Below are 52,575 nucleotides of genomic sequence, written 5' to 3' on the forward strand. Positions count from 1 at the left end.
GCTTATAGGCAGGGCAGGCGTAATCGTGCGGCTCGGCAGCGCAGGCGAGCTCCTCCACCCACTGGTCGATGGGGAAAGCGGCCTCAGCCTCGCGCACGGCCGTCAGGTTCGCGTGCGTCTCGGGGTTGCGCGGCATGAAGAGCGTGCAGCAATCCGGCGCTTCCTGCGACGAGATGGGGAACGTCCCCAACTGCTGCGATTGCGCGATGATTTCGAGCTTGTCGGAGCCGATGAGCGGGCGGAACACCGGAAGCGACACGGCGTCGTTCGTCGCCCTGATGTTGTCGAGCGTCTGCGAAGCGACCTGCCCGAGGCTCTCACCCGTGACGATGGCCTTCGCATGCTCGTAGTAAGCGATACGCTCGGCAACGCGGAACATGAGGCGGCGGTACAGGATAACGCGCAGCTCAGGGGGTGCCGAAAGGGCAATCTCGCGCTGATAGTCGCCGAAGGGGACAACGTAGACGCGCGCGATGCAGCCCGTCTTCTCGAGCACATGCGCGATGTCGTCGACCAAGAACTCGGAGGCGTCGGATGTCTGCGGCCTGCCCGAGAAATGCACGCCGATGCAGACGGCGCCGCGACGCGCAATGCGCCAGAGCGCCACAGGCGAGTCGATTCCGGAGGAAAGCAAGCTTACCACCGTTCCCGAGCTTCCGACGGGAAGGCCCCCGATGCCGGGGATGCTGCGCGCGTAGACATATGCCGCGTTTTGCACGACTTCGATTCCCACCGTGAGGTCGGGGTCCTTCATCTGGACTTTGACCTGGGGATAAGCTTCGCTCAAACGCCCGCCCACAATCTGGTTGATCTCCATTGAGTTCACGGGGAAATCGGTGTGGTTGCGGCGCGCGTGCACCTTGAAGCTCGCAAACGCCCCCGATTCACCCATCGCAAGAATGCCAGCCTCGGTCATCTGGTTGAGGTCGCGCTCGCACTTGAACCCGCACGAGACACGCGCGGTGCCGGGAATCGAGCGGATAGCATCGGCACATTCGACCATGGTGTCGTGCGAGGTTCCTTCCTTCAAGAACACACAAAGACGCCCCGAGATGCGGTGAATCGTCACAACAGGGTACGCGCAAAGATGCGCCTCCAGATTCTTCAGAAGGCGCATCTCGAATTTTGATCGATTGTGACCCTTAAGGCCGATCTCGTGGTAGTGAACAAGACAGATTCGTTGATACTCAGCCATTAATGGTTCTTGATGTCGATGCTGTCAGGATCATAGGAAACGTCGCCAGTTGCGATTTCATTGAAGGCGATCGTGAGCGGCTTCTTGTCCGCAGCGCGAGCAATCTCGACGGCGGTTTGCAGCTGGATTGCGCGATCGCGCTGGCCGCGCATCATGTCGTTGATGTCGTGCGCGCGCTTGGACGCGAGGGCGCACAGAAGGAAACGGTCTTGATCGGTTTCTTCCAGTAAATCGTTGATTCTCGGTTCGATGATGCTCATCTTTGATGTTACCTCGTTATTCTTCAGCTTTTTCGTTCACGTAATCGACTAACTGCCTAGTGGCGGTCTCAAGGTCGTCGTTCACGATCCGAATGTCATACTCCATCTTGCGCGCAAGCTCTGCCTGCGCCGCTTCCATGCGGGAGGCTATCACCTCGTCGGTTTCCGTACCGCGTCCGCGTAGACGCTCTTCAAGCACGATAAGCGAAGGCGGCTCGATGAAAACCAGGTGCGCTTCGGGAAGCTTGTCCTTCACCTGAAAAGCGCCCTGCACGTCGATTTCAAGAACGACCTGCTCACCTTGGGCGATATGCCCCAGCACGGCGCTTTTCGGCGTGCCGTAGCGATGATCCGCATACGTGGCCCATTCCAAAAGCCCGTCCTCTTTGACAAGCGCGTCGAATTCCTCGTCGCTCTTGAAGAAGTACTGGACAGCCTCCTGCTCGCCTTCGCGTGGAGAACGCGTCGTTGCGGAAACCGAAACCCAGCAATCGGGAACTTCGCGCAACAAACGGGCCACCAGGGTGCCCTTGCCAGCACCTGATGGCCCTGAAATCACAAAGAGATTACCGCGGCGCATGGGCACGATTAGCCAAGACGCTCCAGCAGTGCGGCACGCTGACGGTCGCCAAGACCACGAAGGCGGCGGCTCTCAGCGATCTGGAGTTCCTTCATGATCTTCTCGGCCTTGGCCTTGCCGTAACCGGGGAGGGTCTCGATGAGGGTGGAAACCTTCATGCGGCCGACGATCGGGTCTTCCTTCATGTCGAGAACCTTCTCGAGCGTGAGCTTGCCGCTCTTGAGATCGTCGCGAACCTCAGCGCGCTTGATGCGGGCGGCCTTGGCCTTCTCGAGAGCTGCCTGACGCTCTTCGGGGCTGAGTTGAGGAATTGCCATCGTGAATCTCTCCTTTTGTTTCTCGGCACGACGCCTACCGCCGATTGCCGTTATCAACAATAATTGTAAATGCCCAGTTGACCATTCAAGGAAAATAATAGTGGACGGGCATTGTTTTTCCGCGACCCTCCGCAAACTCAATCTTCCATCGGCTTGCTCACGGCGCGGTCAACGTTTGATTATCGTCGTGGATTTCCGCCGAATGGTCAAGTGTTTTTCAAAGAAATCACTGCTCATCAACGGAAAAATAAGGTGCAGGGCCAAATCTGGACACATCACAGCGCATCTGAGCACAAAGCATTCACAAATGGCGACGGCATCAGCAAGTCGGGCCGAACTAACAGGACGCCTTGTCCATTTCGTATTGCGAAGAATAATCATCTGAAAGCGAGAGAGTCAAATCTGTTTCCCCCTGCTGCAAGTCAACGGTAATTAGTTCTCCCTGGGAGCTGTACTCAACGAGCGGGCGGACAGCGAAATTCGCATTTTGCGGAACAAAAGCCTTAAACGATATTCTTCCCCTCTCGTCAGTGGTATGCGCATCGGCTATTTCGAGCGTTGGTTCTTCAAGGTGATTCGATACGACCTCAACATGAGCCGCGGGATTGCCATCGGATAAAAGAAAGGTAATCGTGAAGTCGGCATATTGATTAGCGTCTTCTTCCGGAGATGTCGAAGAAGAAGGCTGCTGGGTGCACCCAACCATGCAGCAAGCCATGAGCAAAACGGCGAAGCCCACTATTTTGAAGCGCATAACTACGCATTCCCCCTATCTTCGCCGTTCACACGGAACGAAGCTACAAAACATATCATTCGGCTATCCATTTTAACTGCGTAGTTATAAGGATTTGTTGAGGAATTATTGGTTCCAGAAGTATGGATGCCAACTATTTGATTTGGATCAGCTGCCCCCGCAAGGGTTGCCAATGGAGTCCCACTCATCCCCTCGCTCGTGTCTATGGAGTACCTCCACATGTAAGAGCTGTTAGCTGAATCAGATTCAATGTAGCCCATCGAACCCCAAAACTCAGCGAATCTCTCATATGGATAACCATCAATACGTATATACTGACCCCCCGCATTATTGTCATTGTACGCGTGCGCTCCTAAATACGAGCGTTGATTTAACGTTGAAGGGAAAGAAGAAGGAATAAAGCCAAGTGCCGCATAGTCAAATCGCTTGTCTCTCGCCTGATAATATTCGATTGGTATATAAACGGAATCAACATCAACAGAGCCGTATGGAATAAAGTCCCCATTACGACCCGGCCATACTCTAATAGATTCTGCAAATCCCCCATGCTCTGTAGAAAAAACGCAATGACCGGCAGTAAGAGCCATTGTCAAGGAAGAAAACGCTGCAGTTCCGTATCCAATGGCACCATCGGGCCACGTGGTTTGAATAAAGCACGTGGCGTTATACGGATGAGAATCCGTCCCCGTTAAACGAGTTCGGGAATCGTGCCCTATTACTGACCGACCAGAAATACCTGTATCCGAAAAAGAAGCTGGGATCGATAGCGCTCCAACAGTTCGAGATTTTGTAAAAAGAGATAGATTAATCCTAGAATAATTTATTTCCCGTGTCGGCAAATAGATGCCTGCGTATTGGGCATTGTCTATTGTTGTGTCAATAAGGCAATGAATAGAAGCATTGGCTCGAGATTGACCCAGCGCGAACACAGGGTTCATGGCAGCAATCATCGAGCTAGCCCCTAATAAGCTAGCAGCTACAAAAGAGCGTCTCGAAATGTTCATTTGACCTCCTTCAATATGAATAATTACAATTACAGTTATTATATTTACTTAGAGATATGTTTGCAATGAGTATTATTCGTGCCAGCATATAGTTAATGGTGGGGATTCCAGGTAATCGTCGACGAGGCAAGCCCCCATCATCTTTGTGCACTTGCCCTCTGGGCAGGCATCGTGCGATGATGGCTGTAGGTTGCATGCAGTCAACGCCCAACATCGCAGCGCTCACTATGTACAGGACCTGCTGCAGAGTTGTATTCGAACAATTATACCCGCATCAAAGCATCCTCATTAATCAGCAGCAGATTCTACTTCTCTCGCGCTACATCGAGCAGCCTTTGAGTGAAGCCGCTTTTGCTGAAGAACCCGTAAACCACCTCGTAGCCTGGAAATGCCTTCTGGATTTTCGGAGATTCTTCCACCTTTGCCCTCAGGTTGAAGTAAACCCGCGCATCAGACGCCTAGGGGCGCACCGGAATACGGTGCGCCCCTAGGGATTGTGCGTGTAAGTCGACTCCGTGCAGCCTCGGTGTTTGAGCATGCACTTTCTTCGCGAGCGCTTATCGAGTTGAAAGCCCTAAGCCAGTTCTGCGGCGATTGCCTCGAACGCAGCGACCGGGTCTTCAGCCTGCGTGATCGGACGACCTACAACAATATGAGAGGCGCCGTTCTCGAAAGCCTGAGCGGGCGTGGCCACACGGCTCTGGTCGCCCTTCGCGCTTCCCGCGGGACGAACGCCTGGGGTCACGATAAACGCATCCGGGCCGAGCAGTTCGCGCATGCTACTCGCTTCCTGAGGCGAGCATACAATGCCCGAAAGCCCCGCCTCGCGCGCCTGCAGAGCAAGCGAGCTCACCTGCTCAGGCAATGCCCTCGAAACGCCCGTGGCTGCAAGCGATTCGGCATCCATGCTGGTGAGAACCGTAATCGCAAGCGTTGCCGGAACGGGAACCTTACGCTCGAACGCGGCGGCTTCCGCACCACGGTGCCCAGCTGCCATCATGGCAGAACCGCCGACAGCGTGCATGGTGAGCATGTCGGCCCCCGAAAGCACCGCCGAAGCCGCGGCACCTTCCACCTGATGCGGAATATCGTGGAACTTCAGGTCGAGGAAGACATTGAAGCCGAGCTGCTTGAACGTCTGCACAATCTTAGGACCCTCAGCATAGTAGAGCGTCATGCCGACTTTGAGCCATTTCGCATGGCCGCGCAGCTGCACGGCAAGGCAAAGCGCAGTAGCCGCATTACAGTCGAGCGCGACGATCACGCGGTCGCGGGCGGGTTGAGCGTGGAAATCCTCTAGCATTCAAGTGCTCCTATCAGGTCGTTCACATCGTTTACGCCCTGCTCTTCACAGTAGTCGATAATGCCATCGATCACGTCGACGGTCGCTTGGGGGTTCATGAAGTTCGCCGTGCCGACGGCAACTGCTGTGGCACCAGCCAGCATGAACTCGATGGCATCGGTGCCGGTGGTAACACCGCCCATGCCAAGGATGGGAACGGAAACCGCCTTCGAGCACTGCCACACCATGCGCAGCGCAACCGGCTTCACGGCAGGACCCGAGAATCCACCGACAACGCGCGCAAGCACCGGCCGGCGTCGCTTCACGTCGATCGCCATACCGAGCAGCGTGTTGATAAGCGAAATCGCATCGGCGCCCGAAGCCTCAGCGGCGCGCGCAATCTCAGCGATATCGGTCACGTTGGGAGTGAGCTTCACGATAAGCGGGCGCGACGTCGCCTCGCGGCAAAGCGAGACAACCTTCTCGACGCTTGGGACGTGGGTACCGAGCGTCATGCCGCCGGCATCGACGTTCGGACACGAGATGTTCACCTCGTACGCATCGACGGGTGCATCCTCGAGCGCTTCGATGACCTGCACGTATTCGTCAAAACTATGCCCAGAGACGTTCACGATGGTCGTGACACCTTGCTCCCGCAGCCAGGGAAGCTCCTCGCTCTTCAAGTGGGCGACACCGGGGTTTTGCAGGCCGATCGAATTCAGCATGCCCGAAGGAACCTCGGCGATGCGCGGGCTCGCGTTGCCTTCCCAACCGTTGAGGGAAACGCCCTTCGTCGTGACGGCGCCTAAAGCGGACACGTCGACGAAATCGGAGTACTCCATGCCGGCAGCGAACGTGCCCGAAGCCGTCGTCACGGGGTTCTTCATCGTAAGGCCGCCGAGGTTCACTGCCAGATTAACGCAGGTTTCACGTGGGGTTTTCGCTGCCATTACCACGCCACCTCCTGTGCATCGAAGACGGGGCCGTCGACGCAGGACCGTTTCTTGCCGTGAACGGTTTCCACAACGCAGGAAAGGCAGGCTCCGACACCGCACGCCATGCGCTTCTCCATCGACACCTGGCAAGGGATGCTCGCTTGCGCCGCTTGGCCGGAAACTATCTTCATGAGCGGCTCAGGACCGCAAACAGCCAGGTAATCGAAGGGTTTCCCGCTCGCGTTCGCCTCGCTTACCGCATCATCGACAAGCGAGGTGCAAAAACCTGCGCGGCCGAAGGTGCCGTCGTCGGTGGCGCACAGAGGCGCGTTCTCGGCGCAGCAGCCGGCAGTGAAAAGCACGCGCGCGTAACGCTCGCGGCATACGAGCGCTGCCTCGGTTTGGGCACCGAGCACTACGGTGACGTCGACGCCCGCAGCGACGAGCTGCTCGAAGAGCAAAAACAACGGCGCCGCCCCGACGCCGCCGCCCACCAGAAGCGCGCGTCCGCATTTTTCGGGCGCCGCCCAGCCGTGGCCCACAGGCCCGATGAGCTTGGGAGCAATCTCGTCACCGGGCGCAAGCTTGGTCATCCGCTCGGAGCCGAAGCCCACCACCTGGTAGAGAATCTCGATCGTCCCCTCGCTCACGTCCGCCGCATAGACCGAGAACGGGCGGCGCAGGATATGGCCTTCCATACCCGGAATCTGCATATGGACGAACTGCCCGGGCTTGATGCTCGAGGCGATTATGGGCGCGCTCAGCGTCATAAGGTGAAGCCTGGGGCCCACCTGGTGGTTATCGAGCACGGGCGCTGTGATATCTACCATCATTTAGCCTTCCCATTGTGGCAGGTCTTGCAGCGCGATGACGTCGAGCCCCGTCTCACGGACCGCCTCCATGCCCGCGATAAGCGCCTGCGCGCCCGCAAGCGTGGTGCAGTAGCTCACGCCGTGGCGCACGCATGCCGCGCGCATCTCATAGCCGTCGGTGTTGGTGGAGCTGCCGAACGGCGTGTTGATCATGAGCACGATCTCGCCCGATGCGATGCGGTCGAGAATCGTGTGCGAGCCGGCATGGATCTTGCCAACCTCTTCGCATTCGATGCCCGACGCGCGAAGGGCGCGGGCAGTGCCCGTCGTTGCAACGAGCGAGAACCCGAGGCGCGCAACGGAGCGAGCGATCGCCGTGATGTTGCGCTTGTCGCCATCGTTCACCGAGATGAACACTTCCCCGCCCCGCGGCGGCTCGTAATCAATCGCAAGCTGGGTCTTGGTGAACGCTGCAGGGAAATTGCCTGCGATGCCCATGACCTCGCCAGTCGATTTCATCTCGGGACCGAGCACGACGTCGGAGCCGGGGAAACGGCCGAACGGCATAACGGCTTCCTTCACGCAGAAGTAGTCGAACTCGCGGTCGTCGGCGGGAAGGTGCAGATCGGCGAGCTTCTCCCCCGCCATGATGCGGGCCGCGATCTTCGCTAAGGGGACACCCGTCGACTTGGAGACAAACGGCACGGTGCGGCTCGCGCGCGGGTTTGCCTCGATTACGTAGATGACCTGGTCTTTAATAGCGAACTGAATGTTGAGCAGGCCAACGACGCCCAGGCGCAGCGCAAGGCGGCGTGCGATGTCGCGCAGCTGCTCCTGAAGGCTGAGCGAGAGCGAGAACGGCGGTGTGCAGCAGGCGGAGTCGCCCGAGTGGATGCCTGCCATCTCGATGTGCTCCAAGATGCCGCCCACGAACACGTCCTTGCCGTCGCAGAGCGCATCGACGTCGACTTCAATGGCAGCTTCGAGGAATCGATCGAGATAGACTGGGTGGTCAGGCGAGATCTTCGCGGCTTCGGCCATGTACTTGTCAAGCTGATCGTTGTCGTAGACGATGGCCATGCCGCGGCCACCGAGCACGTAGCTCGGACGGACGAGTAGCGGGAAGCTGATGTGCTCGGCAACCCGATGCGCCTCTTCGAGGGTAGACGCCTCGCCCGCAGCGGGGTAGATGATCTTGAGCTCGTCGAGCACCTGGGAGAAACGATCGCGGTCTTCGGCAAGGTCGATCGCCTCGGGGCTCGTGCCCATAATGGGGACGCCCGCTTCCTGCAGGGCGCGCGCGAGCTTGAGCGGCGTCTGACCGCCGAGTGTCACTACGACGCCGTCGGGGTCTTCCACATCGACGATGTCCATGACATCTTCGAAGGTCAGAGGCTCGAAATAGAGCTTGTCGGAGGTGTCGTAGTCAGTCGAGACCGTCTCGGGGTTGCAGTTGACCATGATGGTCTCGAAGCCGGCATCGGCAAGCGCGTAGCTTGCATGCACGCAGCAGTAGTCGAACTCGATGCCCTGGCCGATGCGGTTCGGGCCTGCGCCGAGAATCATCGCGCGCTTCTTGGTCTTGGGAGCGACCTCGCTCTCGCAAGTGTCGTAAGTCTTGTAGTGGTAGGCTGTCTTGCTCGGCGTTTCGGCAGCGCAGGTGTCGACCGTCTTGAACGCAGGGACGACGCCGAGCGCCTTGCGGTGGGCGCGCACGGAAAGCTCGTCCGACCCGGTCAGGTGCGCGATCTGCACATCGGAGAGGCCAAAGCGCTTAGCGCAGCGCATGTCCTCCTCGTCGAGTTCCTCAAGCGCGTGGCCCGAAAGCGCCTGCTCGACGGCGACCATGTCGGCCATGCGAGCCAAGAACCACGGGTCAATGCCCGTCTTTTCATGAAGCTCCTCCACGCTCATGCCGCGGCGCATCGCCTCGCCGATAAAGAAGATGCGGTTCGCAGTCGGGCGGCACACCATGTCGTCGAATTCCGCGCCCTGCATGGTGCCCTCCGCACCCTTGCCGTCAGCACCGAGACCCGCGCGGCCGTTTTCAAGGGAGCGAAGCGCTTTTCCGAGCGATTCCTCGAAGGTGCGGCCGATGGACATGATCTCGCCGACCGCCTTCATGCGGGTCGTGAGCGTGTCGTCGGTGCCCTGGAACTTCTCGAACGCGAAGCGCGGCACCTTGACGACGCAGTAGTCGATGGAAGGCTCGAAGCACGCGGGCGTCGCCTTGGTGATGTCGTTCACGATCTCGTCGAGCGTATAGCCCACCGCGAGCTTCGCCGCGGCCTTGGCAATCGGGAAGCCCGTCGCCTTGGAAGCGAGCGCGGAGGAGCGCGACACGCGGGGGTTCATCTCAATGACAATCATGCGGCCCGTCTTCGGGTTGACGGCGAACTGCACGTTCGAGCCACCGGTTTCGACGCCGATCTTCTCGAGGATGGCGAGCGAGGCCGTGCGCATGCGCTGGTGTTCCACATCGGAGAGGGTTTGCGCAGGGGCGACGGTGATCGAGTCGCCGGTATGGACGCCCATCGCGTCGAAGTTCTCGATGGAGCACACGATGATGCCGTTGCCGACGCGGTCGCGCATGACCTCCATCTCGTACTCTTTCCAGCCCTCGATGGATTCCTCGACAAGCACCTCGCCTGCGGGCGAGAGCTCAAGTCCCTGGCTCACGATGAGATGAAGCTCGTCCATGTCGTGCGCGATGCCACCGCCGGCACCGCCGAGCGTGAACGACGGGCGGCACACCACGGGAAAGCCCAACTTGGCGACGATCGACTCGGCGTCTTCCATGGAGTAGGCATAGCCGCTGCGCGCGACCTCGATGCCGAGTTCCTCCATGCACTCATTGAACAGCTTGCGGTCCTCGCCGCGCTCGATGGCGGGAAGGTCGCAGCCGACCATTTCGACGCCGTACTTGTCAAGGACGCCAGACTTCGCCAGGGCGACGGCGGTATTCAGTCCGGTCTGGCCGCCGAGCGTCGGGAGAAGCGCGTCGGGGCGTTCCTTCTCGATGACTTTCTCGACGAATTCGGGCGTGATCGGCTCGACGTAGGTGCGATCGGCGAGACCAGGGTCAGTCATGATGGTCGCCGGGTTGGAGTTGACGAGGATGACGCGGTAGCCGTCGGCTTTGAGGACCTTGCAGGCCTGGGCACCCGAGTAGTCGAACTCGCATGCCTGGCCGATGACAATCGGACCCGATCCAATGACCAGGATGGACTTGATGTCGGTACGCTTAGGCATTGACTTCTCCCCCAAACTTCCATCCGGCCAAGCGGTCGGCGGCGATGTCGATATCGAGATAATCCTCGCGTCCATCCATCAGGCGCGAGAAGGCGGTGAACAGGTAGTGCGCGTCGGTCGGTCCGGGCGACGCCTCGGGGTGGTACTGCACCGAGAACGCCGGGATGTCAAGAAACGCGATGCCCTCGGCGGTGCCGTCGTTCAAGTTCACATGCGTGAGCTGGATGCGGCCGAACTTCTCGTTGCGCACAACGGGCGCCACGCGCTTCTCGACCCAGAAGCGCAGGTCGTCGCGATGCTCGGTCTCTCCTGCCGACTCCTCGGGGATAAGCTCGCCGAGCGTCGGGAACAGAAGGCCGAACCCGTGGTTTTGCGCGGTGATCTCGACACGGTGAGTGCGCAGGTTCATGACGGGGTGGTTGCCGCCGCGATGGCCGAACTTGAGCTTCTCGATCTGAGCGCCCGCGGCCTTCGACATCATCTGGTGCCCAAGGCAGATGCCAAAGACGGGAACTTTGCCGAGCAGCTTTTCGACCTGGGTATACGTGCCCGAAACAGCATCAGGATCGCCGGGGCCGTTAGAGAGGAACACGCCGTCGGGGTTCATCGCAAGGACGTCCTCAGCGGGAGTGTCCCAGGGAACAGCGGTAAGCTCGCAGCCCACGCGCACGAGGTTCTGGAAGATGGAGAGCTTCGCGCCGCAATCGTAGGCGACGACCTTGTACTTCGCAGGCGCGGGCGCCGAGAGCGCGAACGCCTGGGTTTTCGGCAGGTCATCGATGCCGAAGGTTGCCTTCTCGGAGCGAGAGACCGTCTCGGCGAGGTTAACGCCGACGATAGATTCGCTTGAGCGAACCTTCGCAAGGAGGCTCTCAACGTCGGTGTCGAGCGTGGAGAGCACCGCGCGCTGGGCACCGTTGTCGCGCACGTGGCGAACGAGCGCGCGCGTGTCGACGCCCTCGATGGCGACGACGTTGTTCTCACGCAGGAAGTCGGGCAGCGAAAGCTCGCTGCGCCAGTTAGAGGGCACCTGGCACATGTCGCGCACGACGAGCCCGCGCAACGCCGGCTTCTCGGACTGACAGTCCTCGCGGTTCACACCGTAGTTGCCGATCTGGGGGTAGGTCATCGTGATGATCTGGCCTGCGTAGCTCGGGTCGGTAATCACCTCGAGGTAGCCCTCCAGAGAGGTGTTGAAGCAGATTTCGCCGAACACTTCGCCCTGCGCCGCGCAAGAGGTGCCGCTGAACACGGCGCCGTCTTCGAGCACGAGCAGCGCCGGTGCACCGAGCGGCTTCGAGGTGTTCTCGAGCAGCTTTTTCGTGATCTCGCTCACATCGTTCCTTTCCGTTCAAGCCCGCCATCGCGGGCGTCATCCGCTATCGTATCGAAATCGCCGTAAAGGCGCCTTACTTTTTGACCGTGGAGCAAACCACGCCGTCTTCCATCGTCGCGTAACCGCCGACGAACACGTCGGTCGCGCGCCCACGAAGGTCCCACCCGACAAACGGCGTGTTCTGCGCCTTCGAGCAGAAGTCGTCTTTGGCAACCGTCCACTCCGCGTCGGGGTCGATGACCGTCAAATCGGCGATAGAGCCCGGCTCGATGGCCACGCGCTCGTCTCGCAGGATCGTCCGAGGGTTCACAGCCATGAGCTCGACGAGACGGTTCAAACCGATCACGCCCTCGCCAACCATATGGGTGAGCATGAGGCCGAGCGAGGTCTCGATGCCCGTCATCCCGAAGGGGGCTAGCTCGAACTCGCGATCCTTCTCGTAGGTCGCGTGCGGCGCGTGATCGGTAACGATGGCATCGACCGTGCCATCGGCAAGACCGGCGCGAAGCGCAGCGACATCAGCCTTCGTGCGAAGCGGCGGGTTCACCTTGTAGTTCGTATCGTAGTCCTCGCCGATCATCGAGTCGTCGAGAAGCAGATGGTGCGGCGTGACCTCGCAGGTGACGGGCAGCCCCTCGGCTTTGGCGGCGCGAATGAGCTCGAGCCCGCGCGCGGTTGTCACGTGTTGCGCGTGGAAATGGCATCCCGTCAGGCGGCAAAGCGCGATATCGCGCATGATTTCGAGTTCCTCGCCTTCCGCGGGCCAACCTAAAAGGCCGAGGCGTGTGGAGCATTCCCCTTCGTTCACCTGGCCCGCGCCCACGAGACCCTCGTCTTGGCAGTGGCACATGACGACGCGGTCGAACTGCTTGGCGTAGTCCATCGTGCGGCGCATCATACCCGAGTCCTGCACGCCGCGGCCGTCGTCGGTGAACGCGACAGCGCCGTGAGCGACCATGTCCCCCATCTCAGAGAGCACCTCGCCTTTGAGCCCCTGCGTAAGCGCGCCCGACACGAGCACGCGACAGAAGCCGACTTCAGAGGCCTTGCGCTGCACGTATTCCACGATGGTCGCGTTATCGCAGACGGGGTTCGTGTTCGGCATCGCGCATACCGCGGTGAAGCCGCCGTGCGCCGCCGCCTTCGTCTCCGACTCGATGTCGCCTTTGTACTCGAATCCGGGATCGCGCAGGTGAACGTGCATGTCGACCAGGCCGGGAACGACGATTTTTCCCGTAAGGTCGCGCTCGATGCCCTTCGGCATCTCAAGGTCGTGGCCGATTTCCACGATGCGGCCATCGCGGATCAGGATGTCAGCGACCTCATCGAGCCCAACCTGGGGGTCGAGAAGCCGCGCGTTCTTAAGCATCAACGCCATTGTCGGTTCCTCCTAACAGCAGATAGAGAACGGCCATGCGGACGAGCACGCCGGAATAGACCTGGTCCAAGATGACGGAGCGCTGCGGGTGGTCGCACATGTAGTCGTCGAGCTCGACGCCGCGGTTTACAGGGCCTGGATGACAAACGATAGCTTCGGGCCGCATGAGCTTCTCACGCTCCTCAGTCAGGCCGAAGAGCAGGTTGTACTCGCGAAGACTCGGGTACGGCGCGCCCTCGAGGCGCTCGCGCTGGATGCGCAGCATGTATACCACGTCGAGCTCGGGCAGCGCCGCGTCGAGGTCGCACGTGATTTCATCGGCCCCTAAGATTTCGGGAGCTGCCGGCATAAGCGTCGGCGGCGCGATGACGGTGACATGGGCGCCCATAATCTTGAGCGCGGGAATGAGCGAGCCGCAGACGCGCGAATGGCCGATGTCTCCGACGATGCCGACGCGAAGGCCCTCGATGCGGTCGAAACGCTCGCGAATGGTGTACAGGTCGAGCAGTGCTTGCGTAGGATGCTGATGCTTGCCGTCACCTGCGCAGATGACGGAGACGCCGGAAACATCGGCGACCTTGCGCGGCGCTCCCGCGTGCTTGTCGCGCACGACGATGGCATCGATCTTGTACGAGCAAAGCGTCTGCACGGTGTCGCGCAAGCTCTCGCCCTTCACCGTAGAGGTGGAAGACCCACCGAAGTTGAGCGTATCGCATGACAGGCGCTTCTCGGCGAGCTCGAACGACGAGCGCGTGCGGGTCGAAGGCTCGTTGAACATGTTCACGACGGTGAAGCCCTTGAGCGTCGGTACCTTCTTGATGCGCCGCTCGTTCACCGCGCGGAAACTTGCGGCGGTATCGAGAATCCGCGTGATGTCTTCGGCGGAGTAGTCGGAGATGTTGATGAGGTGCTTGTGGTTGAAGGCCATGGTTGCTACGCCTCACTTTCCTGGGGCTGTTCAGCGCCAAGCGGGGCGGAACCCGCACGGTCCCCTGGCGCCATCTCGAGGACCTCGACGGCAGAGACGCCATCGACTTCCTCCAAAAAGAGGCGGACGTTCTCGTGCGAAGAGGAAGGGACGTTCTTGCCGACGAAATCGGCGCGGATGGGAAGCTCGCGGTGCCCTCGGTCGACGAGGACTGCAAGCTGCACGCAGGAGGGGCGGCCGAAATCGCTCAGCGCATCGAGCGCCGCGCGGATGGTGCGGCCGGTGAACAGGACGTCGTCGACAAGCACGACGGTCAGTCCGTCGATGTCGAAGCGGATGTCGGTCGAGTGGACCTCGGGGGAAAGATGCGTCGCGAAATCATCGCGATAGAAGCTGATGTCGAGCGCGCCAAGCGGTACGTCGGTGCCCTCGATCTGCTTGATCTTGCTCGCAAGGCGATGAGCGAGCAGGTCGCCTCGGGTGAGGATTCCGACCAAGGCGATGTTCGAGGCACCATGGTTAGCCTCGAGAATCTGGTGCGCGATGCGCGTGAGCGATCGCTCCATTTCGTCTGCGTCCATACAGACGGATTTCACTGTTCTAGTATCTGTCATTAGCACCCTCTTCCAATCAGGGATGCAGGCAGACCGCTCGGTTCTGCGATAGTGCGACTTCACCTGGGTGAATCGCTCGCACTCCTTGTCGGTCTCTCTGTACCGCTTTTAAAGGACTGCACGCAAGTATAGGGCAGCTTCGCGCCGCGCGAAACCCTGAAAAGCTACATTGGCGGAAAACGCACGATTAGATAGATTGCTGACACGGCGACGGTCGCGAGCATCGTGGGGAAGCCGACTTTGAAGAAGTGTGCGAACGTGATGACGTGGCCGTTCTTGCGCGAGATGTCGGACATGACGACGTTCGCCGACGCGCCGATCAAGGTGCCGTTGCCGCCGAGGCAGGCGCCGAGCGACACCGCCCACCACAGGGGCGCGACGTCCATGCCTGTCGCCTCCATGGACAGAAGGATCGGGATCATCGTGGCCACGAACGGGATGTTGTCGAGGAAGCTCGAGACGATGGCCGAGGCGAAGAGCAGCACGAGCATGGCGACGAAGGTCGAGCCGCCCGTGACGTCGATCAAGGCCTGCGCGAGCATGCCGATGACGCCGACCTCCGAGAGCGCGCCCACGATGATGAACAGGCCGGCGAAGAAGACGAGTGTGGTCCACTCGACGTGCGCGAGCGCCTCCTCGATGCGCTCGCCCGAGATCAGCATGAGGACGCCCGCCGCGGTGAGCGCGACGACGCAGGACTCGATGCCGAGCGAGCCGTGGGCCATGAAGCCCACGACGACGAGCGCGATCATGACGACGCTCTGGCGCAGGAGGACGGGGTTCTTGATCTGCTCGCGCTCGTCGAGGCCGGTGAGCGCGTCCTTGTGCGCGTCGTCGACGTGGAGCTTTCGGCCGAACAGCAGGTAGAACAGCGCGAGCATCACGGCAAGCGAGAGCAGCGCCGCCGGGGTGTCGTAGAGGACGAAGTCGACGAACGAGTAGCCCGCCGCCGAGCCGATCATGATGTTGGGAGGGTCGCCGATGAGCGTTGCCGTGCCGCCGATGTTGGAGGCCATGATCTCGGCGAGGAAGAACGGCACCGCGTCGATGTCGAGCAGGCGGCACACCGTGATGGTCATGGGGCCGATGAGCAGGACCGTCGTCACGTTGTCGAGCAGGGCCGAGAGCAGCGCGGTCAGGCAGACGAAGAGCACCATGACGTGCCAGGGGTTGCCCTTCGCGAGGCGCGCGCACTTGATGGCGAGGTACTCGAAGATGCCCGAGAGCTTCACCACGGCGACGAAGAGCATCATGCCCAAAAGCACGCCGAGCGTGTTGAAGTCGACGTGGCCCATGGCCTGGTCGAAGGTGACGACGTGGACAACGAGCAGGATCATCGCGCCGACGATGGCGACGAGCGCGCGGTGCACCTTCTCCGACATGATGGCGACCATCGCGACGACGAACACCACCACGGCCACAATCTGCATCAAGTCCATACTTCTACCCCGCTTGTACCGTGAATTGCAAAAACGTTCGACATTATAGGAGTCTTTTGTTTCGAACGTGCTAACAATTCCTAGCGGTATTCCGTAAACGGGGGTGCCGTTTCCGAAAGGGGCGTTTTAAAGTCACCTGCGCCGAGGCAGCTGCACCTTACTCTCCGAAGAAGGCGCGGGCTGTTCGCGCTGCGGGGAGATCCTTGCCATTGTCGGCGGCGAAGCGCATGCAGCCTGCTGCCGCATCGCGGTTGCCCGCCGCAGCGTGAAGCTCGCCTTCCTTGGCAGCATACACGACGCGCAAGCGCGTGCACTGGTCGTGGTTGTCCCAGATGGAGCGGTAAAGCCCGATAAGCTTCGACTCGTCGTGGGCGAGTTCTGCCTGGGCGACCTCGCGCGACCATGAGAGATAGGCGCGGCGCTGCTGCGTGATAATATCATCCCCCAAGTTTGGCAGCGAGAGCGCCTCGTCGATGAGCGCAATCACCCGATTGTTGTCGAAGAGGCTCTTCACCAGGGGAACCAGATCGGCGTACAGCGCGATTTTCGCCTCATCGGTGGGCGCGTCCTTCACGCTGTCTTGAATCATGAGGCCGAACTTCGCGGCGTCGCTCTTGCGGTCGACATTGATAAGCGCGCACGCGTAAAAGGACAAAAACCACGCGGGAAGCTCGCCCAAGGGCGGCTCGGCGGATTCCGCGATTTTCGACGAACCTTCGAGGAAGGCCATAGCATCGCAGTCATCGTTGTAGAGGGAGACGAGCTTTTCGAGCTTAGCCTGCGCTGCGCGAGCAAACACGCGCGTGAAGACGAACAAGCCGACGAGCAGCAGCACGACGGACACGCCCGCGCCCGCTGCGGTGAAGCCCATCGCGCGCCCCTCGATGTTCGACCAGATGAAGACCACGACGAGGGGAATGGCGACGGCAATAGCACAAGCCGCTATCTCATAGCGTTTAAAATACGTAAGCACGAACCTCACCCTTCCCCGTTTGACTGTTGAAAGGTAAGTGTAGCGTATGCGCGTGGGTTTACGCGCGATTCTCACGAGTTCGATACGCGAACCAATACGCCGTGCCGACCGCCACGCCGCCGACGATGTTGCCGAGCGTCGCGATGACGATGTTCACGACGAGCCCCGCGAGCGTGATCGCCCCCGAGTTGCCGACGCCGAGCATGTTCATGAGAAGCCCGCTCGGAAGGAAGAACATGTTCGCCACGCAGTGCTCGAACCCGCAGGCCACAAACGCAGTGATAGGAAGAAAGATGCCGAGCACCTTATCGACCACCGAGCGGGCGGAAAAGCCGATCCACACGGCCAGGCACACGAGCACGTTGCAGAGGATGCCCTTCGCGAAGATGGTGGCGGGTGCAAGTGAGGCCTTCGAGGAAGCAACGTTTACCATGGTCGTCCCGACCGCTCCCCCGTTCATCGCGCCCATCTGCGAGGCGCATACGAGGAACACGACGACGAGCGAGCCGGCAAGGTTTCCCAGCCACACAATCGCCCAGTTGCGCGCGAGCTGGCCTGAGCCGATCTTTTTCGAGAACAGCGAGCACACCATAAGCGAGTTGCCGGTGAAAAGCTCCGCGCCGCAGCAGAGCACGAGCACGAGGCCTAAGCAGAAGCAAGCGCCACCGCCAGCGCGTTGCACGGCGAAAGGAAGCGATGAATCGCTTGTGAACAGGCAAAAGAACATTGCGCCGAAGCCGATGAAGGCGCCTGCGAGCATCGCGGCGACAAACATGCGGCCAGCGGGCATCGAGCCCTTCGAGATGCCGAGGGTCTCCGCCTTCGCCTCGGTTTGACCCGGGCTTAACGCATCGACGGAAATTGATTGATCTGCCATAATTCCCCCCATTTCCTGGAAAAGACAACAAGCACGCAAGCACCTTGCGGCGCCGATCACGTCGTTTCATGGAAATATTGGCGGAGATGCGTGCGAATCGAACACACCCAAGACGTTCTGCGCGCCTCACAGCGGCTTTGAAGGCCGCGGGGCCCACCAGGACCCATCCATCTCCAAGAAGAAAGCTTCCTAAAGCGTGACAATCATACCGCATGCCTGCGCGCAACCCCCGACCCGTTGAGCAAAGGGCGAATAATCCCGCCAATGACACCACGGCGGGCGCAATTACGGGGGCACCTTAGCTACACAAGATATGCTTCCGTAATGCCGAACGGCACGAACATCAGCAAGGTCCCTACGAAAGGCACCGCAAGAAGCCGAAGCGGACAACACGGACATCAGCAGGCAAACGCAAAACGGGCAAAGCATTAGCGGCGGGCGGTGGCGAGCGCTTGCTTGACCTTCTCCATGTCGATGGGCTTGGCGAGATGCCCGTTCATGCCTGCATCGTGGGCTCGCTGGGCATCTTCGGCAAGTGCAGGGTCGCCCACGGTAAGGTCGCCGCGATCGGGCTTCACGTAGATGTAATAGCGCTCCTTGCCCGAAGGGTTCGTCGAGTAGAGAAGGTTCTCGGCTCGTTCGGGGGTATAGGAGATGTTCGACATGAGGTCGATTTCCCCCGCCTCATGCTTGGCAATGAGCTCGGAGAACGTTCCCAGGACGTACTCGTATTTCCAGCCCTCGGTGTGGTAGGAAATGTCTTGCAGGTATTCGTATCCCCAGCCCGACATATACGTGTCGGGCGTTCAGGATTGGTAGTCCTGATTGTCGATGAGGTAGCCGACGCGAATCACTTTCGAGGAAGCCGCCTCGTCCTGAGATTGCCCCTGCTCGTCGGCCGAAGCCACTCCTAAGGTGCCGACGGATGCCAAGGAAAACGCGAGCACGGTCGCGAGAACGAAGCGCAACGCGATAGTACGTGACCTCAAGGCACCCTCCGACCTACTGATAGCGTAATAGAAGTATCATAGCAGCAACTTGCAAGTAAAGAGGGCGCGGCACGCGAATCTCGCGTGCCGCGCCTCAACTGGGGCTTCGCGTCAACCGTGCGCCTTTGAGGGTAAGAAGCTGCGGCGAAGGGTGTCCCTTTAGCGCCCCTCGCCGCGCCCGCTGCCCTTACGCCTCGATACCGAGCGAGAGCGCCTGCTTGTTCTTATCGAGCATCGCAGCTTTGCGCGCGGGAACGCACTTCTCGATCGCCGCCGTGAGCACCTCGGAATCGCAGAACGGGTCCGCCGCAAAGAGAGCGCCCACCAGCACGATGTTGCCCAAGCCCTTAAGCCCCGCCTTCTCGGCGATATCGGCAGCGGGGATGGCCTTCACCGTGACGTCGTTGCGCTCGGGAATGTTCTGCACGAGCGTGGAGTCGGCGATGACAAGACCGCCGGGAACGACCGCGTCAATGAACTTGTCGAGCGAGGGTTGGTTCATCGCGATGAGGACATCGGGCGCCGTGATGAGCGGGCTGCCGATGGGGTCTGCCGCCAAGCTGACACTGCAGTTCGCGGTGCCGCCGCGCATTTCAGGGCCGTAGGAAGGCAGCCACGAAACCTCGCGGTTGCCGATAAGCCCGGTATAGGCGATGACCTTGCCGGCAAAGAGCACGCCCTGCCCGCCGAAACCGGCGAGCACGATCTTGCGATCGGGATACGTCGTCTCAGCCATTAATTGCCCCCTTCCGACTTCTCGGGATGGGCAATGGGACATGCCGCCGAGCGCGCCGACGCCGCCTCAGCCGCGTTCGCATAACCATCGGCAACGACGTCGCGGTAGACGCCGAGCGGATAGTACGGCAGCATGTTCTCGCGCATCCATTCGAAGGCCTCTTGCGGCGTCAATCCCCAGTTCGTGGGGCAAGTGGAAACGACCTCGATGAACGAGTAGCCCACGCCGTCGATCTGGTACTGGAACGCCTTCTTGATGGCGTTTTTCGCTTTGCGGATGTTCTTCTTGCAGTCGACGGTAACGCGCTCGATGTACGCCGGGCCGTCGAGCGTGCTCAAAAGCTCGCACACGCGCACGGGATAGCCCGCCTTCGAGACGTCGCGCCCATAGGGGCTCGTCTGCGTGACCTGGTTCGGAAGGCTCGTCGGAGCCATCTGACCGCCCGTCATGCCGTAGATCGCGTTGTTGATGAAGATGACGGTGATGTGCTCGCCGCGCGTCGCCGCATGGACGGTTTCCGCCATGCCGATCGAGGCGAGGTCGCCGTCTCCTTGGTACGCGAACACCACGTGGTCGGGCAGAACGCGCTTCACACCGGTCGCCACCGCGGGGGCGCGGCCGTGAGCAGCCTCAATCATGTCGCAACCGAAGAAATCGTAGGACATGACCGAGCAGCCGACGGGCGCGACGCCTACGGTCTGGCCCTCGATATCGAGCTCGTCCATGGTCTCGCACACGAGGCGATGGACGATGCCGTGCGTGCACCCCGGGCAATAGTTGGTCACCACCGGCAACAGGGAATGCGGGCGGGAAAACACGAGCTTCTCGTCTTGTGCCATTAGAGAACCCCTCCCCTCTTCGCAGAATCCTTGATAGCGGAAAGCACCTCTTCGGGCGTCGGGATGACGCCGCCGGTGCGGCCGTAGAAGTCGACCGCCGCGCGCCCGTTCACCGCAAGGCGCACGTCATCGACCATCTGTCCCATGTTCATCTCGACCGACAGGAACGTTTTCGCGTGCGTGAGCGCGTCCTCGATTGCCTTCGTCGGGAACGGCCACAACGTGATCGGACGAAGGAGACCGGCCTTGATGCCCTCCTCGCGCGCGGCGACGACCGCGCTTCTCGCCACGCGGCTCGATGCGCCGAATGCGACTACGACGACTTCCGCATCGTCGAGCATGAAGGCTTCTGAGCGCTGCTCTTTCTCGCGGATGACCTCGTAGCGCTCGAAGCGCTCTATGTTGAGTTTCTCGAGGGCATCGGCGGTCAGATAGAGCGAGTTCACGATGTTGTGGGCGCGCTTGCCCTTATGTCCCGTCGTTGCCCAGGGCTTCTCGGGAAGGCTCTCCTTAGGCTCCGGCAAAACGACCGGCTCCATCATCTGGCCCAACATGCCGTCGGCAAGCACCATGACAGGCGTGCGGTACTCGTCAGCCAAATCGAAGGCACGGTAGACGCAGTCCGCCATCTCCTGCACCGTCGAGGGCGCAAGCACGGGCATGAAGAAGTCGCCGTGCCCAGTTGCGCGCGTGGCCTGCCAATAGTCGGACTGGGAGGGCTGAATGCCGCCGAGACCCGGGCCCCCTCGCTGCACGTTGATGATGACGCCCGGCAGATCCGAGCCTGCCATGTACGAGATGCCCTCGCCTTTAAGCGAGATTCCAGGACTCGATGAGGACGTCATCGCGCGAGCGCCGGCGGACGCAGCGCCGTACACCATGTTGATGGCCGCGATCTCGCTTTCAGCCTGCAGATACGTTCCGCCGATCTTCGGCATGCGCTTAGACATGTAGGCCGCAAGCTCGGTCTGCGGCGTGATGGGATAACCGAAGAAAAAACGGCACCCGGCGCGCAGCGCACTTTCAGCGAGCGCCTCGTTTCCCTTCATGAGAACCTTTTCAGCCATAACTCACCTCCAAACCGAGATGGCGACATCGGGGCACATGACCGCGCATGAGCAGCACCCCGTACATTTTGATAGATCGATGCAGTGTGCAGGATGATAGCCCTTGGCCGTTATCCTCTCCTGATCGAGTTCGATGATGTGGGTCGGGCACGCATCCACACAAAGGCCGCAGCCCTTGCAGAAGCCCTCGTCCACGCTGATTCTTGCCATTTGACGTTAACCCCCGCCCTCTTGACTATCAATTACTCCACGGCGTTTGCCGATAGGGATCTATTTCGTAGAGCGCCACGTCGGCGCCCTCTTGGGAAAGCCGCTCCCTCGCCGCATCCGCACAAGATGCGGGAACGCAGACGGCAGCAAGCGGCAGACCCGCCGCACATGCCACTTCGCGGGCAAACGGCAGCGAAGTGGAAATCGCATCTTCGTCGGTGTCGCCCATGAGATGGGAGTTCGCGACGATTGCCGTCGCACGAAGGCGCGATGCACGCTCGATTTCGTAGAGCACCTCGCACGCTTCGCGCGGATCGCGGGTAAGCGCTCGGTAGCGGTTTACGACATACCACATCTCGTAAGGTGACGAAGCGATTGTGCGCGAGAAACGCCCAAGCGCTGCAGCACCCGCATCGTCGCCGCCGACATCGATGACGCACAGCTCGTTTTCGTTGGACTGCGCGCGCTCGATCGCGGGAGCAACCGCGCCGGTGAGCGCTGGCATGTCGATGTTGCAGTCGGGACCGGCATAGACCGGCGTTATCACCGAGATGCCCGCCGCCCGAAGCGATTGCGCCTGGTCACTCGACCTGAAGTAGGGATTCACCACATCGAGGTCGACGAGCGTGACGCGCTTTCCCGCGCGGGCGACATCCTTTGCAAGCGAAAGCGAAAGCGCCGTCTTCCCCACACCGTAGTGGCCGCACACGATAAGCACGCCCGACAGCTGCGAAACGTCGAAATCGCGAACCTGCGCCATGCTAGATAAGGCCCTCGGGAAGCTTCGGCGACTTCAAGTCCGCCCCGTCCTTCTGCCTGATGGCGACACGGCGGATCTTGCCGTTCACGGTCTTCGGCAGCGCGTCGACGTACTCGACGATGCGCGGATACTTGTAAGGAGCCGTACGATGCTTCACCCATGCCTGCAGCTCGCGGGTCAGCTCGTCGGAACCTGTGAAACCATTAGCCAGCACGACCGTCGCCTTGACGGCGAAGCCGCGAACAGGGTCGGGCACGCCGGTGACAGCGCACTCGCGCACCGCCTCGTGCTCGAGCAGCTCGCTTTCGATCTCGAAAGGCCCGATGCGATAGCCAGACGACTTGATGACGTCGTCGTTTCGGCCGACGTACCAGAAGTAACCGTCCTCGTCGACCCAGGCGGTGTCGCCCGTATGATACCAGCCGTCGTAAATCGCGTTCGCCGTCTTTTCGGGGTCGCGATAGTATTCCATCATGATGCCCGCGGGGCGCGGCTCCATGCAGATGCAGATCTCGCCCGTCTCGCCGGTGTTGCAGCGCGAGCCGTCGTCGCGCTGGATCTCGACGTTGTAGAGAGGCACGGGCTTGCCCATCGAACCGGAACGCGGCGTCGAATGCTTGAGGTTGGCGATGGTAAGCGGCGTCTCCGTCTGCCCGAAGCCCTCGTAGATCGTAAGCCCCGTGTGCTCTTTCCAGAAGTTGAACAAATCGGGATTGAGCGCCTCGCCCGCGGTCGTCGAGTACTGAAGCGAGGAGAGATCATAGGCGTCGAAATTCTCCGACATCATGAGGCGGTACATCGTCGGCGGGCAGCACATAGACGTGACCTGGTACTTCGAGATAAGCGAGAGAATCTCACCCGCGTTGAAACGGTCGAAATCGTACGTGAGGACGCAGGCCTCCATGAGCCACTGCCCGTAGTATTTGCCCCAGACGGCCTTGCCCCAGCCCGTGTCGGCGATGGTGAAGTGGACGCCGTCGGGCTGCACGTTATGCCAATGCTTGGCGGTGATGAGGTGCGCAACAGCGTAACTGGAATCGTGGAGCACCATCTTCGGGTTGCCGGACGTGCCGGAGGAGAAGTACATGAGCATGGGCTCGGCAGCTACCGTGTCGCGACGTTCGAAGACCTCGCTCGCCGCGCGGACGCCGCTGTTAAAGTCGACCCAACCCTCGCGCTCGATAGACGCTGCGCAGATGCCTTCCTCGCCGGAAAGCGCCGCGCCGACCGTGCCCGCAACAGCGATGAGGTTTCCATCCTCGTCGTGTCGGGTCAAGCCGCCGCCCGCGCCGTTCACGAGGATGCGAGAGGTGACCGTGGGGCACTCGGAGATGACGTTGTCGGCAATCTGGGCGATGTCCCCAACGGAGGTGCAGATGATGGAGCTGATGGAGGCGCCGTTTAAGCGGTATTCCAGGTCGTGCTCCTTCAACATGAAGGTCGCGGGGACCATGACCGCGCCGATCTTGGCCAACGCCGTCGCAACGAACCAGAACTGGTAGTGGCGGCGCAGCACGACGAGAACGTAATCGCCGCGCTTGATGCCCTGATCGACCAGGAAGTTTGCCGTCTTGTCGGACCAGCGCTTCATGTCCGCGAACGTGAAGATGTGCTCCTCGCCTTCGGGGTTGCACCAGATCATCGCGCGACGGTCGGGGTCGTTCACCGCGATGTCGTCGACGACGTCGTAGCCGAAGTTGAAGTTGTCGGGATAGTGGACGCTGAACGTCTCGAGCTGGCCATCGGAAGCGTAGGTCTCGTCAACGTAGCGCAGATTGATATTCCTCATGGGATAAAAGAACCTCTTTCAGTGCAAGCAGGGCAATTCGCCCGTGAAGTCTCGTAGATACCGAAGGGTGGCGCAACCTGGGGCAAGCCCGGGCGCGCCTACATAATCTCGATATCCTGCGGCTTCAAAACGATCGCGTAGAACACGCACGGCTCGCCGCCTGTGGCGATCATGCCATGCCCGCGACCCGAATCGTACATAAGCACGTCGCCGGGGCCGAGTTCCTCGACGTGGCCTTCGTAGGCGAAGCGCATATGTCCGGAGACGATGCAGTCGATTTCCTGACCGCGGTGATAGGAAAGATGGATGGGTTTGTCTTGCTCTTCGGGAAGATAGGGCATCGTGACCAAGAACGGCTCGGCGAGTTTGTTCTTGAACTGCGGCGCCTTGTGCAAATACTCGAAGCCGGCACGGCGCTTCACGGACAGCCCGTCGCCCTCGCGGATAAGGGAATACCCGGTCAGGTGAGGGTTCTCGCCGGTAAGCAGCTCGACGACGTCGACGCCGAAGCGCTTCGCGCACTTCGAGAGAAAGGTGAAGCTTAAATCCTGCTCGCCCGATTCCTGCGCGGCGTATTCCGAAAGCGAGCGACCCGTCGCCTGGGCCATTTCCTGCATCGAGATGTCGAGATCCTCGCGCAACGACCTAATTCGCGAAGCCACCTCTTCGATCTTCGGTTCCATATGCGACTCCCCCTTTCATAATGCTCGAATGATGCATCGTTAACGATGCCTAACGCATGGATTGTATCGCAACGTTGCGAAATGGAAGTAGTTTGATATGCAAACGGCGGCTAACCGTCATATGGATAGCCGCCGTTTCAGGCAGGCCCCCGCAATTGGGGGATTATTTTATTCCGTCGCCTTCACAAGTCGCACGGCGAAGTGGGCATCGGGCGAGCCCGGCTTGAGCGCGGGGTTGAAGCACGGCGCCCCGCCGATCGGCGCCAAGGCGAACGAGCTGCCCTCGTCGCTTGCGAGGAACGCCTTCACGACATCGATGTTCTCGGCGCGCGTGATGGTGCACGTGGAAAAGACGATACTGCCGCCCGGGGCGACATGGGTCGAGGCGGACTTCAGGAGCGCCAAGCCAGTCTTTGCAAACTCGTCGATCTTCTCGGGGTTCAAGCGCCAGCGGATTTCCGGGTGGCGGCGCAACGTGCCCAGGCCCGAGCACGGGGCATCGATGAACACGACGTCGAAGGCACGCTCGCCCACCACGTCATCGAGCGCCGTCGCGTCGCCGGTGATCGATTCGGAGACATGGATGCCGTATTCCTCCGCGCGCTCGGCGGTGATGTTCGTCTTGAACTCCAGGTTGTCGACGGTCACGTACTCCTCGATCTGCGAGCCGTAGCGGCGCTGAGCGTCGCTTTGGATGAGGACGGTCTTCGTCCCGCGGCCGGCGCCGACCTCAAGAAGCGACGCGGGCTTTTCCTCGGGAAGCACAAGGCGCGCGATCTGCTGGGACGACGCGTCGGAGACGAGGAGCTGGCCGGTCTGGATCATATGGCGGACGCGCCCGTCGAAGAGCACGCGCCCCTCGGAGAGGCAATAGCACCCGGGGATGTCCTCGCCGTTGACCGACACGGCCACCGGATCGCCATGGGCCGCCACGATCGTCTCGACGACCTCGGCCTCGTCCGCCTTCGCCGCGTTGATCGCGACGAACAGGGGCGCCGGTTCATTCGACCCCGCGAGGTAATCGCGCGTGGCTTCGGGGCCCAAGTCGAGCAACGCCCGCTTGGCGAGCCACTCGGGGAAGGCATGCAGGCGCGCGAACGCCTCGATGTCGGTGCGGGGGTCGCCGAAGGGGAACTTGTGCGCCTTGTCGGCGATGCGACGCAAAACGGCGTTCGCCAGGCCGGATGCCTTCGGCGCGATCGTCTTCACCAGCTCGACGCCCTGGCTTACCGCGGCATGCGGCTCCTTCTTCAGGAAGATAATCTCGTAGGTCGAGATGCGCAGCGCGTCGCGCACGTCGTCGTCGATGTCGCTTACACGGTCGAGGCAGCGGTTGATGACGTCGTCGAGCGTGCCGTACGAGCTCACCACGCCGAGCGTGAGACGCGTTGCGAACGCGCGGTCCTCGCGGGACATGCGGGAGGAATCGATGTACTTGTGGATAAGCTCCTGAGCGAAGGCATCGCGCTCACGGACGATCGACGTCACGCGCAGAGCTGCCTGGCGAGCTGGGGAGGCGCTGCGCTCGGAATCCTTGTGGACGACGCCGCTCGTGCGGGGCTTGTCGCCGAAGGAGTGCTTCGCACCGCGGCGCTCACCGCCCTTGGGACGATTGCGGTACTTGAGCTCGCCGTTCTCGTCAAGCTCGAGCTCGCCGCGATAGACGCCTTCCCGCGGCTCGCGACCCTCGGCGAGGGCAGCATTCTGCTCGTTGGGACGCCACGGCCCGCGGCGTTCGAAGCCGCGATGCTCGCCTGCGTCTTTGCGCGAGAAGCCGCGATCGTCGGCACGATCTTTCTTGAAGGGGGCGTCGCCGCGAGGAGCGCGGTCGAAATCGCGCGCTGCGCCTTCGCGCTTTTCGAAGGGCTTGCGGTCGCCATCGTGCTTATTGAAGGGCTTACGCTCGCCGTCGCGCTTCTCGAATGTGCGGTTATCATCGCGCTTGCCGTAAGGCTTGCGATCGCCTTCGCGCTTTTCGAATTTGCGCTCGCCGTCGCGCCTGCGATCGTCATCCCGCTTGCCGTAAGGCTTTCGGTTGTCGTCTCGCTTGCCGTAGGGCTTGCGATTGCCGTCCCCCTGCTTCGAGAAGGACTTGCCTCCCGAGCGACGGTCATCGCCGCGCTTACCGTAGGATTTGCGGTCATCGGAGCGCTCGTTGTCGAAGGGCTTGCGGGAACGATGCTCGCCATCGCGGGAGGAACCGCCGCGCGAGTCGCGCTTGCCATAGCCGCCCTTGCCGCCTTTTCCGCCGTCGCGCGAGCCCTTATAAGAGCCCCTGCGGTCGCCGTTTCCCTTCGAACCGTAGGAACCTGAGTTCGAGCGGCCGCGACGATCTTGCGATCCCTGGCGCTTCGCGCCGCCGTTGCCGCGATGTTCTTCGTTATGCTGGTTGTTGCCATCAGGCATGTTGTGCCGTCCATTCTCCGTCGTGCCCATGAAGCGCCGCAGCTCCTGCCGCGAATGCCTGGGCATCCATTTCTTTCTTTCCATCTGGTTTCAAGCGGAAGACCTCGAGAGCGCCGTCGGCACACCCAAGCAGAAGCCGCTTCGAGGCGAAGCGCACCTGCCCCGCACCAAGCCCGCTTGCCGCAGCCTTTCCCTGCTCGTCGTAATCGGCGCGGCATGCGTCGATGATCGTCGCGCCCTTGCCGAGCACCAAGCATTTGCTCGGATGACCCGCGCTCGCTGCGCGGACGCGACGAACAAGCAGGTCGACGCCGAGTGCCGGGTCCAAATCGAGCTCGCCCTTCTCAATCTTATGAGCGTAGGTGGCGTCGGACTCCTTCTGCACGACCCAACGCTCCTGCCCGCGCATAATCTGCATGATCGCCGTCAAAAGGGCATGCGAGCCCAGGTTCGCGAGTTCGTCGGCGAGCACGGGAAGCGTTTTCTCCCCCACGTCGAGCGTCCGGCATACGCAGAAGGGGCCGGTGTCGAGGCCTTCCTCCATGCGCATGATGCACACGCCCGTCTCCTCGTCGTCGGCGAGGATCGCATGCTCGATAGGAGCCGCGCCCCTCCAGCGGGGCAGAAGCGAGGCGTGCACGTTCAGGCAATGATACGTAGGGCACTCGAGAACTTCGACGGGCAGGATCATGCCGTATGCCGCAACGATGATGAAGTCGGGCCGATACTGCTCAAGCGTAGCGATGGCCTCGGGGTCTTTGAAGGTCGTCGGCTGCTCGACGGGAATGCCGAGGCTTATCGCCGTTTCCTTCACCGGGGACGCGACGAGCTTTTTGCCCCGTCCGCGAACCGCATCGGGGCGCGTGTAGGCGGCGACGACGTTGTAGTGCTGCGAGAGATCCTCAAGGATGGTTGCCGCGAAGCTCGGCGTGCCCATGAAGACGATGCGCATTCAATCCACCTCGATGGAGGTGTCGCCCGGCTTGGCGCCCTTCTTGCGCGCCTCGTCATAGGCTTCGAGCGCGCGGATGCGCGTCAGGGGGTCGCACGACTCGAAAAGCGTGCGCCCATTCAAGTGATCGATCTCATGCTGAAGGCAGCGCCCAAGAAGGCCATCGCCTTCGATTTCCCACAACTCTCCGTCGAGGTCGTAGTAGCGAACGCGGGCCCAGGGCTTGCGTGAAACAGGAACAGTGATGCCAGGGCAAGAAAGGCAGCCTTCGCCCTGCGTTTCGGGCTCGCCTTTAAGCTCCATGATCTCGGGGTTGACCAAAACGATGGGGTTTTGCTCATTGGAGTCGTCAACATCGATGACGACCAGGCGCTTCGTCACGCCGACCTGCGGAGCTGCGATTCCGCAACCGTTGTTGTTGTACATAGCTCGCGCCATCTGCTTGGCGAGCTTCTTCAAGCTGTGGTCGCCTGGCGTGCACGGCTCGCACACCTGGCGAAGAAGCGGGTCGGGGGCAATAACGATACTGACCACTGGCAACACGTCCTTTATTCGATTGACATGCGGGCGCGCAGATAGAGCGCGCCCGACTTTTTCGCTTGCGACATTGTGGCAAGCACACCCGCGCCTGTCCACCCGAAGTGCCAGGTTGAGCGGGAAACGAACACAAATCTACGGGATGCGGGCCCGCGTGGGGCCCAAAACGCGCTACGCGTTCGGTGTCTCGCTTTGCTTCGGGGCGTTCGGGTCGTCGGTCACGATTTCCTTGATCGACGCCGCGAGACCGGCGATTCCCTGGATATCGGAGGGGATGATGAGCTTGGTTGCACGACCGTTCGCAACGCACTTCAGGGCCTCGTATGCCTGAAGCGTCAAAACGGCGTTGTCGGCGCCCGCCTCACGCACCATCGCGATGCCCTCTGCGGTTGCGCGCTGGACGTTGCGAATTGCCTCGGCCTCGCCTTCCGCCTCACGGATCTGCTTTTCCTTCTCAGCTTCCGCAGCGAGGATGATCGCCTGCTTCTCGGCTTCGGCGGAGAGGATCTGCGCCTGCTTCTCGCCCTCGGCAACCGTGATGGCGCTCTGCTTCTGGCCCTCTGCCAAAAGCACCGCCTCGCGCTTCTCTCGCTCGGCCTTCATCTGCTTCTCCATCGCCTGCTGGATGGCGGCGGGCGGCGTGATGTTCTTCACTTCGACGCGGTTGACCTTGATGCCCCACGCGTCGGTTGCCTCATCGAGGATGGAGCGCATCTTCGCGTTGATGGTGTCGCGGGAAACGAGCGTCGTGTCGAGGTCGAGCTCGCCGATGATGTTGCGGATCGTGGTCGCGGAGAGGTTCTCAATAGCGACGATGGGGTTCTCCACGCCGTAGCAAAAGAGCTTCGGGTCGAGAATCTTGAAGAAGACGACCGTGTCGATCGAGATCGTGACGTTGTCCTTCGTGATGACCGGCTGCGGCGGGAAATCGAAGACCTGCTCCTTGAGCGAGATCCCCATGCGCACATGGTCGATGAAGGGGACCTTGATGTGGAGGCCGTTGTTCCAGGTGGTGAGATACGATCCCAGACGCTCGACGATGGCGGCTTCAGCCTGCGGAACGATTTTCACGCAGGTGACGGCCAAGACCACCACGATGACGACGAGCACGATGAGGAAGGTGAGCAGTGGCATAGCGTTTCCTTTCGATAGCGGACGGTTTACGCTTCCGGTTCACAGGGTTTGACGATGAGCTTGATGGACTCCTGGGCAACGACCTCGACGCGCGTGCCCACAGGAAGGACCTCCCCCGTAGCGGAGCGAGCCGACCAGGTCATATGGTCGGAAAGCTCGATCCTGCCCGTCAGCCCGTCGTTGTCGATCGTCTCGCACACGACGCCGCGCTCGCCGACGAGCGTAGGCTCAGCCGAGTGACCGCGGTTGCGGTGCTTCACGACGACGGGACGAAGGAGAATGAGGCAGAGCACCGAGACCACAAGGAACAGGACAATCTGCACGACGAACGTTGCACCGAGCAGATCGGCGACGAAAGCAACGAGCGCGCCGACGACGAACCACATCGTGATGAGGCCGAACGAGAAGGCCTCGATAAGGGCCATGACGGCGGCCACGACGAGCCAAAGAACCATATGAGACATTGGTGCACCTCCTTATTCACAAGCATGCCTAATTATACCAGAGCGTATTTCCGCATCGGCGCACCGCACACAAGACTTTACGCGGTTTTGCAACTGGTTGCATACTACAGACGGCCTTCGTGCGCGACGGGCTTGTGGGCAAGGCGCTTCTCGAGCAGCTCCTTTTGAAGCGCCGTCGTGGCCTGGAAAAGAAAGTCGTATTCCTCGGTCCCTTTAAGCGACTCGTCGGCAAGCTGACTGCGGAGCTCCTCGATCGCGTCCTCGGCATCGCCGATGGCAAGTTCTTCGGCGAGGAAGCGTGCGACCTCTTCGGGGGACGCCGTCTCGGTGGAGTTTCCCCCCGCAGTGAGAACACGCCCAGCACGGCCATCGACGGCAGCCGCGTTCGACACGATCGCCGCAGCGCTTGCGGCAGGATCGGACATGAGCGTGTCGAGAATGCTCGACGCGATGGCGGAATGCAGCGGGTCGTGCCACTTGGTCTGCGCGAGCACGTCCGCATGGGCAAGCGCAACAAGCGGGTTTTTCGCGAGCACGCTGAGAAGCTCACGTTCGAGCCGCAGGCGGTTGAGCTCGGTCTTCGAAAGCGCCCGACGCTGCGACGCTTGGACGGGAACGGGGGCTTGAGTCGCCGCTTCCTCATCTGCTGCTTCGCCGTAGCGCGCAGGGGGCGCAAGCTTCGAGAGCGCCTCGAGCACATCCTCCTCGCGAGCGCGGGTACGCCCGGCTATTTGGATGGCGTAGTCCTTCGCGAGCAGGGAGTCTTTGATGGGGGCGAGCACCGAGAGCGCCGATGCGAGCGCGGCGGACCTGCCCTCTGCGCTCGAGAGGTCGTGCGCGGCAAGGCGACGATCGATACCGTACTTCAAAAGCGGCTGCGCGTGCTCGATGAGCTCCTCAAGCTCGACGGCAGTGTGCGAGGCCATGTACTCGGCGGGGTCGAGGTTATCGGGCAGGGTGACGGCGCACAGCTCGATCCTCGTTTTGCCCGCCTCGGGCGTCATCGAGGAGTCGATGAACTCCAGCGCGCGGTCGGCCGCCTTCTGACCTGCGGCGTCACCGTCGAAGAGATAGACAATCTTCTTTTGCGCATGACGGCCGAGAATACGGATGTGGCGCATGGTGAGCGCCGTGCCGAGCGTGGCCACCGCGTTGCGCACTCCCCCTTCGTGAAGCGCGATGACGTCGGTGTAGCCTTCGCACACGATGGCGACGCCGCTCGATGCCATGGCGACTTTCGCCTTGTCAAGGCCGTAGAGCACCTGCGACTTGTGGAACAGCGGCGTCTCCTGGGAGTTGAGGTATTTCGGCTCCCCCTTCCCGACGACGCGCCCGCCGAACGCGATGCAGTTGCCCGCCACGTCGTTTATGGGGAACATGATGCGGTTGTAGAAACGGTCGCGCAGCTTGCCCTGGGAATCGCGGCTGCACACGTTCGCCTCGACCATCTCGTCGGCCTTGAAGCCCTTCGAGGAAAGATGGCGCGTGAGCACACCGCGCCCGGGGGCGAACCCCAAGTTCCAATCGTTTGGGACCTTGCCGCCCAAGTCGCGCCCCGAAAGGTACTCGCGCGCGGCCGCCGCCTCGGGCGACTTCAAGCGCATGAGCTGGAGATGGTAGAACTCGGCGGTCGCCTTGCAGATGTCTTTCAGGCGCGCCTTCTTGCTCGCGGGTGCCGCAGGCTTACCGCCAACCTCGACGATGTCGATATGCGCGCGCTCGGCGAGCCTATGGACCGCCTCGGGAAACGAAAGGTCTTCCGCCTTCATGATGAACGCGAACACATCCCCGCCCTCGCCGCAGCCGAAGCAGTGCCACAACTGCAGCGCCGGATCGATCTTGCACGAAGGCGATTTCTCGTTATGGAAGGGACAGCAGCACCAGAAGTCGCGGCCGCGCTGCTTCACGGGAACGCGCTCGCTGAACACGGCGACGATGTCGCTCGCGTCGCGAACTTTCTGGATGTCCTCATCGGTTATGCGCCCGCCGGGCATAGGATGCCCCGCCTACTCTTCATCTTTTCGCTGGGCAGGATCGGAAGCGGCCGCAGGGGCGGGCTTGCTTCGCTTCTCGAGGCGCTTCGCCTGCTCCCTCACGTGCTCGGGGACTTCCCATTCCTTATCCTGCAGATCGAGCAGAAGCGCAGCCGCCGCCGTGCGCTGGGAGAGGCGCACGCAACCGACGGTCTCGTCGGCGAACTCGCGGGCGAAGGTGACGCGCGCGGGAAGGATCGCAGCCCCCACCGAGGCGCCCACGGCCCCGAAGATGGCCGTGAAAGCGTTCACTTCGGCGGTGGAAACCGACACGTAGGCGCTCGTGATCAGGATGAGAACGGTGCAGGCGATGCCAAGGCCCACCACCGCGTAGCAGAACGCGCGGCCGGCATCGTTTTTCCCGCAGACGAGGGTCGCGATGACAAGCGATGCGAGAAGCGATACCACGGTAAGCACGTTGCCGTAGGAGACGATTGGCCCGAACATGGTGAATACCGCGCAGATGGCTGCGATGACGATGCACGGGAGCAGCACCTTCTTCGCGATTTCGCCGCGTTCATGCTCCTTTTCCGCAGAAAGGATACGCGTGCGGACGACCCTGCCGTGCGGCCAGCGGAACGACCCTGCGGCATGCTCGCGGCCGATTCCGGAGAGCTCGTCGACCTTAGACGACAAAAACCCGAACAGGCCGATTGCGACGACGACGATCAATATGATCAAAACCCACGGCATTGGCGCTTCCCCTCAGCTGGTATACGGTGCTTGCTAAACAATGGGATATGGTAGCACGACCGACGAACGCCCGCCCCGCGAGCACGGCCAAATGCGCAGTGCGCCTACAACCTGAGCCGAACACGCGCGTCACTGCTACAATGGCGGCAAACAAGGAAAGCGCGTCGAGCGCTCGTCTTCGCGGCAGGGTCGCACCCGCCGCGAGAAGGAAGGCAACCATGTCGAAGGATTCCATACCCTACCTGACGATCGACCCGGCAATCGAGGCGGAGATTCTCGCCGACCGCGCGGCGGGGCGGATGAGCCCCTACCGCTTTCGCGACGAGGACGTGGCCAGGCGCGAGCCGAACCCGCACGACACAGCGACGATCGCACGGCCCGCGTTCGCGCGCGACATCGAGAAGATCGTGAACATGCCCGCCTATAACCGGTATGCAGGCAAGACGCAGGTGTTCTCCTTCGTCGAGAACGACGACATCTGCCGCCGCGGCCTGCACGTGCAGCTGGTAAGCCGCGTCGCACGGGGAATCGGGCGGCTGCTCGGGCTGAACTGCGACCTCATCGAGGCCATCGCGCTCGGGCACGATTTGGGGCACACGCCCTTCGGGCATGCGGGCGAGCGGTTCTTGTCCCGTTGCTACCACGAGCGCACCGATCGCTATTTCAACCACAACGTCCATTCCGTGCGCGTGCTCGACCAGCTCTATCGCCGCAACGTGAGCCTGCAAACGCTCGACGGTGTGCTCTGCCACAACGGCGAGTTCGCCCAGCAGGAGCTCAAGCGCGGGGATGTGGGAACGTTCGAGGCGCTCGACGCGCTTGTCGAGGAGTGCACAGCCGACGAGCAGGTCATCTCCACGCTGCGCCCCTCCACGCTCGAGGGCTGCGTCGTGCGCGTGGCCGACATGATCGCATATGTGGGCAAGGACCGCCAAGACGCGATGGACATGGGCGCGCTCGCCTCGCTCGACGAGTTCGAGTCCACGGTGATGGGCAAGGCGAACGCGCAGATCATCAACAACCTCACCGCCGACATCGTGAACGAAAGCTACGGCAAGGACCGCATCGCCATGAGCGAGGCGATGTTTAACGACCTCAAGCGCGCGAAACGCCAAAACTACGAGATCATCTACAACAAGGAAGGCCTCGCCGCAAGCGACGGTATCACCGTCGGGGAGATGTTCGAGGAGGTCTATGAGAAGCTTCTCGGCGATTTGACCGAAGGGCGCGAGGAGTCCGCGATATTCAGGCACCATATCGATTATCTCGCGAGGAAGTCGCGCTCGATCACGCGCGAGCGCTACGTGGGCTCAACGGAGCCGAACCAGATTGTGGTCGACTACATCGCTTCCATGACGGACAGCTACTTCATGGCGCTCTACGCGCACCTGTTTCCCGAGCGCGCAAACCGGGTTCAGCTGCGCGGCTATTGCGCCGACCTGCGCTAACTAGTAAAACCGGTATCTTCGAGAAGGTTGGCGCCGTCGGCTGCGGCGGTCGCAAGCGCATCGCAGCGCTCGTTTTCGGGATGGCCTGCATGGCCCTTCACCCATACGAAGGTCACGTCGTGCGGCTTTTTCGCCTCGAGCAGGCGCTTCCAGAGGTCGGAGTTTTTGACGGGCTCCTTCTTCGCGTTCTTCCAACCGCGTTTAAGCCAGCCCTCGACCCAATGCTGGTTGAAGGCGTTCACCACATACTGCGAGTCCGAATGGACCTCGACGGTGCACGGGCGCTTGAGCGCCTCGAGCGCGACGATCACCCCGAGCAGCTCCATGCGGTTGTTCGTCGTGGTGGCATACCCCTGCGAGAGCTCGCGCTCGTGCAGCTTGCCCGTCGAGTCGACGAACTGCAGCACGGCGCCATAGCCGCCAGGGCCGGGATTTCCACGGGAAGAGCCGTCGGTGTAGATCGTGACTTTCATGCCGTCCTTTCGTCGAAAGCAAAACGAGGGCGGGGCCCTTTGCGGGTTCCCGCCCTCGTCTACGATACCCGAGCCATCTCGCGATGGGAAGGGCACAAAGCCGAAGCTCTAGAGATTGTACGCACGCGAGCTGTGCATGCTGAGCGCGATCGTCGATGCGTTGTGCAGAAGCGACGAGGTCTGCGGCGTGATGATACCGCCGATGCCGAGCGCCAAAAGCGCCGAGTTGAAGGCAATGGTCTGCGCAAACGAGGTGTCCATGCGGCCCATGAGGCCACGTGAGAGCATGCGCATCTGGACGAGCGAATGCAGTTCGCCCTCCGAGAGCGTGATGTCGGCGACCTCCTTGGCGATTGCGGTGCCCTGCCCCATGGCAACGCCGACCGTGGCCGCGGAAAGTGCGGGAGAATCGTTCACCCCGTCCCCCACCATGACCACCTTGCGGCCCTCGGCCTTGAGCTCTTCCACGAAGCCGTGCTTGTCCTCGGGGAGCAGGTCGGCGCGGAATTCGGTGATGCCAGCCGCCTGTGCGATGCGGGCGGCCGTCTTCTCGTTGTCGCCCGTCAGCATGATGATTCGCTCGAAGCCGAGGTCGCGCAGGCTCTCGATCGCCTCCGAGACGCCGGCCTTCAAGGGGTCGTCGATGCCGATGACGCCCACGAGCTCGCCGTCGACGGCGAGATAGAGCGTCGAGAGGTCGCTCGCCTCGGCGTCGATTTTGCGCTGATCCTCGTCGGTGACGACGACCTTCTCGTCCTCGACGACGAAGTGCCTCGACCCGATGACCGCCCGCTTGCCGTCGATCGAGCTTGCGATGCCGTGCGCTACGATGTATTCCACAGCAGCATGGCGTTCGCGATGCTTGAGGTTCTTCTCGGCTGCGGCGCGGACGACGGCGCGCGCAACGGGATGCGGGAAGTGCTCTTCCAGGCACGCCGCGAAGCGAAGTACCTGGGTTCGATTCCACCCATCGAGTGCGATGACGCATTTCACCTGGGGCTGCGCCTCGGTGAGCGTGCCGGTCTTGTCGAAGACGATGGTGTCGGCCTGGGCGAATGCCTCGAAATGCTTCGACCCCTTCACCGTGAAGCCCGCCTTGGCAGCCTGGCTCATGGCGGACAGAACCGAGATCGACCCCGTGAGCTTGAGCGCACACGAGTAGTCAACCATAAGCGCAGCAGAGGTTTTCACGAGGCTGCGCGTAGTGAGCGCGACAATGCCCGCGAGCAGGAAGTTCCACGGCACGATGCGGTCGGCCAGCCGCTCGCGCTTGGTCTGGGCGTCGGCTTTCATGCTCTGGGACATCTCGACCAACGAGACGATGGATCGAAGTTTCGTCTCGCCCGTCGCCGCCTTGACGCGGACGAAAATCTCGCCGTCTTCGCACGCGGTGCCCGCGAAGACGTCGTCTCCCACCGTGCGCTCGACGGCAAGCGGCTCGCCGGTCAGGGTCGACTGGTTCACCATGGCAACACCGCGCTCGACCACGCCGTCGACGCTTACCGGCATGCCGGTGCGCACGGCGATAAGATCGCCCTCCTTCAGATTGGCAGTTGGGACGGTCGTCTCCTGGTCGCCGCAGACGAGCTGCGCGTTCTCAGGCGCATCGAGCAGGGAGTAGATCAGCTGGTTCTCCGAGCGCGCACGCGTGTAGTCTTCCAGCGTCTCGCCCAAATCGAGCAAGAACATCGTTGACGACGCCGTCGCGAAGTCCCCCATCACGAACGAGATGCCGATGGCCGCCGCATCGAGGACGGGCACATCGAGCCGCGCATTCAGAAGCGAGTTCACGGCCGCTTTCAGGAAGAGGCGATAATGCCAGATCGTATGAATGGCGCGCAAGGGCGCAGGAAGGAACCATTTCCGTGCGAAGTGGGAGCCGACGAGCAGCGCGATGTCCATCAGCAGGGAATGCGTCCTGACCGAAAGCGCCGTCGGGCACGCGAGCTTCGCCTTCTCGATGGACTTCGCGTCGACGGCGTCCATCGCGGAAAGGACGGCAGCGCGCGCCTTATCCCCACCTGCAAAAGTGACCGAGAGCGACCCGATGCGCGGATAGACGTTGACCGACGACACGCAGGGACATGCCGTCATGAGCGACTCGAGCGCATCGACGTCCGCTTCGGGCACGCGACCGTAGAGCCGAACACGAATCCGCCCGGGTATCTCATGCTCTATCGTGTATTTCATCGAGCGGCTTCTTTACTGCTCGTCCTTGGCGGCTTCGGCCTTCTCGGATTCGGCAAGGTTGATGTAGTTCGCCTCGGCGACAATGTCGTCGACCTGGGCCTTCGCCTCTTCGACGATGTTCTGATAGCCCTGCTTCACCTGCAAGCCCTTAGCGACGCCCTGCACGTAGCACTTCCTGGCGGTCTTAGAGGTGAGCGCCTTCACGCCGACCGTGCCGGCAAGAAAGCCAGCGCCAACGAGCAGGGAGTTGAACGTCTTCTTCTTCATGATGGAATCCTTTCTGGTTTTGGGTTGCTGTATAGTTCGCCCAAGATAACAAGCAAAAAGGATTGTAAACTGCGTGTAACAAAGAATGACAAGAATTCACAAAAAGTTAACTATGGCTTTCCGCAAAGTCGATAAGCTCTTGGCGGTTGTGGACCCCGCATTTGGCATAGATGCGGCGCAAATGCGTGTCAACCGTGCTTTTCGAGATGCAAAGCTCACTCGCGATGCGCTCGCCAGTGCGGCCTTTGAGGGCAAGGGGCAAGACCTCAGCCTCGCGGGGGGAAAGACCTGCCTGCTTGCTGATTTTGCGGCACGTGGCGTCGAAGCGGTCGAGGGTGATGGCGACTTGGGAGAGCGCCGAGAAGTCGCGCTCGGTGAACAGGTAGAGATAAGCGATCAGGGCGCACAATCCGGCAAGGGCGCACATGAGATGAGAGGCCGCGCTTCCGAAAAACGCGACGTCGAAGAAGTTACCGACGACAAGCCCCATGAACTCGCCGAGAAAGAGCGCGGCGAATCCCCGCCCGAACGTGGCCGCGGCGTCTCCCCCGTCGATTTTGCCCATGACGAGGAAAAGCGAAACCAAAACGACGATGAGCGAGAGAAAGCCCGACATGGCGACTGCCTCACCGGGCACGCCGATGTCGCCGAGGACCTCCACGAAAAGGAAGCCGCCCATGAGCAAAAGCACCGAGAGCCGATAGGTGCCGCCAAGCGGGCCTGCGTCGCTGCCCTGGACGAAGGCGACGCCGCGCGAGATAACGGCGAGCATTCCGCCTTCTGGGCGGGGCGCGTCCTTCAAGGCGGGCTTGGCCCCCTCGCCTCCAAAGAGCTGCAGAGCAGCAAGGCAGAACAGGATGAAGAGCACAAGCGTAACGGGAAGCGTCGGCGTCGCGTCCATTCCAGGGTCGGATCCGTACGTCTGCATGATGCCCGTGGCCAGGCCGAAGAGCAGCGTTCCCAGAAGAAGGCGCCTCGTGAAGCGGTTCTTCTTCGGCGCACCAGGCTTAATAGACGCATCTTTAGGTTTGGACGGAGAGGTGCCGATTCGCTGCATCGCGAGCAGAAACGCGAGGGACAAAAGAGGCAAGACGTCAATAAGGAGCTCAGCTTCAGGGGGAAGGGCCTCCGAGCCCAAGAGAAAGCAGACAGCGGCGCCGAGCGCAGACCCGATAAGGGCGCAGGGCACGGACTGCTCGATTTCGAAACCTCCGAGCGCACGGCCCCAGGCGGCGAATACGATGCCGCACGGAGCGCCCACAAGCAGGCCTTCGAGGGCAAGAAGCGTTCCATCGTGGGTGCCGAGCAGCTGCTCGGCGAGCGAGCCCGCCACCATGAGCAGCGAGCTGACGATGACGACGGGAGCAGAAGTCAGGCGCGCGCGGGCCGAATTCGGCGCAAAAGCGCAAGCGACGAGCGTGCAGACCATGAACAGCAGGGGAAACAGGAGCTCTCCGCGCTCCAGTTCGAGATTCCCAAGGGAGAAAGAGCAGTTAGATCCCATATAGAGAAGCGAGATGACGCAGGCCTGGAAGGATGCGAAGCCCAGAATGGCAAAACGAGCGCGCCTCGCGTCGCTTGAACCTTGGATCACGCTAACTTCCCTTCGGTCGAACGGCCATCTTTTCGGACACTATTGTAAAGCACGGAGCCTCGATAATACCCCGCCATGAAATCAGAAAGGGCGCATAGCGGATGTCCATGCGCCCAAGGGAAGGTTAGGTTCGTTGGGTGGTTCGCTATTCGGCAGCAGCGACCTTTTTCACCACACGCTTCTTCGTGGTCTTCGGTGCCTCCTGCTCTTCGGAGTCCGCCTCGGATTCCACGAGGTTCTCGGCGACCTCCGCCTCATCGCTCGCCTCTTCGGCCTTCTTGCCCGACCCGAGGCCCTCGCGCAGGCCCTTCACCGACTTGCCGATCGCGCTGCCGAGCTTCGGGAGGTTCTTCGGCCCGAAGATCAACAGGACGACGACGAGGATGATAAGAAGTTCCGGGGTTCCCATACCGAGAATTTTCATTGCGATGCTCCTTTTGCATTGCCTTGCCAACGTGTTGACACGACTATGCGACGGGAAGGGCCTCTTGGCCATCACGCAAACCAATGATTTTGTCGCATGACAAGAAAATCCCCTTGTCATGTATTTGCATGACAAGGGGATTTATCGAGGTCAAATAGGTAAATTCGAAAACCAGATCAAAGATGCTCGCGAACCCATTCAATATTCGACATGATAGCGGTGATCAATTCGTCGACATCGTCGAAGGCGCGCATCGGGCGCAGCCACGCGATGAACTCGAGCTCAATCTCATGACCGTAGATATCTCCATCGAAGTCGAGAAGATGAGCCTCGCAATTCGAAGTCGTGCGATCGGCAAACGTCGCCGCAACGCCCATGTTGACCGCAGCCTTGTAGCGCTTTCCGTCGACGATGACGTAAGCCGCATAGACGCCGTCACCGATGGAGCGAAGGTTATCGGGAATGCGGAGGTTGGCGGTGCGAATGCCCATCTGAGCACCCTCGCCGCGACCCGACACGACCGTGCCGCGCACCTTCCAAGACTTACCGAGAAGCCTTGCAGCTTCTTCGACGGCGCCCTCGGAAAGAAGCCCCCTGATGCGCGTCGCGCTTACCGGAGCCCCCTCGAGGCAGAGAAGCTCATGCGCGGTGACATCGCACATATTGCGAGAACCCCACGCAGCAAGCGTTTCCTCGGTGCCCTTCGCACGAGACCCGAAGCGGAATCCGCAACCAACATGAATGCTCGCAGGCGAATGTTCCCCAAAGGTCCACGCAAGGAACTGCTCGGGAGGCAAGGACGCGAACTCGCGCGTGAAAGGCAAAACCGCGACGAAATCGACCCCCGACGCGGCAAGCGCTTGAATGCGATCCCCATTAGTCATAAGCTTTTTCAACTCGTTCGGGCGAAACATCTCGTCGGGATCGGTGTCGAAGGTAAGCACGAATGAGGCGCTTCCCCGCATCGCAGCATCCTCTATCGCGCACGAGAGAAGCGCTTGGTGACCCTTATGGACACCGTCGAACACACCGAATGCACAGCACGCACCGTCGAACCGATTTCGGTCGAACGACTCGTCAACGTTAAATATCTCCGCCACGTCTCACTCCTGTCTGGAAGATGCAACATGCATTGTAGCGCTGCCGTTGCTCCTCGTAAGCATATATGCCCACAAGCTTGTTGTCGACGATTACCGCGATCCGTTCGCCGTCTTCGGGTGCAGAGCAACTCTGTCGCACGCCGGCCGTGCAGGCGCACAACTCGCTCGCGGCACTTGCATGGCGGCGCTCGCAAAGCTCAACCGTCGATGCGGGCAGCTGATTACCATTCGCCACCAAACGCGCACCCGCCTCATCGAGAAAGGCGAAGCGGAAGCCGAGGAGTTTCACTGGGTCAAGCGAAGCATCGACGCCCATGCGCTCAAGCACGTCGAGGCTCACGCAGTCATCGAGCGTCAGAAGGCCCGCGCTCGTCCGTCGGAGCGCGGCCACATGGGCGGGGCAACCTATCGAGACGCCAATATCGCGAGCAAGCGCTCGAATATAGGTACCCTTCGAGACATGGAAGTCGACGTCCCAAAAAACGGGCACGTCTCCATCACCAGGAACGATCGCAGCAAGCTTCGCCGAGTACACTTCTATATCGCGAGGCATCAACTCGATTATTCTGCCCTTTCGCGCGGCATCACAGGCCTTCACGCCGCCAACTTTGACAGCGGAGTACGCAGGGGGAAGCTGCTTTTGGGGTCCGACGAAGCGCGCAAGAGTCTCTAGCGCGAACGGCTCCTCGAAAGCACCGCTCGGCACCGAGCCGAACTTAACGGGCTCGCCGTCGACATCGTCGGTGTCGGTGCCGACCCCGAAGGCGATTCGAACACGATAGTGCTTGTCATGCCCGACCATGTAATTGTCAAGCCTCGTCGCCGGCCCTACGCAAACGCAGAGCACGCCCGACGCCAAAGGATCGAGCGTCCCTGTATGACCGACACGACGCTCCCCGAAGATACGGCGAACCCGATTAACCACGTCGTGCGAGCTCATACCCGAGGGTTTGTCCACCCCCACGATGAGCGAAAGGCCCGATTGTCCCCTCTTAGCAGCCACGAATATCCCTTCAATACAACAAGAAAGCGGGGGTGATCCCGCTTTCCCACTTTTCACTTCATAACTCGAAAGCCCCTGATCGAAAGCACCCCGAAAGGAAGTACGATTCTGAACAAGAACTCAGCTCGATTAGTTCCCAAACTTCTCTCGGAGCGCACGCTCGACACAGGACGGCACGAACTCTTTGATGTCGCCGCCCATGGAGGCGATTTCCCGCACCACCGACGAAGAGAGGTACATATGCTGCGGGGTCGACATGATGAAGAGCGTTTCCAGGTTGCAGTCGAGCTGGTAGTTTATCGCCGTCATCTGGAACTCGTACTCGAAGTCCGTGATTGCTCGCAAACCCTTGACGACCGCCGTCGCTCCGACCTCATGCGCGAAGTCGACGAGCAAACCGTCGAAGGGCACGACGCGAACATTGTCGAGTTCGCGGGTTGCCTCCTCCGCAAGCGCGACGCGTTCCTCAAGGGTGAACAGCGGTTTTTTCTTCACCGACTCGGCAACGGCAACAATGACTTCGTCGACAAGCTGCGACGCGCGAGTGATGACATCGAGATGTCCCACCGTAATCGGGTCGAACGTGCCCGGCGTCAATGCGCATTTCACCAAAAATCCTCATCCTCACTTTATAACGAGTTTACTTGAGAGCCTGTTCGATAGCCTTCTCGACTCTGACAAGGGCGCCCTCGATAGGACCCTCGATGGAAAAACCTGCTGCAGCCTTGTGCCCGCCGCCGCCGAAGCTGGCAGCGATGGCCGCAACGTCGGTGTCGTCCTTCGCGCGGAAGCTCCCGCGAATCGAGTCACCCTGCTCGCGCAGCATGCAAGCAACGCGTACGCCCGCGATGGAGCGAAGCGTGTCGATGAGCGCCTCGGCATCTGCCTTCACCGCATGGCATTTCTCGAAGTCGCGACGCGTGACATAGCTTATCGCCGCCTGCCCGCTGCAGAAGAGCTTCATGTGCTTGATTGAGCAGGCCTCAAGAAGCACCGACGCCTCGCTACGATTCTGATAAACCTCACGCGAAACGAAAGAAGCATCAACGCCGGCGGTGATCATCTCGGAAGCCGATGCGAATGCGCGCGAGTCAGCGTTTTGGTACTGGAAGCGCCCCGTATCGGTAACGAGACCGGTGTAGGCGCACAGAGCGATGTCGCCCGAGTTGTCGACGCGCATGCATTTCGAGAGTTCCCAGATGAGCATCGATGTTGCCGCCATCGAGGGATTGCAATAGGTAAGGGTGCTCATCGTCTCGGGATACGCGTGATGATCGATAGCGATCGAATATTCCGCCTCGTCGAGCAGGCGCGATGCATCGCCGATCCGCTCGCGGTTCGGGACATCGACGGCCACGAACGTCCCGACCTCCCCCATGAAGTCGCGTGCGTAGACCATATCGGCAAGCCCAGGAAGGAAGGAGAGACGAACATCGGGCTTCTCGGGTTTCGCCAAAACGCACGTCACCCGCTTTCCGAGGCGCTTCAAGATTCCCGCCAAGGCGAGCTGCGAGCCCAAACAATCGCCGTCAGGACTCACATGCCCGCAGATCACATAATCATCGCGCGATTTCAAAACCGCGGAAATCTCCGTAAGCGAAACATTCGTTTGCGGGGTGACCGGCATGCTACTCGCCCTCTTCTTCCTCTTTCACGATGACCGGCGGACGCTGCGACTCGCGCGCCAAGGCGCCGGCGATGCGCTCCGCCGTGTCGACGCTTCGATCGAGCATGAAGCGCAGCTCGGGGGCAACGCGCCAAGAGAGACGGCGCGCCATAAGCGAGCGAATGCGCCCGCTCGCACGCGTGAACGCCTCGCCCACCTTGTCGTAGCGCTGCTTGTCCGTCGAGTAGTACACGTTGCACACGCTGCGGTCGAACGACACCTCGCAGCCGGTGATCGTGACCATCGACAGCTCGGGGTCGGATATATCGAACAGGAGGATGCTCGCGATGACCTCGCGCGCCTGCTCGTTGACTTTGCGGCTGGAAGATCCTTGCTTCATGCCGACCTCCTATTCCGTGCGCTCGACCTCTTTGACGATGTAGCCCTCGATGGTGTCGCCCACCTTGAGGTCCTGGTAACCGCTGATGCCGATACCGCACTCGTAGCCCTGCTTGACCGACTTAACGTCGTCCTTGAAGCGGCGCAAACTGGCGATCTCGCCCTCGAAGACGACGGTGCCGTCGCGCACGATGCGCACCTTGTCGTCGCGATGGAGCTCGCCGTCGGTGATGTAGCAGCCCGCAATCGTGCCGACCTTGGGCACCTTGAAGGTCTCGCGGATCTCGGCAACGCCGGTGTCCTCCTCGACGATGTCGGGCGAGAGCAGGCCGACGCGTGCGGCGTTGATGTCCTCGATCGCCTGATAGATGACGCGATACAGGCGGATGTCGACCTTTTCCTTCTCGGCCTGTTGCTTCGACTTGCCAGTCGGGCGAACGTTGAAGCCGATGATGATGGCATCGGAGGCAGCTGCGAGCGTAACGTCGGTTTCGGTGATGCCGCCGACAGCGGAGTGCACGATGTTGATGCGCACCTCGGACTGGTCCATCTTCTCGAAGGCGTCGCGCAGGGCCTCGATCGAGCCCTGGACGTCGGCCTTCACGATGAGGTTCAGGTCGGTCTGCTTGCCCTCTTCGATGCGGCTGAACAGGTCGTCGAGGCTCATGTGAGACTTCGTCTCCTGCTCGGCGAGGCGTGCACGCAGCGCGCGCTCCTCGGCAAGCTTGCGAGCATCGCGCTCGTCTTCGAACACGCGGAACTCGTCGCCTGCGGTGGGAACGCTGTTTAGGCCGAGGATCTCGACCGGGTCTGCGGGGCCTGCGGAATCAACATGCTTGCCGCGCGGGTCGATGAGCGCACGGACGCGGCCGTAGGACGTGCCCGCGACGACGGTGTCGCCGGTGTGCAGCGTGCCACGGTGGATGAGCACCGTCGCAACCGGGCCACGGCCCTTGTCGAGATTCGCCTCGATGACGTAGCCGGATGCCTCGGCATCGGGGTTCGCCTTGAGCTCGAGCACGTCGGCCTGGAGAAGGATGGTCTCAAGCAGGTCGTCGATGTGGAGCTTCTTCTTCGCGGAAACCTCGACGAACATGTTCTTGCCGCCCCACTCTTCGGGGATGACGCCATGCTCGACGAGCTCCTGGCGAACGCGGTCGGGGTTCGCACCGGGCTTGTCGATTTTGTTCACCGCGACGACGATGGGTACATCGGCAGCCTTGGCATGGTTGATTGCCTCAATGGTCTGCGGCATAACGCCGTCATCAGCGGCGACGACGAGCACGATGACGTCGGTCACCTGAGCGCCGCGGGCACGCATGGCGGTGAACGCCTCGTGGCCCGGCGTGTCGATGAAGGTGATCTGGCGACCCTCGATGTTCACGATGGATGCACCGATATGCTGGGTGATGCCACCCGCTTCACCTGCGGCAACGCCGGTATGGCGAATCGCGTCGAGCAGCGAGGTCTTGCCGTGGTCGACATGACCCATGACGGTAACGACGGGCGGACGCGGCTTCAAGTCCTCCTCGGAGTCATGGTAGACGACGGCGTACTCCTCCTCGGGGGAAACAACGCGGACCTTGCGGCCCATGTCGTCGGCGATGAGCTCGATGAGGTCATCGGACATGGATTGGGTGAGCGTCAGCACCTGGCCGAGCATGAACAGGCGCTTGATGACGTCGTTGGGCTGCACGCCGAGCAGCTCGGCGAACTTGGCGACGTTGGCGCCCTGGGGAATCTCCACGACGGAGTCATCGAGCACGAGCGTGGGATCGAGACCCTTCTGGATGGCCTCCATCTCCATGCGCTCGCGAGCCTCCGCCTGGCGCTTCTCCTTGCGCTTCTTGCGGCGGCCCTCGCCCTCATGCGAGTTCGCAGCGGCCACAGCGGCGCGCGCCTCGGCAAGCACCTTGTCGCGCTGGAGCTTCTCCGCCTGTACGGCCATCTGGGCATAGCGATCCTCGCCCTGGCTTTGGTTCTCGAGCTCGGGAACGACCTGCACGACATTGCTACGCTTGCCCTTCTTGCCGCCACGCTCGCCCTTCTTGCCGCCACGCTCGGAGCGCTCGGGCTTGGGCTTGTTGGCCTGCTCGGCCTTCTGCGCCTCGATGCGCTGCTTCTCGGACTCGATCTGGGAAAGCAGCGAGCTGAAGTTGGAAGACTTCTTGGGCGTGAGCACGGGGGCCGGACCCTTGTGCTGCGTCGCCGGCTTGGAAGACTTCTTCCCGCGGGAGCGAAGCGCTTCCTCGACCGCCTGCTTCTTAGCGACCTCTGCTGCCATCTTTGCAGCACGGGCCTTGGCGCGTGCCTCGGCCTTCTCGCGCGCGACGCGCTCCTTCTCGGACTCGATCTGGCTTGCAAGGCCCTCGAAGCCGCTGCTCACGGGAGCCTTCTTAGGCGTACGCTTCGGCTGCTCGGAACGAGCCTCGCCCTTGGGGGCACCGCCCTCGCGGCGAGCGCGCTCAGCTTCGCGAAGCGCACGCTCTTTCTCGACGGCAGCGCGGCGGTTGGCCTCTTCCTCGGCCTTCTTGCGCTCTTCTTGCGCCTTCTCCTCGGCAAGCTGCTTCGCTTCCTCGGCATCGATCTTGCCAGCGCGCTGCTTGATTTCAGGAGACAGGTTCTTCCGAATCTTATCGACGTAGGCATCGGCAAGCATGCTCGCATGGCTTTTCGCCGGTATCTTCATCTCATGCAACCGGTCGAGCAATTCCTTGCTCGTCATATCGAATTCTTTCGCCAATTCATGTACTCGCATGCTGGCCATGTACCACTCCTCTTATTCTCTTCCGACGCAACGGCTCGTGTCGCGAGACATCTCGCCGGCGATGCGCTCTAAATCCTGCTCACCGAGCTTCGTGCGAAGCGCTCGGTCAAGTTTACCCGCCTTGCGTGCAGCGGCAAAGCACTCCGCGGAGCATACGTAGGCACCGCGTCCGGGAGCTCGACCCGAAGGATCGAAGGACACGACGCCCAAAGGCGAGCGAACGATGCGCAGAAGCGCGCGCTTCGTGTCGGTCGCACCGCAGGCAACGCAGGTACGCTGCTTTTTCTTTGCCGGTGTCGTCTGGTCCATTGTACGCTCCCGCAATCCCCGCGCGCTTAGAGCGCGTCTTCCATTTCGGCGTGGATACCGCAGAAACGGCTGTTGGGTCGTGCATGGTTGCGACAGCGGTTGCCGTCTTCGTCCACAAAGGCACACAAGCCCTCTTCATCGTCTTCGATCTCGTCTTCGTCGATGAGGATGTTCTCGTTGCGAAGCGGCGCTCCAGCGAAGCTCGCGCTCTTGATGTCGATGTGCCAGCCGGTCAGGCGCGCCGCGAGACGGGCGTTCTGGCCCTCCTTGCCGATGGCGAGCGAAAGCTGGTCGTCGGGGACGACGACGGTCGCGTAGTTGTTCTCCTCGTCGATGATGACCTTCGTCACCTTCGCAGGCGAAAGCGCGTTGGCGACATAGACCGCCGGGTCCTCGTTCCACTGGATGACGTCGACGCGCTCGTTGCGCAGCTCCTCGACGACCATGCGCACACGGCTGCCCTTCGGGCCGACGCAGGCACCGACCGGGTCGAGGTTGCGCTCGCGGGAGGCGACGGCGACCTTGGAGCGGGCGCCGGGCTCACGGGCGATCGATTTGATTTCTACCACGCCGTCATAGATTTCCGGGACCTCGATTTCGAAGAGGCGACGGATGAGGTCAGGGTGCGTGCGGGACACGATGATGGACGGGCGCGCCTGGTCGCCACGGGCCTTGGGAAGATCGCTCGCAGGGTCGCGCACGTCGATGATCAGCACCTTCAGGCGCTGGTTATGACGATAGTGCTCGTTGTTCGGGCGCTCGTTGCGCTCGTTGGGGAAACGCTTCAGGTCGTAGTGCGGAAGCTCGGCCTCGACGCCGTCGCGAATCTTGATGATGGTGAAGTCGGGGGTTCCCTGAAGCACGGTGCCCGTCACGAGATCGCCCACGCGGCGCGAGAACTCCTGGTAGATAGACTGACGACCCGCTTCGCGAACAATCGTGGAAATGACGCTCTTGGCGTTTTGCGCCGCGATACGGCTCACGTCGTCTGGGGTCACGTCGCGCTCGGTGAACTCGGCGTACTCGCCGGTCTCGGGATCGGGCTCGCCAACGGGAACAAGCTCGTAGACATAGATCTTGCCCGTCTGGCGGTCGATGGTGACGCGCGCGTCCCATTCAAGGTCGAGAATATGCTGATAGCTTTTAGCGAGCGATGCCTCCAAGCGCTCGATCAGGTAGAACTCGTCAATCTTGCGTTCATGAGCGAGAGCCTGAAGCGCTTCGATCAGTTCAGAGTTAGCCACGTCCAGTCGCTTCCTTTCTTAGCTGAAGTCAACGGCGCCCACCACGTGAGCGCGCTTGATAAGCGAATAACCGATAGCGATGCGCGAGCCGTCGACCTCGACGATCACGTCATCGCCTTCCAAACCTTCGAGCGTGCCCGTAAACGAGCTGCGTCCATCGATAGGAGACGACGTCTTCACCACGACCTGCTCGCCAGCGAAACGGGCGAAGTGCTCCTTCGTGCGAAGGGGCCTGTCGATTCCGGGAGAGGAAACCTCGAGCATGTAGGCTCCCGGGAACGGGTCGATCTCGTCCATGATGCGGTTGATCCACACCTGGGCGCTTGCGAGCTCATCGAAGCTCACGCCCTCGTCGGTGTCGATGAAGACGCGGATCGTCGGGGCCTTCTTCGACCCCATGATCTCAAGCGTCACGATTTCGACCCCGCTGGCAGCGGCCGTCGGCTCGAGCGCGTCGAGCAGTTTTTGCTCTTTGGCGGTGAGCATGTCGCCTCCTTCCTTCAACGCTTTCGTTGCACGCTTCGTTGCCCAGCGGCGTTTTTCGCCCTAACATACAAAGAAAGCGGGCAAAGCCCACTTTCTCAAAGAAGCGAAAGTATGATGCGCGCCGCTGCGCATAGTGTTTAGTTTATACCATAGAAACGGTGCTTCTGGCTAGCGTCATCCCCCGCATCGCGCAAGTTCGCCACAATTTGGGCGGCAAGCGGTGCCTGACGCTTAAGCCCCGCGGCCCCACATGCGCACCTCGGGCTCGAGGGCGACCCCCGACGACTCGAGCACGCGCCGCTGCACCTCGGCGATGAGCGCCTGCACGTCGGCCGACGTCGCGTCGCCTGCGTTCATGACGAAGCCGGTGTGCTTGGTAGAAACCTGGGCGCCGCCGATAGCAAGCCCCCTAAGCCCCGCCTGGTCGATGAGTGCTGCGGCGAAGTGGCCTTCCGGGCGCTTGAAAGTGCTTCCCGCAGAAGGCATGTCGATCGGCTGTTTCGCCTCGCGCTTGGCGGTAAGCTCGTCCATGCGCGCCCTGATGGCGGCGGGATCTGCCGGCGCAAGCTCAAGCGTTGCTGCAACCACGACATAGCGTGCCGCGTCGAACATGCTGTGACGATACGACCAGTCGGCCTCCTCGCGGGACACTTCCACGATGCGCCCCTCGGGGGTCACGCACGTGACGTGGGCACACACCTGCGAGAACTCACCGTCGTAGGCACCTGCGTTCATGATGGCGGCGCCCCCGACGGTGCCGGGGATGCCGCAGGCGAACTCGTAGCCCGAAAGCCCCGCGGCGCATGCCGCCTCGGCAACCGCGGCGTTTGTCGCACCCGCGCTGGCAACGATGCACGCGCCCTCCACGCGAATCGAGGAGAGGTTGTCGCGAACCTCGATCACCACGCCCTCGACCCCTTCATCGGCAACGAGCAGGTCGCTTCCACAGCCGATGACGCGCCAGGGCACGCTCGCCTGCTCGCAGGCACACACGACCTGGGACACCTCCTCAACGCTGCGCGGTGACACGAAAGCATCGGCGGGTCCGCCGATCTTGAAGGTGGTGTGCGGCGCAAGAGACTCTAAGGGGCGCACATTCTCCTCGCCGACGATTGCGGCAAGCGAGTCGAGCAGCGATTTGTCCATTCGCGCGTCCTTTCCGTTGTGGCCAATGCGGCGCTGGTGCGCCCGCTAAAAGGGCGGCGTCCGACAAGAGCGCCGCCCAACACTAGAGTAAATGATAAGAAACCGGAAGGCTACTTCTGCTGATGCTCCCGCTTGTCGTTAAGCAGGCGGTTCAAGGCGTTCACGTACGCGCGGGCGGACGACACGACGATGTCGTTGTCGGCACCGCGGCCCGTGTACACTTCCCCATCAGGTGCGGTAACGCGGATGGTCACCTCGCCGAGCGCATCGATACCGCGGGTCACGGACTGCACCGAGAACTCGGTCAGGTCGTTTTCAACCTGCACGATCTTGTTGACGGCCTTATACATCGCGTCAATCGGGCCGGTGCCGAAATCGCATGCGGTGACGACCTGGTCGGCCTGGTTGCGCAGCGTGACGGTCGCCGTCGGGATCATGTCGGTGCCGCAGGAGATCTGCACGCCCTCGAGCTGGAAGATGGCGCTCACCTGACGGTCGCGCTCGTGAATGAGGCTCTCAAGGTCCTCGTCATAGACTTCCTTCTTCTTGTCGGCAAGGTTCAAGAAGTCCTCGTAGACCTTGTCGAGCGCGTCGCCCTCGAACTCGTAGCCGAGCTCCTCAAGGCGATGCTTAAGTGCCGCGTGTCCGCTGCGTGCGGTAAGGACGATCTGGCTCTGGCCTGCTCCGACGTCTGCAGGGTCGATGATCTCGTAGGTGTCGCGCTTCTTAAGGACACCGTCTTGGTGGATGCCCGAGGAATGTGCGAACGCATTAGCGCCGACGATTGCCTTGTTCGCCTGCACGCTCATGCCCGTGATCGAGGAGACAAGACGGCTTGCCTTGGCGAACTCCCGCGTGTTGATGTCGGTGTGCGCGTTGAGCTCCTCGCCGTGCATGCGGATGCCCATGACGACTTCCTCAAGCGCCGTGTTGCCCGCGCGCTCGCCGAGGCCGTTGATCGTGCACTCGATCTGGGTCGCGCCGTTCTTCACGCCCTCGAGCGCAAGCGCGGTCGCCATGCCGAGGTCGTTGTGGCAGTGAACCGACACGGTGACGTTCTCGATGCCGCGCACGTTCTCCATAAGATACGCAATGCGGCGGCCGAACTCGGCGGGAAGCGAGTATCCCGTGGTGTCGGGGATGTTGACGACGGTCGCGCCCGCATCGACGACGCGCTGGATGACCTTCACGAGGAAGTCGTAGTCGGAACGGCCGGCGTCCTCGGCGTAAAACTGCACGTCGTTCATGTATTTCTTGGCATAGCGCACGCAGTGCTCGGCGCGCTCGAGGCATTGGTCCTCGGTGATGCGCAGCTTGTCGTGCAGATGGCTCGGGCTCACGCCGATGCCGGTATGGATGCGCGGGCGCTTGGCGTACTTGAGCGCCTCGGCCGCGCGGTCGATGTCCTTCTCGACGGCGCGTGTGAGGCCGACAACCGTCGCATCGTCGCCTGCGAGCTCGGCAATGCGGCGGACGCTTTCGAAATCACCAGGGCTTGAGATGGGGAAACCAGCTTCGATGACGTCGACCTTCATACGTAGTAGCTGACGCGCGACCACCAGTTTTTCTTCCGTGTTCATGGAGGCGCCGGGAGACTGCTCGCCGTCGCGCAATGTGGTGTCAAAGATGTCGATCTTGCGCGTCATTTCGTTGTTCCTTTCTAAAACGCTTGCGGCCATATACCGCGGCGAACATTCTAGCGCAGGCGCTGCGCATCAAAGAAAAGAAGGGTCGCTGCCCTCGAGTTTCACCCGAAATCGGCAACGACCCTCCACATTTTCCCCGAAGTTGTGGCGCGCTATTCCCCTAATCGAACAGGCTCCTCATGTCTGTATCCTTCATGGAAGCACCAGCCGAGGGAAGGCTTTGGGCGCGGAACTTCTCAAGCGACGCTTCCCCGCCCAAGAATTCCTCCGCCTTGCCGACCATGGCCACCGTGCGGCTCCCCTTGACGGTGAGCGCCTGCACACCCTGCGTGCTGTTGGTGGTCTTCGTCCGCAGAAGCGAGGTATTGAAGTTGACGAGGCGATGGTCGCTCGACACGAGCGCGAGGTCGCGGTCCTCTTTGAGCACCTGGGCGTAGAGCAACTTGGATCCGCCGTAAATCGCGTTCTTCAAGCGCTTGCGATTCGTCTTGGTGGCGTACCCGGACAGCGCGACGCGCGCGACGCGGCCGTTCTCGAAGACGAACAGCGCGTCTGCCTTGTAGTCATCGGGGTCGATAACCCAGGTCACAACCTCGCCGTCGTCCATCTCCAGATCGGTGGGCAGATACGACCCCAGCTGCGCCGACTTGGTGTCCTCGAACGCGGCGACCTTGCACTTGTAGACCTGGCAGTGGTTGGTGAACACGAGCAGGTCGTGGGTATTGGAGGAGTCGAACTCGATGAAGGGCTCGTCACCGTCCTTGTACTTCAGCGTTGCGGCCTTGCGCAGCACGCGGTCGGTCATCTTCTTCAGATAGCCGTCGCGAGAGAGCATCATGGTGACGGGATATTCCTCAACCTCGGGCTCGAGGTTCACCTCGACGATCTCGGAAGGCTCGACGAGGCCGGTCTTGCGCGGCATGACGTACTTCTTGTTCACCGCGGCCAGCTCGCCGTGGATGACGTCTTTGATCTTCTCCTCACTGGCGAGGATATCGTTGAGCTCGGCGATATCGCCCTCAAGCTTCTCGATGTCCCGCGTGCGGTTCATGATGTATTCCTCATTGATGTTGCGCAGCTTGATTTCCGCCACGAACTCGGCTTGGACCTGGTCGATCTTAAAGCCCTTCATAAGGTTGGGAACAACGTCGGCTTCAAGCTTCGTACCGCGGATGATCGCGATGGCCTTGTCGATGTCGAGCAGGATCGCCTCAAGGCCGTGCAGCAGATGCAAGCGGTCAGTCT

Annotated in this window: 51 protein-coding genes and 1 tRNA gene; 1 reads left to right on the top strand and 51 read right to left on the bottom strand. The window is 61.4% G+C overall.

Going from position 1 to position 52,575, the window contains the following annotated elements:
- The 34 genes from thiI to Q0G18_RS01460 form a co-directional block, all read right to left on the bottom strand.
- Positions 1-1,195, bottom strand: a 1,195-nt coding sequence (gene thiI, locus Q0G18_RS01295; RefSeq protein ID WP_297148785.1) for a tRNA uracil 4-sulfurtransferase ThiI, incomplete at its 3' end; no start/stop codon positions are given.
- Positions 1,195-1,455, bottom strand: coding sequence for a DNA-directed RNA polymerase subunit omega (locus Q0G18_RS01300; protein WP_296058898.1), 261 nt, complete (start codon positions 1,453-1,455; stop codon positions 1,195-1,197). The genes Q0G18_RS01300 and thiI, both read right to left, overlap by 1 nt.
- Before the next feature lie 16 nt (positions 1,456-1,471).
- Entirely contained in the window at positions 1,472-2,035 is a 564-nt protein-coding gene (gmk, locus tag Q0G18_RS01305) for a guanylate kinase (protein WP_158048506.1), read from the bottom strand.
- An 8-nt stretch (positions 2,036-2,043) separates the two neighbouring features.
- Positions 2,044-2,352: an integration host factor, actinobacterial type gene (gene mihF / locus Q0G18_RS01310; RefSeq protein WP_158048505.1), complete on the bottom strand. Its 309-nt coding sequence runs from the start codon at positions 2,350-2,352 to the stop codon at positions 2,044-2,046.
- 337 nt (positions 2,353-2,689) lie between these two features.
- A complete protein-coding gene (locus Q0G18_RS01315) occupies positions 2,690-3,106 on the bottom strand; it encodes a hypothetical protein (protein ID WP_297148788.1) in 417 nt (138 codons plus the stop codon).
- A gap of 2 nt (positions 3,107-3,108) precedes the next feature.
- A complete protein-coding gene (locus tag Q0G18_RS01320) occupies positions 3,109-4,110 on the bottom strand; it encodes a hypothetical protein (RefSeq protein WP_297148790.1) in 1,002 nt (333 codons plus the stop codon).
- 574 nt (positions 4,111-4,684) lie between these two features.
- Positions 4,685-5,413 (bottom strand): orotidine-5'-phosphate decarboxylase, encoded by a 729-nt coding sequence (pyrF, locus tag Q0G18_RS01325; RefSeq protein ID WP_297148792.1) that lies wholly within the window; start codon positions 5,411-5,413, stop codon positions 4,685-4,687.
- A complete protein-coding gene (locus tag Q0G18_RS01330) occupies positions 5,407-6,342 on the bottom strand; it encodes a dihydroorotate dehydrogenase (protein ID WP_297148796.1) in 936 nt (311 codons plus the stop codon). The genes pyrF and Q0G18_RS01330 overlap by 7 nt, the downstream gene beginning before the upstream one ends.
- Positions 6,342-7,160: a dihydroorotate dehydrogenase electron transfer subunit gene (locus tag Q0G18_RS01335; RefSeq protein WP_297148799.1), complete on the bottom strand. Its 819-nt coding sequence runs from the start codon at positions 7,158-7,160 to the stop codon at positions 6,342-6,344. Before Q0G18_RS01335 ends, Q0G18_RS01330 begins: the two co-directional genes overlap by 1 nt.
- Positions 7,161-10,391: a carbamoyl-phosphate synthase large subunit gene (gene carB, locus Q0G18_RS01340; protein WP_297148800.1), complete on the bottom strand. Its 3,231-nt coding sequence runs from the start codon at positions 10,389-10,391 to the stop codon at positions 7,161-7,163.
- Positions 10,384-11,727, bottom strand: coding sequence for a glutamine-hydrolyzing carbamoyl-phosphate synthase small subunit (gene carA, locus Q0G18_RS01345; protein WP_297148804.1), 1,344 nt, complete (start codon positions 11,725-11,727; stop codon positions 10,384-10,386). Before carA ends, carB begins: the two co-directional genes overlap by 8 nt.
- Before the next feature lie 73 nt (positions 11,728-11,800).
- Positions 11,801-13,105 (bottom strand): dihydroorotase, encoded by a 1,305-nt coding sequence (locus Q0G18_RS01350; RefSeq protein WP_297148806.1) that lies wholly within the window; start codon positions 13,103-13,105, stop codon positions 11,801-11,803.
- Positions 13,089-14,033 (bottom strand): aspartate carbamoyltransferase catalytic subunit, encoded by a 945-nt coding sequence (locus Q0G18_RS01355; RefSeq protein ID WP_297148808.1) that lies wholly within the window; start codon positions 14,031-14,033, stop codon positions 13,089-13,091. Before Q0G18_RS01355 ends, Q0G18_RS01350 begins: the two co-directional genes overlap by 17 nt.
- 5 nt (positions 14,034-14,038) lie before the next feature.
- Positions 14,039-14,647 (bottom strand): bifunctional pyr operon transcriptional regulator/uracil phosphoribosyltransferase PyrR, encoded by a 609-nt coding sequence (gene pyrR, locus Q0G18_RS01360; RefSeq protein ID WP_297148810.1) that lies wholly within the window; start codon positions 14,645-14,647, stop codon positions 14,039-14,041.
- Between the two features lie 164 nt (positions 14,648-14,811).
- Positions 14,812-16,086, bottom strand: coding sequence for an ArsB/NhaD family transporter (locus Q0G18_RS01365; protein WP_297148813.1), 1,275 nt, complete (start codon positions 16,084-16,086; stop codon positions 14,812-14,814).
- A 157-nt stretch (positions 16,087-16,243) separates the two neighbouring features.
- On the bottom strand, positions 16,244-17,059 hold the full coding sequence (locus tag Q0G18_RS01370; RefSeq protein WP_297148816.1) for a hypothetical protein: 816 nt from the start codon (positions 17,057-17,059) through the stop codon (positions 16,244-16,246).
- 58 nt (positions 17,060-17,117) lie between these two features.
- The gene (locus Q0G18_RS01375; RefSeq protein ID WP_297148819.1) at positions 17,118-17,936 is read right to left on the bottom strand and encodes a formate/nitrite transporter family protein; all 819 of its coding nucleotides are present in this window, start codon (positions 17,934-17,936) and stop codon (positions 17,118-17,120) included.
- A gap of 78 nt (positions 17,937-18,014) precedes the next feature.
- Positions 18,015-18,111, bottom strand: a tRNA-Sec gene (locus Q0G18_RS01380).
- 253 nt (positions 18,112-18,364) lie between these two features.
- Entirely contained in the window at positions 18,365-18,727 is a 363-nt protein-coding gene (locus Q0G18_RS01385) for a transporter substrate-binding domain-containing protein (protein WP_297148821.1), read from the bottom strand.
- Between the two features lie 15 nt (positions 18,728-18,742).
- Positions 18,743-18,925 (bottom strand): hypothetical protein, encoded by a 183-nt coding sequence (locus Q0G18_RS01390; protein WP_297148823.1) that lies wholly within the window; start codon positions 18,923-18,925, stop codon positions 18,743-18,745.
- 187 nt (positions 18,926-19,112) lie between these two features.
- Positions 19,113-19,661, bottom strand: a complete 549-nt coding sequence (locus Q0G18_RS01395; protein ID WP_297148825.1) for a 2-oxoacid:acceptor oxidoreductase family protein — start codon at positions 19,659-19,661, stop codon at positions 19,113-19,115.
- Positions 19,661-20,500 carry a thiamine pyrophosphate-dependent enzyme gene (locus Q0G18_RS01400; RefSeq protein ID WP_297148827.1) on the bottom strand — a complete coding sequence of 280 codons (840 nt, stop codon included), beginning with the start codon at positions 20,498-20,500 and terminating at the stop codon, positions 19,661-19,663. The genes Q0G18_RS01395 and Q0G18_RS01400 overlap by 1 nt, the downstream gene beginning before the upstream one ends.
- The gene (locus tag Q0G18_RS01405) at positions 20,500-21,567 is read right to left on the bottom strand and encodes a 3-methyl-2-oxobutanoate dehydrogenase subunit VorB (RefSeq protein WP_297148828.1); all 1,068 of its coding nucleotides are present in this window, start codon (positions 21,565-21,567) and stop codon (positions 20,500-20,502) included. The genes Q0G18_RS01400 and Q0G18_RS01405 overlap by 1 nt, the downstream gene beginning before the upstream one ends.
- A 3-nt stretch (positions 21,568-21,570) precedes the next feature.
- Complete coding sequence (locus Q0G18_RS01410; RefSeq protein WP_296058931.1) at positions 21,571-21,777, bottom strand: 4Fe-4S binding protein; 207 nt, start codon at positions 21,775-21,777, stop codon at positions 21,571-21,573.
- 28 nt (positions 21,778-21,805) lie between these two features.
- On the bottom strand, positions 21,806-22,537 hold the full coding sequence (locus Q0G18_RS01415) for a ParA family protein (RefSeq protein ID WP_297148831.1): 732 nt from the start codon (positions 22,535-22,537) through the stop codon (positions 21,806-21,808).
- A 1-nt stretch (position 22,538) separates the two neighbouring features.
- Positions 22,539-24,326 (bottom strand): AMP-binding protein, encoded by a 1,788-nt coding sequence (locus tag Q0G18_RS01420; RefSeq protein ID WP_297148833.1) that lies wholly within the window; start codon positions 24,324-24,326, stop codon positions 22,539-22,541.
- A gap of 98 nt (positions 24,327-24,424) precedes the next feature.
- Complete coding sequence (locus Q0G18_RS01425) at positions 24,425-25,009, bottom strand: cupin domain-containing protein (protein ID WP_276996578.1); 585 nt, start codon at positions 25,007-25,009, stop codon at positions 24,425-24,427.
- Positions 25,010-25,177: 168 nt separating this feature from the next.
- Positions 25,178-27,481 (bottom strand): transcription antitermination factor NusB, encoded by a 2,304-nt coding sequence (locus tag Q0G18_RS01430; RefSeq protein ID WP_297148835.1) that lies wholly within the window; start codon positions 27,479-27,481, stop codon positions 25,178-25,180.
- Entirely contained in the window at positions 27,408-28,367 is a 960-nt protein-coding gene (gene fmt / locus Q0G18_RS01435) for a methionyl-tRNA formyltransferase (protein ID WP_297148838.1), read from the bottom strand. The genes Q0G18_RS01430 and fmt overlap by 74 nt, the downstream gene beginning before the upstream one ends.
- On the bottom strand, positions 28,368-28,910 hold the full coding sequence (gene def / locus Q0G18_RS01440; protein ID WP_297148840.1) for a peptide deformylase: 543 nt from the start codon (positions 28,908-28,910) through the stop codon (positions 28,368-28,370).
- 165 nt (positions 28,911-29,075) lie between these two features.
- Positions 29,076-30,038 carry a stomatin-like protein gene (locus Q0G18_RS01445; RefSeq protein WP_158048483.1) on the bottom strand — a complete coding sequence of 321 codons (963 nt, stop codon included), beginning with the start codon at positions 30,036-30,038 and terminating at the stop codon, positions 29,076-29,078.
- 26 nt (positions 30,039-30,064) lie between these two features.
- Positions 30,065-30,502, bottom strand: a complete 438-nt coding sequence (locus tag Q0G18_RS01450; RefSeq protein WP_297148843.1) for an NfeD family protein — start codon at positions 30,500-30,502, stop codon at positions 30,065-30,067.
- A gap of 104 nt (positions 30,503-30,606) precedes the next feature.
- Positions 30,607-32,496, bottom strand: coding sequence for a DNA primase (dnaG, locus tag Q0G18_RS01455; RefSeq protein ID WP_297148845.1), 1,890 nt, complete (start codon positions 32,494-32,496; stop codon positions 30,607-30,609).
- Positions 32,497-32,508: 12 nt separating this feature from the next.
- Positions 32,509-33,228 (bottom strand): hypothetical protein, encoded by a 720-nt coding sequence (locus Q0G18_RS01460; protein WP_297148847.1) that lies wholly within the window; start codon positions 33,226-33,228, stop codon positions 32,509-32,511.
- A gap of 218 nt (positions 33,229-33,446) precedes the next feature.
- Here Q0G18_RS01460 and Q0G18_RS01465 point away from each other — a divergent pair, with 218 nt between their 5' ends.
- Positions 33,447-34,676 (top strand): HD domain-containing protein, encoded by a 1,230-nt coding sequence (locus Q0G18_RS01465; protein ID WP_297148849.1) that lies wholly within the window; start codon positions 33,447-33,449, stop codon positions 34,674-34,676.
- On the opposite strand, the gene rnhA is transcribed toward Q0G18_RS01465, so the two are convergent.
- From rnhA to Q0G18_RS01550, 17 genes are all read right to left on the bottom strand, one after another.
- Positions 34,673-35,149, bottom strand: coding sequence for a ribonuclease HI (gene rnhA, locus Q0G18_RS01470; protein ID WP_297148851.1), 477 nt, complete (start codon positions 35,147-35,149; stop codon positions 34,673-34,675). The two genes, Q0G18_RS01465 and rnhA, sit on opposite strands and share 4 nt — an antisense overlap.
- 108 nt (positions 35,150-35,257) lie before the next feature.
- Positions 35,258-37,339: a heavy metal translocating P-type ATPase gene (locus tag Q0G18_RS01475; protein WP_297148853.1), complete on the bottom strand. Its 2,082-nt coding sequence runs from the start codon at positions 37,337-37,339 to the stop codon at positions 35,258-35,260.
- Positions 37,340-37,351: 12 nt separating this feature from the next.
- Positions 37,352-37,606, bottom strand: a complete 255-nt coding sequence (locus Q0G18_RS01480) for a DUF6110 family protein (RefSeq protein WP_276996562.1) — start codon at positions 37,604-37,606, stop codon at positions 37,352-37,354.
- A 106-nt stretch (positions 37,607-37,712) separates the two neighbouring features.
- Entirely contained in the window at positions 37,713-39,200 is a 1,488-nt protein-coding gene (locus Q0G18_RS01485; protein ID WP_297148855.1) for a helix-turn-helix transcriptional regulator, read from the bottom strand.
- Between the two features lie 145 nt (positions 39,201-39,345).
- Positions 39,346-39,624, bottom strand: coding sequence for a twin-arginine translocase TatA/TatE family subunit (locus tag Q0G18_RS01490; RefSeq protein WP_296058959.1), 279 nt, complete (start codon positions 39,622-39,624; stop codon positions 39,346-39,348).
- Between the two features lie 176 nt (positions 39,625-39,800).
- The gene (gene ribF / locus Q0G18_RS01495; RefSeq protein WP_297148858.1) at positions 39,801-40,724 is read right to left on the bottom strand and encodes a riboflavin biosynthesis protein RibF; all 924 of its coding nucleotides are present in this window, start codon (positions 40,722-40,724) and stop codon (positions 39,801-39,803) included.
- Positions 40,708-41,727: a tRNA pseudouridine(55) synthase TruB gene (gene truB, locus Q0G18_RS01500; RefSeq protein WP_297148860.1), complete on the bottom strand. Its 1,020-nt coding sequence runs from the start codon at positions 41,725-41,727 to the stop codon at positions 40,708-40,710. Before truB ends, ribF begins: the two co-directional genes overlap by 17 nt.
- 129 nt (positions 41,728-41,856) lie before the next feature.
- Positions 41,857-42,336, bottom strand: a complete 480-nt coding sequence (coaD, locus tag Q0G18_RS01505) for a pantetheine-phosphate adenylyltransferase (protein WP_297148863.1) — start codon at positions 42,334-42,336, stop codon at positions 41,857-41,859.
- A gap of 31 nt (positions 42,337-42,367) precedes the next feature.
- Entirely contained in the window at positions 42,368-43,354 is a 987-nt protein-coding gene (locus Q0G18_RS01510; protein WP_297148865.1) for a bifunctional oligoribonuclease/PAP phosphatase NrnA, read from the bottom strand.
- Position 43,355: 1 nt separating this feature from the next.
- Entirely contained in the window at positions 43,356-43,733 is a 378-nt protein-coding gene (gene rbfA / locus Q0G18_RS01515) for a 30S ribosome-binding factor RbfA (RefSeq protein WP_276998541.1), read from the bottom strand.
- A gap of 9 nt (positions 43,734-43,742) precedes the next feature.
- On the bottom strand, positions 43,743-46,499 hold the full coding sequence (gene infB / locus Q0G18_RS01520) for a translation initiation factor IF-2 (RefSeq protein ID WP_297148868.1): 2,757 nt from the start codon (positions 46,497-46,499) through the stop codon (positions 43,743-43,745).
- Positions 46,500-46,511: 12 nt separating this feature from the next.
- Positions 46,512-46,808, bottom strand: a complete 297-nt coding sequence (locus Q0G18_RS01525; protein ID WP_158048469.1) for a YlxR family protein — start codon at positions 46,806-46,808, stop codon at positions 46,512-46,514.
- Positions 46,809-46,834: 26 nt separating this feature from the next.
- Positions 46,835-48,052 (bottom strand): transcription termination factor NusA, encoded by a 1,218-nt coding sequence (gene nusA, locus Q0G18_RS01530; RefSeq protein ID WP_297148871.1) that lies wholly within the window; start codon positions 48,050-48,052, stop codon positions 46,835-46,837.
- Between the two features lie 18 nt (positions 48,053-48,070).
- Positions 48,071-48,538, bottom strand: coding sequence for a ribosome maturation factor RimP (gene rimP, locus Q0G18_RS01535; RefSeq protein WP_297148873.1), 468 nt, complete (start codon positions 48,536-48,538; stop codon positions 48,071-48,073).
- 231 nt (positions 48,539-48,769) lie between these two features.
- The gene (gene murB, locus Q0G18_RS01540) at positions 48,770-49,684 is read right to left on the bottom strand and encodes a UDP-N-acetylmuramate dehydrogenase (protein WP_297148875.1); all 915 of its coding nucleotides are present in this window, start codon (positions 49,682-49,684) and stop codon (positions 48,770-48,772) included.
- 110 nt (positions 49,685-49,794) lie between these two features.
- Positions 49,795-51,330 carry a 2-isopropylmalate synthase gene (locus Q0G18_RS01545; protein WP_296058976.1) on the bottom strand — a complete coding sequence of 512 codons (1,536 nt, stop codon included), beginning with the start codon at positions 51,328-51,330 and terminating at the stop codon, positions 49,795-49,797.
- Between the two features lie 160 nt (positions 51,331-51,490).
- On the bottom strand, positions 51,491-52,575 hold a 1,085-nt coding region (locus Q0G18_RS01550; protein ID WP_366768879.1), incomplete at its 5' end, for a DNA gyrase subunit A.

The organism is uncultured Ellagibacter sp. (assembly GCF_934636505.1).
Taxonomy (GTDB): Bacteria; Actinomycetota; Coriobacteriia; order Coriobacteriales; family Eggerthellaceae; genus Ellagibacter.

Bases quoted from the DNA above. Each gene is read 5' to 3' on its own strand.
- Q0G18_RS01475 (WP_297148853.1), bottom strand. From the start codon at position 37,339: ATGAAATACACGATAGAGCATGAGATACCCGGGCGGATTCGTGTTCGG.
- rimP (WP_297148873.1), bottom strand. From the start codon at position 48,538: ATGCTCACCGCCAAAGAGCAAAAACTGCTCGACGCGCTCGAGCCGACG.
- rnhA (WP_297148851.1), bottom strand. From the start codon at position 35,149: ATGAAAGTCACGATCTACACCGACGGCTCTTCCCGTGGAAATCCCGGC.
- carB (WP_297148800.1), bottom strand. From the start codon at position 10,391: ATGCCTAAGCGTACCGACATCAAGTCCATCCTGGTCATTGGATCGGGT.
- fmt (WP_297148838.1), bottom strand. From the start codon at position 28,367: ATGCGCATCGTCTTCATGGGCACGCCGAGCTTCGCGGCAACCATCCTT.
- Q0G18_RS01300 (WP_296058898.1), bottom strand. From the start codon at position 1,455: ATGAGCATCATCGAACCGAGAATCAACGATTTACTGGAAGAAACCGAT.
- Q0G18_RS01415 (WP_297148831.1), bottom strand. From the start codon at position 22,537: ATGGCGCAGGTTCGCGATTTCGACGTTTCGCAGCTGTCGGGCGTGCTT.
- infB (WP_297148868.1), bottom strand. From the start codon at position 46,499: ATGGCCAGCATGCGAGTACATGAATTGGCGAAAGAATTCGATATGACG.
- Q0G18_RS01320 (WP_297148790.1), bottom strand. From the start codon at position 4,110: ATGAACATTTCGAGACGCTCTTTTGTAGCTGCTAGCTTATTAGGGGCT.
- Q0G18_RS01375 (WP_297148819.1), bottom strand. From the start codon at position 17,936: ATGGCAGATCAATCAATTTCCGTCGATGCGTTAAGCCCGGGTCAAACC.
- Q0G18_RS01410 (WP_296058931.1), bottom strand. From the start codon at position 21,777: ATGGCAAGAATCAGCGTGGACGAGGGCTTCTGCAAGGGCTGCGGCCTT.
- Q0G18_RS01405 (WP_297148828.1), bottom strand. From the start codon at position 21,567: ATGGCTGAAAAGGTTCTCATGAAGGGAAACGAGGCGCTCGCTGAAAGT.
- Q0G18_RS01330 (WP_297148796.1), bottom strand. From the start codon at position 6,342: ATGGCAGCGAAAACCCCACGTGAAACCTGCGTTAATCTGGCAGTGAAC.
- Q0G18_RS01395 (WP_297148825.1), bottom strand. From the start codon at position 19,661: ATGGCTGAGACGACGTATCCCGATCGCAAGATCGTGCTCGCCGGTTTC.
- Q0G18_RS01445 (WP_158048483.1), bottom strand. From the start codon at position 30,038: ATGCCACTGCTCACCTTCCTCATCGTGCTCGTCGTCATCGTGGTGGTC.
- gmk (WP_158048506.1), bottom strand. From the start codon at position 2,035: ATGCGCCGCGGTAATCTCTTTGTGATTTCAGGGCCATCAGGTGCTGGC.
- Q0G18_RS01315 (WP_297148788.1), bottom strand. From the start codon at position 3,106: ATGCGCTTCAAAATAGTGGGCTTCGCCGTTTTGCTCATGGCTTGCTGC.
- pyrR (WP_297148810.1), bottom strand. From the start codon at position 14,647: ATGACAGATACTAGAACAGTGAAATCCGTCTGTATGGACGCAGACGAA.
- Q0G18_RS01450 (WP_297148843.1), bottom strand. From the start codon at position 30,502: ATGTCTCATATGGTTCTTTGGCTCGTCGTGGCCGCCGTCATGGCCCTT.
- Q0G18_RS01425 (WP_276996578.1), bottom strand. From the start codon at position 25,009: ATGGAACCGAAGATCGAAGAGGTGGCTTCGCGAATTAGGTCGTTGCGC.
- Q0G18_RS01465 (WP_297148849.1), top strand. From the start codon at position 33,447: ATGTCGAAGGATTCCATACCCTACCTGACGATCGACCCGGCAATCGAG.
- Q0G18_RS01525 (WP_158048469.1), bottom strand. From the start codon at position 46,808: ATGGACCAGACGACACCGGCAAAGAAAAAGCAGCGTACCTGCGTTGCC.
- Q0G18_RS01430 (WP_297148835.1), bottom strand. From the start codon at position 27,481: ATGCCCAGGCATTCGCGGCAGGAGCTGCGGCGCTTCATGGGCACGACG.
- Q0G18_RS01385 (WP_297148821.1), bottom strand. From the start codon at position 18,727: ATGTCGGGCTGGGGATACGAATACCTGCAAGACATTTCCTACCACACC.
- Q0G18_RS01490 (WP_296058959.1), bottom strand. From the start codon at position 39,624: ATGAAAATTCTCGGTATGGGAACCCCGGAACTTCTTATCATCCTCGTC.
- Q0G18_RS01510 (WP_297148865.1), bottom strand. From the start codon at position 43,354: ATGCCGGTCACCCCGCAAACGAATGTTTCGCTTACGGAGATTTCCGCG.
- Q0G18_RS01480 (WP_276996562.1), bottom strand. From the start codon at position 37,606: ATGAAGAAGAAGACGTTCAACTCCCTGCTCGTTGGCGCTGGCTTTCTT.
- rbfA (WP_276998541.1), bottom strand. From the start codon at position 43,733: ATGAAGCAAGGATCTTCCAGCCGCAAAGTCAACGAGCAGGCGCGCGAG.
- Q0G18_RS01355 (WP_297148808.1), bottom strand. From the start codon at position 14,033: ATGGCCTTCAACCACAAGCACCTCATCAACATCTCCGACTACTCCGCC.
- mihF (WP_158048505.1), bottom strand. From the start codon at position 2,352: ATGGCAATTCCTCAACTCAGCCCCGAAGAGCGTCAGGCAGCTCTCGAG.
- murB (WP_297148875.1), bottom strand. From the start codon at position 49,684: ATGGACAAATCGCTGCTCGACTCGCTTGCCGCAATCGTCGGCGAGGAG.
- Q0G18_RS01400 (WP_297148827.1), bottom strand. From the start codon at position 20,500: ATGGCACAAGACGAGAAGCTCGTGTTTTCCCGCCCGCATTCCCTGTTG.
- dnaG (WP_297148845.1), bottom strand. From the start codon at position 32,496: ATGCCCGGCGGGCGCATAACCGATGAGGACATCCAGAAAGTTCGCGAC.
- Q0G18_RS01350 (WP_297148806.1), bottom strand. From the start codon at position 13,105: ATGGCGTTGATGCTTAAGAACGCGCGGCTTCTCGACCCCCAGGTTGGG.
- pyrF (WP_297148792.1), bottom strand. From the start codon at position 5,413: ATGCTAGAGGATTTCCACGCTCAACCCGCCCGCGACCGCGTGATCGTC.
- Q0G18_RS01545 (WP_296058976.1), bottom strand. From the start codon at position 51,330: ATGACGCGCAAGATCGACATCTTTGACACCACATTGCGCGACGGCGAG.
- Q0G18_RS01420 (WP_297148833.1), bottom strand. From the start codon at position 24,326: ATGAGGAATATCAATCTGCGCTACGTTGACGAGACCTACGCTTCCGAT.
- Q0G18_RS01365 (WP_297148813.1), bottom strand. From the start codon at position 16,086: ATGGACTTGATGCAGATTGTGGCCGTGGTGGTGTTCGTCGTCGCGATG.
- Q0G18_RS01460 (WP_297148847.1), bottom strand. From the start codon at position 33,228: ATGCCGTGGGTTTTGATCATATTGATCGTCGTCGTCGCAATCGGCCTG.
- Q0G18_RS01335 (WP_297148799.1), bottom strand. From the start codon at position 7,160: ATGATGGTAGATATCACAGCGCCCGTGCTCGATAACCACCAGGTGGGC.